This window comes from Nocardioides epinepheli (genome assembly GCF_037936805.1).
Taxonomy (GTDB): domain Bacteria; phylum Actinomycetota; class Actinomycetes; order Propionibacteriales; family Nocardioidaceae; genus Nocardioides.
On sequence record NZ_JBBMMC010000005.1, the window covers coordinates 169,077 to 226,747 of the forward strand.

Consider the following 57,671-nt stretch of genomic DNA (forward strand, 5'->3'; position numbering starts at 1 on the left):
CTGGCCGAGGACCCCGAGGCGCTCGTGGCGCCGTACACGATGAGCGGTGGCACCGACGCCAAGCACTTCCGCAACCTCGGGCTGCGCTCCTACGGCTTCGCGCCGCTGCGTCTGCCCGCCGACCTCGACTTCACCGCCCTGTTCCACGGCGTCGACGAGCGGGTCCCGATCGACGCCCTCCAGTTCGGTGCGCGGGTCTTCGACCGGTTCCTCACCGACGCCTAGCCCTTCCTGGCCGACGCCTAGCCGACTGGGCGGCCGATCCATGAACTTGGGGGCCGGGATATCGGCCGCCAAGTTCAGATTTCCCCGGTCGACCGGGGAAATCCCGGGCCCTGCGGCCGGCCGCTAGGCGGTCCGCACCGCGCGGATGATCTTGCGGCGCAGGATCACGCGGCGGGTGCCGTCGGGGCCGATGCGGACCCGGTCGAGCTCCCAGCCGCCGTGCTCGGCGCGTTCGACCAGGAGCTTGGTCACGACGTTGCGGGGGAACTCGCGGGAGAAGGACACCTTGTCGAACTCCCATTCCACGCCAGGACGGAGCGGACGACGCCCGGCTCTCGCAGCGGTCATCGAGGAGACCCGGCCGAGACGTCGTCGAGGGCGGCCACGATCTCCTCGGGGAGCGCGAGGTCGTCGACACCGAGGGCACCCTGGATCTGCTGGGCCGTGCGGGCGCCGACGATGGGCGCGGTGACGCCGGGACGGTCGCGAACCCACACCAGCGCCACCTCCAGCGGCGTCCACCCCAGGCCCTCGGCCGCGCGCACGACGGCCTCCACGACACGCGAGCTCTGCTCGTCGAGGTAGGCGCCGACGAAGTTGGAGAAGGTCGGCGAGGCGGCACGGGAGTCGGCGGGCGTGCCCGTGCGGTACTTGCCGGTGAGCACCCCGCGTCCCAGGGGCGACCACGGGAGCACCCCGAGTCCCAGTGCGGTGGCCGCCGGGAGCACCTCTGCCTCGGCCCAGCGGTTGAGGAGCGAGTACTCGACCTGGGTGGAGGCGAGCGTGGCTCGGCCAGGCACCGCGCGCTGCCAGGTGGCTGCCTGCGCGGTCTGCCACCCCGAGTAGTTCGAGATCCCGACGTAGGCGGCCCGGCCCGACGTCAGGGCGAGGTCGAGGGCGGTGAGGGTCTCCTCGATCGGCGTGGTGTCGGTCCATACGTGTACCTGCCACAGGTCGACGTGATCCACGCCGAGCCGGCCGAGCGACTCATCGAGGGTCGAGAGCAGATAGCCGCGAGAGGTGTTGGTGACCCGCTCACCCGAGCGCCGCGAGATACCGGCCTTGGTGGCCAGCACGACCTCGTCGCGGGCGACGACGTCGCCGATCAGCGAGCCGATCAGGCGCTCGGAGTCGCCGTCGGTGTAGCCGGCCGCAGTGTCGATGAGAGTGCCGCCGGCCTCGGCGAACGCGATCAGCTGATCGCGGGCCTCGTGCTCGTCGGTGTCGCGGCCCCAGGTCATCGTGCCGAGTCCGAGCCGGGAGACCCGCAAGCCGGTGGAGCCCAGGGAGCGCTGTTGCATGGCGAAAACCTAGACGAACCTGCGCGCGCCGCGCGCGACGGCTCGCGGATCCGGCTCGGTGCATGCCCTAGCCTTCTGCGGGTGTGGGATCTGTTCCAGGCCGTCGTCCTCGGCATCATCCAAGGACTCACGGAGTTCCTACCGATCTCCAGCAGCGCGCACCTGCGCATCTACCCCGAGCTGTTCGGGTGGGGCGACCCCGGTGCGGCGTTCACCGCGGTCATCCAGATCGGTACCGAGCTCGCGGTGCTGATCTACTTCCGCCACGACATCTGGCGGATCGCCACCGCCTGGCTGCGCTCACTGGTCAAGCCCGAGCACCGCGGGGACTTCGACGCCAGGATGGGCTGGTTCATCATCATCGGCTCGCTCCCGATCGTCGTCCTCGGTGTGCTGCTCAAGGACGTCATCGAGAAGGACTTCCGCAACCTGTGGATCATCGCGACGATGCTGATCGTCATGGGCGTGGTGCTCGGGGTCGCGGACCGGCTGGGACGCACCGAGCGCACCATCGAGCAGATGACCCTGCGTGACTCGATCATGATGGGCGCCGCCCAGGCGCTCGCCCTGATCCCGGGGGTGTCGCGCTCGGGCGCCACCTTGTCGATGGGCCGAGCGCTCGGCTACGACCGTGAGGCCGCCACCCGCTACGCCTTCCTGCTGGCGATCCCCGCCGTCGTGGGCGCCGGCCTGTTCGAGCTGAAGGAGATCCCCGGCGGGGACAACCCCTACGGGTGGGCACCGACGCTGGTGGCGACCGTGGTCTCGTTCGTCGTCGGCTACGCCGCGATCGCCTGGCTGCTGCGCTATGTGTCGACGAAGTCGTACACGCCGTTCGTGCTCTACCGCGTGGTGCTCGGCGCCGCGACGATGGTCCTGCTCGCCACCGGAGTCCTGATGGCCTGAGGCCGGGCCTCAGCCTGGATTCAGAGCCAGCCGGAGCGCTTGAAGAACCAGATCAGCAGCCCGGCGCTGGCCACCATCAGCAGCAGCGCGTAGGGATAGCCGAGAGCCCACTCGAGCTCGGGCATGTGCTTGAAGTTCATCCCGTAGATCCCGGCGATGAGCGTGGGCACCACGACGATCGCCGCGCCGGCGGAGATCTTGCGCATGTCGTCGTTCTGCTGAACCGAGATCGAGGCCAGATGGGCATCGAAGGCGCTCGCGAGCAGCTGATCGAGGCTGTCGACGGACTCGGCGGCCTGCGCGAGGTGGTCGACGACGTCGCGGAAGAACGGCGCCGCGGCCTTGTCGATGCAAGGCACCTCGCCCGCGGCGAGCTGGCGCATCGGCTCGCGCAACGGCAGCACCGCGCGGCGGACCTCCGCGATCTCGCGTCGCAGGGTGTAGATGCGGGCGGAGTCGCGGGTGCGTTTGACCGAGAAGACCGACTCCTCGACCTCGTCGACGTCGTCCTGGAGCGCCGAGAGCACCTCGAGGTAGGAGTCGACCACGGTGTCGCAGACCGCGTAGACGACCGCCGCCGGGCCGTGCGTGAGGTGCTTGGTCGACCGCTCCAGCATCGACCGGGTCGCATGCAGCTCGGAGCCCTGGCCGTGCCGGACCGTGATCACGAAGTCCTCGCCGACGAAGACGTTGATCTCGCCGGTCTCGACCGCATCGAGCTCATCGACGTACCAGAGCGTCTTGAGCACCAGGAACACGTTGTCGTCGTAACGGTCGAGCTTGGGGCGCTGGTGGGCGACGAAGGCGTCCTCGACGGCGAGCTTGTGCAGGCCGAACGCCTTCGCGACGTCGCCGAGCTCGGTCGTGGTCGGCTCGTAGAGACCCACCCAGGCGAACCCGCCGGCCTTGTCGGCGGCCTTGCGCAGCGCGTCGAAGTCGTGGTCGGGCACATCGACGTCGAGACGGTTCCCGTCGCGATAGACCGCGCAGTCGATGATCACGACGCCACGGTAGTGGCACGTAGGGTCCAGGCATGGCAACGGTGATCCTCGCCCGACACGGACGCACGACGGCGAATGCGTCGGGAACGCTGGCCGGCCGGCTCCCCGGCGTCCGGCTCGACGACGTCGGCGTCGAGCAGGCCGCCCGTGCGGGGGAGCGGATCGCCGGCGTCCGGCTGAGCGGGCTCGTCAGCAGCCCCATGGAGCGGTGTCGGCAGACCGCGAAGGCCTTGCTCGCCGGCCGCGAGGACGCGCCACGCATCGCCACCGACAAGGGCATCGCCGAGTGCGACTACGGCGAGTGGCAGGGACGTCCGCTCAAGGAGCTGGCCAAGGAGCCGCTGTGGCGGGTGGTCCAGGCCAACCCCTCGGCGGCGGCCTTCCCGGGCGGGGAGTCCCTGGCCACGATGCAGAGCCGTGCGGTCGCGGCGATCCGGCGCCGCGACGCCGTCCTGGACGCCGAGGCCGGTCCGGACGCGGTGTGGGTGGCGGTGAGCCACGGCGACATCATCAAGTCGGTGCTCGCCGACGCCCTCGGCATGCACCTGGACCTGTTCCAGCGCATCCACGTCGACCCCGCGTCGTTGTCGGTGATCCACTACGGAGCAGATCGGCCGACCGTCCTGGCCACCAACACCCACAGCGGGGATCTGTCGTGGCTGAACCCGCCGACCCGCAAGCGACGGCGGCGCAAGAGGTCGTCCGACGCGGCCGTGGGAGGCGGGGCCGGGCCCGGCCTGTGAGGGCCGACTAGGCTGACTGCCATGCCGATCGTCCACGGTTTCGACCCGCCCGAGCGCTTCGTCGCCGGCACCGTCGGCGAGCCCGGAGCGCGCACGTTCTTCCTCCAGGCCCGCAGCGGCAGCCGGGTCACCTCGGTCGCCCTGGAGAAGCAGCAGGTCGCCGCGCTCGCGGAGCGGGTCGACGAGCTGCTCGACGAGGTGATGGCGACCTCGACCACCCACGTCGTCCCCGCGCTCGCCCCACTCGGCACCGAGGACACCGCTCCGCTCGAGCAGCCGATCGACGAGGAGTTCCGCGCCGGCACGATGACCCTGTCCTGGGACCCGGCCGACGAGCGGATCGTGATCGAGGTCTTCCCCTACAGCGAGGCCGCGGTGATCACTCCCGACCAGGTCGACGAGGACTTCGAGGAGCCGGAGCCGGACGAGATCTTCCTGGTCCGGCTCACCGCCGCGGCGGCACGCTCCTTCGTGCAACGCGCCGAGCAGGTTCTCGGCGCCGGGCGACCTACCTGCCCGTTCTGCGCGGAGCCGATCGACCCCGAGGGCCACCTCTGCGTGCGGGCCAACGGCTTCCGTCGGCGCGATCCGCAGGACTGAGCACCCGTGACGGCGTCGATGGCCGGCCTGGAGCTGCGCGGGCGGATCATGCCCGCCTCCAACGCGACCTTCCTCGGCGAGCTGGACGGGACCCGCGTCGTCTACAAGCCGGTGGCGGGGGAGCGACCGCTCTGGGACTTCCCCGACGGCACTCTGGCCGATCGTGAGGTCGCGGCCTACCTGGTCTCCGAGGCGATGGGCTGGGACGTCGTGCCGCCGACCTGGCTCGGAGAGGGACCGCACGGCCTCGGGATGATTCAGGAGTGGCGCGAGCCGGACCCCGCACAGGACGCGGTCACCCTGGTGCGCTCCGGTGCTGCTCTCGACGGCTACCTGCCCGTGTTCGAGGGTCTCGACGATCACGACCGCGAGGTCACCTTGATCCATGAGGACTCCGCGGCGCTGCGCCGGATGGCGGTCTTCGACATCCTGGTCAACAACGCCGACCGCAAGGGCGGTCACGTGCTGGAGATGACCGCCGGGCACCGCCACGGCGTCGACCACGGCCTCACCTTCCACCACGAGCCGAAGCTGCGCACGGTGCTGTGGGGTTGGCACGGCGAGCCGCTCGACGGCGAGCACGTCGACGGCGTCGAGCGGGTGCTCAAGGCGCTCACCGGCGACCTCGGCTCCGCGCTCGCCGACCACCTCACCGACCTGGAGATCGACGTCATGGCACGGCGGGGGAGACGACTGCTCGATCGCGGCGTCATGCCGACTCCGCGCGGCGAGTGGCCGGCCATCCCCTGGCCCCCGTTCTGAGCGACCGGCTCTGAGGGGCGGGCGCGGTCGGCCCGGGATTTCGCCCGTCCAGTTCATATTTCCCCGGTCGACCGGGGAAGTATGAACTTGACGGGCGATATATCGGCCTCCCAGTTCATAGATCCCCGGTCGACCGGGGAAATCCCGCCCCCGGCACCCCCCGCACCCGAACCCCGAGGACCGGCGCGGCACGACGCTCACGACGGTCACTACAGTTCGAGCATGCTTTCCTGGTCCGCTCCGCAGGTTCCCGGCCTCGCAATCGTCGCGCCACCGGTGCGGCTGCACGACACCGCCACCGGGGAGCGGATCGTGGTCGAGCCGGATGAGGGGCAGCCGGCACGCCTCTACGTCTGTGGCATCACGCCCTACGACGCCACGCACCTGGGACACGCGGCGACCTACGTCGGCTACGACCTGCTGAACCGGGCCTGGCGCAACGCGGGGCACGAGGTGACCTACGTCCAGAACGTCACCGACGTCGACGACCCGCTGCTCGAGCGCGCCGCGAAGGTGAAGATCGACTGGGTCGAACTCGCCGAGCGGGAGACCGAGCTCTTCCGCCAGGACATGCACGCCCTGAGGGTCCTCCCTCCGGCCGACTACATCGGCGCGGTCGAGTCGATCCCGCTGGTGGTCGAGATGATCCAGGATCTCGAGGCGGTCGGCGCGGTCTACCGGGTGGGTGAGGACGTCTACTACGACGTGACCGCCGACCCGGCGTTCGGCAAGGAGTCGGGCTATGACCGCGACACCATGCTCGAGCTGTTCGGCGAGCGCGGCGGCGATCCGGACACTCCCGGCAAGCGCGACCCGCTGGACCCGGTCGTCTGGCGCGGGGAGCGCGAGGGTGAGCCGTCGTGGCCGAGCCCCTTCGGGCCGGGGCGCCCGGGCTGGCACATCGAGTGCGCGGCCATCGCGCGCCGCTACCTCGGGGCGGCGTTCGACGTGCAGGCAGGCGGCAGCGACCTGATCTTCCCGCACCACGAGATGGGGGCCGGGCACGCGCAGGCGCTCACCCCGGGCACTCCGTTCGCCAAGGTGTACAGCCACTCCGGGATGGTCGGCTACGACGGCGAGAAGATGTCGAAGTCGCGCGGCAACCTGGTGTTCGTCTCGGCCCTGCGCAACAGCGACATCGACCCGATGGCGATCCGGCTGGCGCTGCTTCGCCACCACGTGCGCAGCGACTGGGAGTGGACCGACGACCAGCTCTTCGACGCCGTCGACAGCCTCGCCCAGTGGCGCAAGGCCGTGGCGCTCGGCGCCGGCGCGCCGGCCGAGCCGGTGGTCACCGAGGTCCTCGCCGCCCTGGCCGACGATCTCGACGCCCCGCGCGCCCTGGCCGCCGTCGATGCCTGGGTGGCCGCCACGCTCGGCACCGACGGCCTCGCCGACACCTCCGACCCCGACGCCGCCGTCTCGATCATCGCCGTCGTCGACTCCGCCCTCGGCGTGGCCCTCTGAGTCTCCACCGGCTCCGGGACGCGAGAGCGGGCTGGCTGCCATCGCCGGGATAGTTTGAGGCGTTATCAACCTCAGCGGGCGCGAAAAGGTTGATAACGCCTCAAACTATCCCCGAACCACCCGAAGATTGTCTGACAATCAGACGCCGGTCGGCCCGTTGGGACCCGGGTGGCCGGGGTGGTCGTCGCCGCGGCGCTTGAGGTAGCGCTCGAACTCCTCGGCGATCGCCTCGCCGGAGGCCTCGGGGAGGTCGGCGGTGTCGCGGGTCTCCTCCAGGGCGCGGACGTACTCGGCGATGTCGTCGTCCTCCTGGGCCAACTCGTCGACGCCGCGCTCCCAGGCCCGGGCGTCCTCGGGCAGGTCGTGCAGGGGGATCGAGGTCTGGAGCAGCTCCTCGATCCGGCCGATCAGCGCCAGGGTCGCCTTGGGGCACGGTGGCTGGGCCACGTAGTGGGGGACCGCCGCCCAGTACGACACGGCCGGGACGTCGTGGAGCACGCAGGTGTCCTGGACGACCCCGACGATGCCGGTCGGGCCCTCGTAGGTCGAGGGCTCCAGCTTGAGTCGGTCGACGAGGTCGGGCTCGGTGGCGTTGCCGCTCACCGGGATCGGCCGGGTGTGGGGTGTGTCGGCGAGCAGTGCGCCGAGGGTGACGACGAGCTCGGCGCCCAGCTCGCCGCAGGCGGCCAGCAGCTCGTGGCAGAACTGACGCCAGCGCATGCTCGGCTCGATGCCGCGGATCAAGATGACGTCGCGGCCCAGGTCGGGAGGCGAGGCGACCGCGATCCGGGTGGTCGGCCACGAGATCCGGCGGTGACCGTGCTCGTCGGTGCCGACCATGGGCCGGTTGACCTGGAAGTCGTAGAAGTCCTCGGGATCGATCGCGCCCACGGTCCGGGCGCCCCACACCTCCAGGAGGTGGTCGACGACGGCCGTCGCGGAGTCCGCGGCGTCGTTCCAACCCTCGAACGCCGCGATCACCACCGGGGCCACCAGGTCCGATGTCTTGTCGATCTCGATCACCCCGAAAGCCTATAAGGCCCCTAGGGGAGCGTCTCGGCGACGGGGACGGCGACGATTTCGCCCCGTCGCGCCGAGGTGCCAGCATTTGAGAACCGGGTCCATGACGCGGACACGCGGCCCATGCTCGTAGGTCCACCGCACAGCCGGACCCACCACAGGAGAGTTGGAAGAGCCTTGCCCGATCTGCGCCCCGATTCCACTGCAGAGCTGACCGCGCTGCTGCGCGAACGGATCGTGGTGCTCGACGGCGCCATGGGCACCGCCATCCAGCGCGACCGGCCCTCGGAGGCCGGCTACCGCGGCGAGCGCTTCGCCGACTGGCCCAGCGACCTGCAGGGCAACAACGACCTGCTCACCCTCACCCAGCCCGACATCATCGCCGGCATCCACCGCGAGTATCTCGACGCCGGCGCCGACGTCATCGAGACCAACACGTTCAACGCCAACCGGATCTCGCTGGGTGACTACGGCATGCAGGATCTCGCCTACGAGCTCAATCTCGAGGCCGCGCGGCTGGCTCGCCGGGTCGCCGACGAGGTTGCCGAGCGCACCGGCACCACCCGCTACGTCGGCGGTGCCCTGGGCCCCACGACCCGCACCGCGTCGATCAGCCCCGACGTCAACGACCCGGCCGCCCGCAACGTCACTTGGGACGACCTCGTCGCCGCCTACCTCGAGGCCGCCCGCGGTCTGGTCGACGGCGGCGCCGACCTGCTCGTGGTCGAGACCATCTTCGACACCCTCAACGCCAAGGCCGCGATCTTCGCGATCGAGACCCTCTTCGAGGAGCACGGGCGCCGATGGCCGGTGATCGTCTCCGGCACCATCACCGACGCCTCCGGTCGCACCCTGTCGGGCCAGGTCACCGAGGCGTTCTGGGACTCCATCCGTCACGCGCGGCCGATCGCGGTCGGGCTCAACTGCGCGCTGGGCGCCAAGGAGATGCGGCCCTACATCGCCGAGATGAGCCGGGTCGCCGACACCTTCGTCTCGTGCTATCCCAACGCCGGCCTCCCCAACGCCTTCGGCGAGTACGACGAGTCGCCCGAGGAGACCGCCGCGATGCTCGGCGAGTTCGCCGAGGCCGGCTTCTTGAACCTGGCCGGCGGCTGCTGCGGCACCACGCCGGACCACATCGCCGCGATCGCGGACGCCGTGTCGGGGCACGCCCCCCGCGAGCGCAGCGTCGTCGAGCCGGCCATGCGCCTGTCGGGCCTCGAGCCGTTCACCCTCGACGACGACAGCCTGTTCGTGAACGTCGGCGAGCGCACCAACATCACCGGGTCGGCCCGCTTCCGCAAGCTGATCAAGGACGGCGACTACGACACCGCGCTCTCGGTGGCGGCCCAGCAGGTCGACAACGGGGCGCAGGTCATCGACGTCAACATGGACGAGGGGATGATCGACGGCGTCGCCGCGATGGACCGGTTCACCCGGCTCATCGCCAGCGAGCCCGACATCAGCCGGGTCCCGGTGATGGTCGACTCCTCCAAGTGGGAGGTGATCGAGGCCGGCCTGAAGAACGTGCAGGGCAAGGCCATCGTCAACTCCATCTCGATGAAGGAGGGCGAGGACACCTTCCGCGAGCACGCCCGCCTGGTGCGCAAGTACGGCGCCGCCGCGGTCGTCATGGCCTTCGACGAGGACGGCCAGGCCGACTCCCTCGAGCGGCGGATCGCGATCTGCGAGCGGGCCTACCGGATCCTGGTCGACGAGGTGGGCTTCCCGCCCGAGGACATCATCTTCGACCCCAACGTGTTCGCGGTGGCCACCGGCATCGAGGAGCACGCCTCCTACGGGCGCGACTTCATCGAGGCCACCCGCTGGATCAAGCAGAACCTCCCCGGCGCCAAGGTCTCCGGCGGCATCTCGAACGTCAGCTTCTCCTTCCGCGGCAACAACCCGGTGCGCGAGGCGATCCACGCCGTCTTCCTGTTCCACGCGATCGAGGCCGGTCTCGACATGGGCATCGTCAACGCCGGGGCCCTCGTCGTCTACGACCAGGTCGAGCCCGAGCTGCGCGAGCGGATCGAGGACGTCGTCCTGAACCGACGCCCCGACGCCGCCGAGCGGCTGCTCGAGATCGCCGAGGCCCACAACCGGGTCAGTGACGCCGCCGAGGACGCCACCGAGGAGTGGCGCGAGCTGCCGGTCGCCGAGCGGATCACCCACGCCCTGGTGAAGGGGATCGACGCCCACGTCGAGGCCGACACCGAGGAGCTGCGCGCCGAGATCGCCGAGCGGGGAGGCCGCCCGATCGAGGTGATCGAGGGTCCGCTGATGGACGGCATGAACGTCGTCGGCGACCTCTTCGGCGCAGGGAAGATGTTCCTGCCGCAGGTGGTGAAGTCGGCGCGCGTCATGAAGCGCGCGGTCGCCTACCTGATCCCGTTCATCGAGCAGGAGAAGCGCGACAACCCCGAGCTCGCCGCCGCCAAGGACACCAACGGCACCATCGTGATGGCCACGGTCAAGGGCGACGTGCACGACATCGGCAAGAACATCGTCGGCGTCGTGCTCCAGTGCAACAACTACGAGGTGATCGACCTCGGTGTCATGGTGCCGCCGCAGAAGATCCTCGACACCGCCGCCGAGGTCGGCGCCGACATCATCGGCCTGTCCGGGCTCATCACCCCCTCGCTCGACGAGATGGTGCACGTGGCCTCGGAGATGCAGCGCCAGGGCTTCACGATCCCGTTGCTGGTCGGCGGCGCGACGACGTCGAGAGCGCACACCGCAGTGAAGGTCGACCAGCGCTACGACGGCCCGGTCGTCTGGGTCAAGGACGCCTCGCGCTCGGTGCCCACGGCCGCCGCACTGCTGCACGACGAGCGCCGGGCGGCCCTGATGGCCGACGTCAAGACCGACTACGACGCGTTGCGAACCCGGCACGCGGCCAAGGGCGACCGCAAGCTGGTCTCCTACGACGCCGCGCTGTCCGACGCCATCGCCGTCGACTGGACGTCGTACACCCCGCCGGCGCCCAAGCAGCCCGGCATCCACGTGCTCGACGGCTACGACCTCGCCGAGCTGCGCGACTACATCGACTGGCAGCCGTTCTTCAACGCCTGGGAGATGAAGGGGAAGTTCCCCGACATCCTGCACAGCCCCACCGCGGGCGAGGCGGCGCGCAAGCTCTACGACGACGCCCAGGAGATGCTCGACCGGGTCATCGAGGAGAAGTGGCTCACCGCCCGCGCCGTCTACGGCTTCCTGCCGGCCGCGGGCGACCCCGAGCATCCCGACGACACGCTGGTCTACACCGACGACGGGCGCGGCGAGGTGCGCGCGGTACTCCACCACCTGCGCCAGCAGGGCGAGCACCGTGAGGGCGTCCCGCACAAGTCGCTGGCCGACTTCGTCGCCCCGAGCGATGCCGGGCTGGCCGACCACATCGGCGCCTTCGCCGTCACCGCCGGGATCGGACTGCCCGAGCGCATCGCCGCTTTCAAGGAGGATCTCGACGACTACAGCGCGATCCTGCTCGAGTCGTTGGCGGACCGGCTCGCCGAGGCCTTCGCCGAGCGTCTCCACGAACGGGTCCGTACGGAGTTCTGGGGGCATGTTCCCGACGAGCACCTCACGAACGACGACCTGATCGCCGAGCGCTACGAGGGAATCCGTCCCGCACCCGGCTACCCGGCCTGCCCCGACCACACCGAGAAGCGCACGCTGTGGGAGCTTCTCGACGTCGAGGCGGCCACCGGCATCGAGCTCACCGAGTCGATGGCGATGTGGCCGGGCGCATCGGTGTCGGGCTGGTACTTCAGCCACCCCGACTCGCAGTACTTCGTGGTCGGCCGGCTCGGCCGCGACCAGGTCGAGGACTACGCCGCCCGCAAGGGCTGGACCCTCGCCGAGGCCGAGCGCTGGCTCTCCCCGAACCTCGGCTACGAGCCGGAGGACTAGGCGGCGCCGGGTTCGAACGTGTGACTTGTGCCAGCAGCCGGTTGTAGGGGATGCTCAGCGCCGACCGTCCCCGGGGGGAGCGACGGCGATAGGGGGATGATCAGCAGTGCGTGCCGTAATCGGAGTGACCCACCGGGGTCAGATCTCCTTCGTCGGTCCGTTCGGGGTGGGCAAGACCACCGCCGTGCGCGCCGTCTCGGACGCCGACGTCGTCGAGACCGAGGCCCGCAGCACCGCTGCGGTGCTGAAGACCGGCAAGCACACCAAGCCGAGCAGCACGGTCGGCCTCGAGTACGGCGAGTGGAAGTCGCCCAGCGGCGTCCGCCTCGCGGTGGTCGGCACGCCGGGGCAGGCCCGTTTCGACGAGGTGCGCCGGTCGGTGATGCCGCGGAGCACCGCCGTGGTGCTGTGGCTGTTCGGCCACCATGCCGAGGCCGTCCTCGACGCCGAGCTCTGGACCCAGTTCATCCTCGAAGAGGGAGTGCCGGCCCGCAAGCTGGCGGTGGCGGTGACCCGCCTCGAGCCCGGCGCCTCGCTGGAGCCGTTCGAGGCTGCGGTCCGCACCTACGGCGGCGACAAGGTCCCGGTGCTGGCGGCCGATCCGCGGGTCCGCGCGGACGTCGAGGCAGTGCTGATCGCCTCCACCCGCGGTGGCCGGTCGATCCCGGTGACCGCCTCATGAGCACCGCACCGGGGGAGTCCGCAGCAGACATGAGCAACTTGCAGGCCGTACCCGACGACGTCGACCCGACCCGGCCGCCCGGGCTGGACGAGCACGGCGACGTCCTGCAGAGCCAGGCCGCCGCCGTCAACGAGATGGACCCCGACATCGCCGACTACTGGGACCTGTGGTCGGCCCAGATCGGGCAGGCGGTCCTGCCGCAGCTCGAGGAGCTGAGCTCCCAGCTGAACGGCCTCACCTCGGCCATGGTGTGCACCTCCGACGGCTTCAACCTGTGCTCGATCGGACTCGACGAGCACCAGGTCGCGCGCCTCTCGGCCCTGGCGAGCTCGCTCTACTCGGTCTCCGGCGCCGCCTCGCACGTCGCCCAGGCTCCTGGAGCCCAGAACGGCATCCTCGACGTCGTCAGCCTGCACCAGGGTGCGAGCCAGACCGTCATCGTCTCCGTCTCGGGCCTCATCGTGGGGAACCTGCTGCTCTGGGTGACCGCGGAGGACGAGACGTTGGGAGTCATGCTCGTCGCGGCCAAGGCCTCGGCGCGAGAGTTGCACGCACTCCTGGCGGCCGATCCGTGAGCCGTCCCTCCGGCCGCGCCTTCCGCGGCTGATGGGCTGGCTCGCCCGCCTGCTCGGCCTGGAGGACGAGCGCCCCACGTTGGAAACCCCACTGGAAACCCTGTTGGATTCACCGTTGGAAACCCGGTCCCGGTCTGCGGACCGGGACCACTCACCAGAAGGACTCGACATGAACAACACCGACGCCTACTCCGCCGCGCTCGACGAGATCGCGTCCGGCGTCTCGGGCTTCATCGGCGCCTCCATCGTCGACCTCGACTCCGGCATGCCGCTGGCCTCGCGGACCACCCGGCCCGACTTCGACCTCGAGGTCGCCAGCGCCTACAACTCCGAGATGGTCAAGGCCAAGCTCAACACCATCAAGGTCCTCGGCATCCAGACCCACCTGGAGGACATGCTCCTCACCCTCGGCGACCAGCTGCACCTCATCAAGCTGATCGGTGGCGGCTCGGTGTTCGTCTACGTCGCCGCCGACCGCGGGCAGACCAACCTCGCGCTGCTGCGCCAGGTCGTTAACCGCACCACCGCCAAGCTCGACTGAGCCGCCGGCGCCGGGAATAGTCCCGGCCGTTTGCGCCCTGATTCGATCGATCGAGGGGCTCAAACGGCCGGGACTATCGCCTATCAGGCCAGGATGCGAGTCTCGACCGGGGACCATGGGACGATGCCGGAGTGGTGAGACCTGCGGCCGTGCTCTGGGACATGGACGGCACTCTCGTCGACACCGAGCCGTACTGGATCGAGACCGAGTTCGCCCTGGCCGAGCGCTTCGGCGGCCGGTGGAGCGACGAGCAGGCGCTCGACCTGGTCGGCCGCGACCTGTTGTCCTCGGGGGAGTACATCCGCGAGCACATGCCGCTGGACCTGCCCCCGGCCGAGATCGTCGAGCTGCTCCTCGACGGCGTCGTGGCCCGCCTCGACGAGAACGTGCCGTGGCGCCCGGGCGCGCGCGAGCTGCTGGCCGCGATCCGGGCCGCCGGGATCCCGTGCGCGCTGGTGACGATGTCGTACGAGCGGTTCGCCGCACCGATCCTGGCCCACCTCGCGCCCGGGTCGTTCCAGGTCGTCGTCACCGGTGACCAGGTCACCCGCGGCAAGCCGGACCCCGAGCCGTACCTCACCGCGGCGCGCCTGCTCGGCGTCGATCCGCGCGACTGCCTCGCGATCGAGGACTCCACCCCGGGTGCCACCTCCGCTGCCGCCGCCGGCTGCAGCGTGCTCGTCGTCCCGCACCACGTGCCGGTCCCGCCGGGGGACCGGAGGGTCTTCGCCGACTCTCTCACCGACGTCGACGCCTCCCGCCTCAGCGACTATCTCCTCCCCGTCTGAGCCGACCCGTCAGCCATAGCGGACGGGTCACCGTCCTGTTCACGCTGACCCGTCAGCTATAGCTGACGGGTCAGCGAGACTGGCGACCGACCACCTGTGGACAACCCGGGTGCTGGGGTGTCGGGGAGCGGGTTGGCCTCAGATGCTTCGGCCTGACCGGACCGGAGCCGGAGGAATCGTTGTCATATCGGGACCTGACCGGGCGCGTTCGGGCGTGACGTGGGCGACATGGGGGAGTACGTTGCCGGGGTTCTGCTCGGATGACTTGGAGGTAGACGCACGTGAATCGCCCACGCAAGGTTCTGACCCTGGCCGGCGCCGGTGTCCTGATGATCGGACTCGCCGCCTGTGGCGAGAGCAAGCGCGACGACGACGGTGGTGGCAGCGGCGGGGGCGGCGGCACCGACGGCGCCGCGGCCTCGGGGTCGTTCACCCTCGGCACGACCGAGTCGGTCACCGCGATGGATCCCGCCGGCTCCTACGACTTCGGCTCCTGGAACATGCAGTACAACATCTTCCAGCAGCTGATGACGATCCCGGCGGGCGCCGAGGAGCCGGTCCCGGACGCCGCGGACTGCGCCTATGACGACGCCAAGACCATCACCTGCACCCTCACCGAGGGCCTGAAGTTCTCCAACGGCAACGACCTGACCTCCTCGGACGTGCTGTTCTCGATGCAGCGCAACCTGGAGATCGCCGACCCGAACGGCTCCTCGGTGCTCCTGGGAAACATCAGCAACGGTGACCCCGAGAACCAGAAGCTGGCCGACGGCGCCATCGAGACGCCCGACGACCAGACGGTGGTATTCCACCTCAACCAGCCCGACACCACCTTCCTCAAGCTGCTCTCGACGGCCACCACCTCGATCGTCGACGAGGACACGTTCCCGGCCGACAAGCTGCTCGAGGACGACAAGATCATCGGCTCGGGTCCCTATGTCCTCGACGAGTACAAGGACGGCGAGTCGGCGGTGCTGGTCGCCAACGACGGGTACTCCGGCGACAAGGCCCCGAAGACCAAGACGATCTTCGTCAAGTACTACAACGACCCCGCCCCGCTGCGGAACGCCATCGGTGCCGAGCAGATCGACATCGCGTGGCGCACCCTGAGCCCCACCGACCTGAACTCCCTCGAGGGCGAGGGCAAGGTCGACGTCCTGCGCGGTGACGGCTCGGAGTTCCGCTACTGGGTCTGGCAGCTCGGCAAGGGCGGCCCCGGCAAGGACGTCGCGGTCCGCCAGGCGGCTGCCCAGCTGATCGACCGTGCGGCGATCGCGAAGAACGCCTACGACGACACGGTCACCCCGGCACTCTCGATCGTGCCGCCGGGCTTCGCCGGCCAGAAGGACTCCTTCGCCGATAAGTACGGCGAGGGCCCCGACGTCGCTGCCGCCAAGAAGATCCTCCAGGACGCCGGCGTCGCCACCCCGGTGAAGATCACCCTCGGCTACACCCCGACCCACTACGGCCCCAACGCCGTCGACGAGGCCAACGAGTTCGCCGCTCAGCTCAAGGACAGCGGCCTGTTCGAGGTCGAGATCGCCGACGCGGAGTGGGAGGAGTACCAGACGCTCTACAAGGAGGGCGCCTACGACCTGTTCATCCTCGGCTGGTACCCCGACATCCTGGACGCCGACAACTACCTCACGCCGTTCCTGCGTGACGGTGGCTTCTTCGCCAACGGCTACAGCAGCCCCGAGGTCAACAAGCTTCTCGACCAGGAGCTCGGCCAGACCGACGAGGCGGCCCGCGACGAGGAGATCGGCCAGCTGCAGGACATCACCGCCGAGGACGTGCCGCTGATCCCGTCGTGGAACGGCCAGAACGTCGCGGTGGCGACCTCGAAGATGTCCGGCGTCGAGGAGACCCTCGACCCGACCTACATCTTCCGCTTCTGGGGGATCAGCAAGTCCGAGTGATCGACCCGCTCGACCGCGACGGGGACGCAGGCGCGACGCCTGCGTCCCCGTCGGCCCACCCGACTGATCCACCCTCGCCCCGAGGAGGCACATGAGCGCCGCGTCCGGATCCCTGCCTCGCTATATCGCGATCCGACTGCTCCTGGTGATCCCGATGATGTGGGTCCTGCTCACCATGGTCTTCCTGCTCCTGCGCGTCGCGCCCGGTGACCCGGTGAGCGCCGCCGTCGGAGACAAGCTCGCCCCCGACGCACTCGACGCCCGCCGGCACGCGCTCGGGCTCGACCGTCCGCTGATCGTGCAGTACTTCGACTACCTCGGCGACGTCGTGCGCTTCGACTTCGGAAGGACCATCAGCGACGGCCAGCCGGTGCTCGACCTCATCAAGCACCAGGGCGGGGCCACGCTGACCCTCACCGTCGGCGCGTTCTTGTTCGCCCTGCTGATCGGCATCCCGCTCGGACGGCTCGCCGGACGACGCCGCGACACGCCCACCGACGCCGCCATCCGGATCTTCGGAGTCATCACCTACGCCGCGCCGATCTTCTGGGTCGGCCTGATGCTGGTGCTGCTGGTGGTCAAGCTGGCGCCGGACTGGCCCATCGACGACATCGCGACACCCGAGACCAAGTACTACGTGCCGGAGAAGACCGGGATCATCCTGCTCGACGCGATCCTGGTGAGCGACTGGATCTCGGTCAAGGACATCCTCCAGCACCACGTGCTGCCCTGTTTCACCCTCGGCCTGCTCCTCTCCGGCGTGATCATCCGACTGGTGCGGGTCAACGTGATCCAGACCATGAAGGGCGACTACGTCGAGGCGGCGCGCGCCCGAGGGATCCCCGAGCGGCGCGTGGTGAGCAAGCACGCCTTCCGCAACGCCCTGGTGCCGGTGATCACCGTCATCGGGCTCCAGTTCGCGCTCACCCTGTCCGGGGCGATCCTCACCGAGCGGACCTTCAACTGGCCGGGGCTGGGCAACTCCCTGGTCAACTACGTCACCGCACGCGACTACATCGCGGTCCAGGGTCTGGTGACGTTCTTCGCGATCGCGGTGGTCCTGGTGAGCCTGGTCGTCGACATCATCAACGCGCTGGTCGACCCCCGAGTGAGGTACTGATGGCCGAGCACAGTCACGACTGGCGCTTCTGGCGCCCGGTCGCCCGTTGGATCGCCCGCTTGTTCCGCACGGTGTGGAACACCAAGGGCCTGGCGCGCTGGATCTTCCTCACCGGGCTCGCGCTCACCTTCATGTTCGTGATCTTCGCGCTCTTCGCGCCGTGGATCGCGCCCTACGACTTCGCCCAGACCAGCGTCGACGGCGTCCGCTTCCCCAAGCTCGGCGGTCCGTCCTCGGCGCACATCCTGGGCACCAACGACCAGTTCTACGACATCTTCTCCCGGGTCATCTGGGGCGCGCGGACCGCGCTGCAGGTCGTGCTGCTCTCGGTGGTGCTCTCCGCCCTCATCGGTGTGCCGCTCGGCCTGCTGTCGGGGTTCATCGGCGGGTGGGTCGACCGGATCGCGGTCTTCTTGATGGACGCGCTGTACTCCTTCCCCTCGCTGCTGCTGGCGATCGTGTTCTCGTTCCTGCTGCGCAACGCCATCGGCGGGGGCATCCTGGCCGCGGCCCTCTCGCTCACCGCCATCTACATCCCGCAGTACTTCCGCGTCGTGCGCAACACCACGGTCTCGGCACGTGAGGCCACCTATGTCGAGGCGGCCCGGGCGATCGGCGCAAAGCCGGTCACGATCATGCGCAAGTACCTGTTCGGCAATGTCGTGCAGTCGGTGCCCGTCATCGGCACGCTGAACGCCGCTGACGCGCTCGGCACGCTGGCCGCGCTGGGCTTCCTCGGTCTCGGCATCCAGCCCACCGAGGCCGCCGAGTGGGGCTACGACCTCAGCCGTGCCCTCGACGACGTGTCGGCCGGCCGGTTCGCGCCGGCGTTCTGGCCGGGCCTGGCGATCGTGCTGCTCATCACCGCGCTCACCCTGGTCGGCGAGGGACTCAACGAGACCCTCAATCCGGCCCTGCGGCGGCGCCGGATCCGGCAGGCCGTGCTGCCCCCGCGCAGTGACGACTCGGTCGCCGACTTCATGGCCGACACCCAGACCGGCACCTCGGCCAGCGCATGGGCCGATCCGGACGGCGCCGATGGGTCGAAGGAGACGCCACGATGACCCTGCTCGACAAGGAGGCCACACCCGGGACCCCCGCCGGTCCGGTGCTCGAGGCCGTCGACCTGCGCGTGTGGTACGGCACCGACAAGGGACCCGTGCGAGCCGTCGACGGCGTCACCTTCGAGCTGCGCCCCGGGGAGATCCTGGGGCTGGTGGGGGAGTCGGGATGCGGCAAGTCGACGCTGGGACGCGGCCTGCTCGGGCTGCTTCCCGACGGCGCGGCCCGTGACGGGGAGCTGCGCTTCCGCGGCGAGGACATGCTCAGCCTGCGCCCCAAGGAGCAGTACCAGATGCGGGGCAGCCAGCTCGGCATGATCTTCCAGGAGCCGCTGACCCGCCTCAATCCCATGATGCGGATCAGCGACCACTTCGCCGAGACCCTGCGCATCCACGAGCGCGGGATCTCCAAGGAGGAGGTGGAGAAGCGGTCCCTCGAGGCACTGCGCGTGATGGGCATCCCGCCCACCCGGTTCCGGGCGTACCCGCACGAGTTCTCCGGCGGCATGCGGCAGCGGATCATGATCGCTCTCGCGCTCGTGCTGCGCCCCGCGTTCGTGGTGGCCGACGAGCCGACCACGGCCCTCGACGTCCTGGTCGAGGCGCAGATCATCCGCATCCTGCACGACCTGCGGAAGGCCTATGACACCTCGATGCTGCTCATCACCCACAACCTCGGGATCGTCGCCGAGGCGTGCGACCGGGTGGCGGTGATGTACGCAGGCAAGATCGTGGAGATCGGCCCCGCCAAGGAGGTCTTCAGCAACCCGCAGCACTCCTACACCCGCGAGCTGCTCCGCTCCACGATCTCGCTGTCGACCGAGGGCCTCAACTTCATCGACGGCGCACCGCCCGACCTCACCGATCCGCCGTCGGGCTGTCACTTCCACCCGCGCTGCCCCGACGCGATGCAGATCTGCGCCACCACCGAGCCCCGCATGCGCGATCTCCCTGGAGGTGACCGGGTGGCCTGCTGGGCCGCCGACATCCGGCACGGGCTCACCCTCAGCGAGTCCGACCGCCGCCCGCTGGCCCGAGAGGAGATCGCTCTTGCCGACGAAGCCTGAGTCGCCCGACCTGACCAAGTCCGCCGCCCGGCCCGCCGACCGCGCCGACCGTGGCGAGCCGATCATCGAGACCGAGGACCTCGAGGTCCACTTCCGCCTCCAGGGAGGCTCGCTCGCGCGACTCCTGGGGCTGCCGACCCGGACCGTCAAGGCGCTGGACGGCGTCAACGTCGAGCTGCGTCGTGGCGAGGTACTCGGCGTGGTCGGTGAGTCCGGCAGCGGGAAGACCACCCTCGGCCGGGCGTTGCTGGGCCTGGCGCCGTCGACGAGCGGGAAGATCCGCTTCCACGGCTCCGACGGCGAGCGCCTGGTCTCGCACATGAAGGGGGCCGAGCTGCGGCAGCTGCGCACCGACGTCCAGATGGTCTTCCAGGACCCCTCGGCCGCCCTCAACCCCTCGATGACCATCGAGGAGGCGGTCGGGCACCCGCTGGTCGTGCACAAGATCGCCAAGGGAGCCGAGCTGCGCCGGCGGGTGCACGAGGCCCTCGAACGCGTCGGGCTCTCGCCGGTGGAGCGGTTCGCCTCGAAGTATCCCTCCGACCTCTCCGGCGGTCAGAAGCAGCGGGCGGTGATCGCCCGCGCGATCATCCTCGACCCCGAGGTGCTGGTCGCCGACGAACCGATCTCGATGCTCGACATGAGCGTGCGGGCCAAGATCCTCCAGCTCATGCTCGACCTCAAGGACGACCTCGGGCTGAGCTACCTCTACATCACCCACGACCTGGCCAGTGCGAAGTACTTCTGCGACCGGATCGCGATCATGTACCTCGGCCGGATCGTCGAGATCGGGCCGACCGCGGAGATCTTCGAGAACCCGCGGCACCCGTACACCAAGGCGCTGCTGAAGGCGATCCCCGACCCGGACCCGGAGCGGATGGTGCCGCGCGACCTGCCGCGCGGAGAGATCCCCGACGCCGCCGAGCCCCCGCTGGGCTGCTCGTTCCATCCCCGCTGTCCCGAGGCCACCTCGGTCTGCGGCTGGGAGTCGCGCGACCTGCGCGTCATCCTCGAGCAGCACTGGACCCGGCGCGGGACCGACTTCGCCGAGGAGGCCAAGCTGATCGGCGGCCTGGACGCCCTCGACGTGCCGAGCACGACGGCCACTCTCGGCAAGGGCGCCCCCGATGCCGCGCTGCGGCTGTTGGAGGAGGTGCGCAACGAGGCCCCCGACGACCCGCTCTGGACGGGCGTGCGCTCGATGGAGTCCGACGGGTCGGAGGTCGTCGTCCGGTTCGAGGACGGCGTCGACCCAGGTCTGCGGCCCGCCGGCGGCGTGGAGGTGGCCTGCGTGCTCTATCCGGACGACGAGGCGACGGGCACCGCTGCGGGCTGAACCGCGACCTGATCGGCGACCGGCCGCTCCGGGAGCGGTGGAGGCGTGCCGCCCCAGGCCGGGCACAGCGCCTGATGGGCACACCAGGCGCACAGCGCACTGCGTCGGGGCTGCCAGTCACCGGACTGCTCGGCCTCGCGGATGGCGCGCCAGATCGCCTCGATCTTGCGCTCGGTGGCACGCAGGTCGTCGGCGTCGGGCTCGTAGGTGACGACCTCGCCGCTGCCGAGGTAGACGAGCTGGAGCATCCTCGGCACCACGCCACGGGTGCGCCACAGCGCGAGGGCGTAGAACCGCAGCTGGAAGAGGGCCGAGGCCTCGAAGCCGGGCGCGGGGGCACGACCGGTCTTGTAGTCGCTGATGCGCAGGGAGCCGTCTGGAGCCTCGTCGAGCCGGTCGACGAACCCGCGCAGCAGCAGCTTGGAGTCGAGGAGAGCCTCGACGTAGAGCTCGCGCTCGGCCGGCTCGAGTCGTCGGGGGTCCTCCAGCTCGAACCAGGTGCGTACGACGTCGTGGCAGCTCAGCAGCCAATCGGCGGCGTCGGGAGTGTCGGGGGTGGCGAACATGGTGGCGGCCTCGGGGTACTGCTCGAGGAGGTCGCGCCAGGCGGGCTCGACCATCGCCACCGCGCGTTCGGGAGTCCGCTCGCTCGCGGGGAGGTCGAAGATGTCTTCGAGGACCTGGTGCACCAAGGTGCCGCGGATCGCGTCGGTGGACGGCGGCTCGGGCAGCCGGTCGATCGTGCGGAACCGGTAGAGCAGGGCACACCGGGTGAAGTCGGCGGCGCGGCTCGGCGAGAGCGCGCCGAGGACGTCGACGCCGTCGACCTCGGTCGAGACCCGCTCCGCCGGAGACTCGGCGGTCTCGCGCTCCGCCCCTTCCACGCTCACGCCGCCAGCGTAGGCTCCGCTACCGACACTGCCGCTAGCGAACCGCTGATTCCCTAGGCTGTAGCAATGTCCCGCCCCCCAGGCAGCTACCGCGTCGCCACGGTCGGCGGCGTCCCGGTGGTGGTGTCGGCGTCCTGTCTCCTCGTCATCGGGGTGCTCGCGGTGGTCCTTGCTCCGCGTGCGGCCGACGTCGTTCCCGGACTCGGTACGCCGTGGGTCTATGTCGCCGGTGCGCTGGTGGGCGTGCTCGTCTACGCGGCTGCCCTGGTGCACGAGGGTGCCCACGCCCTGGCGGCCAAGCGCCACGGACGACGGGTCGACTCGGTGTCCTTGAGCGCCACCGGCGGCCGGACGGCGTTGGAGGGCGAGGCCGGGTCGCCGGGCGAGGAGTTCACGATCGCCGTCGTCGGGCCGATGGTCTCGCTCCTGCTCGGCGCAGCCGCCCTGGGCGGGCGGCTGCTGGTCGAGGACGGCATCCTCGCCCTGCTCCTGGAGGCGCTCGTCCTGGCGAACCTCGTGCTGGGGCTGCTCGACCTGGTGCCGGCGCCACCGCTCGACGGCGGGCGGATGGTCAAGGCGCTGGCCTGGCGGCTGGCCGGGTCGCCCCGGCGGGGAGCGATAGCGGCCGCCTGGTGCGGTCGGGCGGTCGCCGTGGCGGTCTTCGTCCTCCCGGTGGTCAGCCAGCTCGTGACCGGTGATCCGCCCCGTCTCGCCGTGGTGGTCGTATGTGCGGCTCTCGCGCTGCTGCTGTGGACGGTCGCCGGCAGCGAGCTCGCCATCAACCGGCTCCGGCTGAAGGTCGGTGCGCTCGTGCCGGCCGATCTCGCGCGCGCGGTGCTGCAGGTCGCCCCCGACCTCCCGCTGGCAGAGGCGCTGCGCCGCGCGGCGGAGTCCGACGCCGGCGGCATCGTCACCGTCGACCCGACGGGCCGACCGCTGGGCCTGGTGGTCGAGACCCGGCTGGACGCGACACCCGACGAACGGCGGCCATGGGTCGCCACCTCCACTGCCGCGGACCCCCTCGACGACGGGCTCTGCCTGCCCGCAGACGTCACCGGCGACGGCCTGCTCGCAGCCGTCCAGCGACGTCCGGCGTCGGCGTACCTGCTGATCGACGCCGCGGGCGGCCTGCGCGGCGTCGTCTCGATGCACGACCTCGACGCCGCCGTGGGGCACCGCGCCCGTCCCGAACGCGGCTGATCGGCGACCCACCCGGTACGGTTCCGCGGTGTCCACGACGTCCGAACCGGCCCCCGACAGCCACCCTGACGGCCCCACCGACGGCCCCGATGTCCCTCCCGCAGCCTGGTCCGGCGTCCACCGCGGCCCGCTGCGCGCCGGCGAGTGGGTGCGCCTGGTCGATGGCAAGGGACGCCGGCACAACCTGTGTCTCGAGCCCGGCAAGCGCTTCTTCTCCAACCGCGGGCACGTCGAGCACGACGAGATGATCGGGCGCGAGGAGGGCTTCACAGTGATGGCCTCCTCGGGGGGCGAGTACCTGGTGTTCCGCCCGCTCCTCTCGGAGTTCGTCGTCTCGATGCCGCGCGGCGCCGCGGTGGTCTACCCGAAGGACGCCGCCCAGATCGTCGCGATGGCCGACATCTTCCCCGGCGCCGACGTCGTGGAGGCCGGTGTCGGGTCGGGCGCGCTCACCTGCTCGCTGCTGCGCGCCGTCGGTCCGTTCGGTCGGGTCCACTCCTTCGAGCGGCGCGAGGAGTTCGCCGAGATCGCGCGACGCAACGTCGACCAGTTCTTCGGCGCTCCCGACGGCGAGAGCCACCCGGCCTGGACCCTCACCCTCGGCGACCTGGCCGAGGCGCTCCCGGCGACGGGGGAGCGGTGCGACCGGATCATCCTCGACATGCTCGCGCCCTGGGAGTGCCTCGACGCCGCCGCGGACGCGCTGCGCCCCGGCGGGATCGTGTGCGCCTACGTCGCCACCACCACCCAGCTGTCGCGGTTCGTGGAGACCGTCCGGGTCCACGGCGGCTTCACCGAGCCGCAGGCGTGGGAGTCGCTGGTGCGCGACTGGCACGTGGAGGGGCTGGCCGTGCGGCCGGGCCACAAGATGATCGGGCACACGGCCTTCCTGGTGACCGCACGCCGGATGGCGCCGGGGCAGAAGGCGCCGGTCAAGAAGCGGCGGCCCGCACCGGGCGCCTACGGACCCGACTACACCGGCCCCCGGGCCGAGGCGGGCGAGACGGCCGAGACGGGCGAGGACGCGCCGCGGTGAAGCCCTTCCTCCTGCTTTCCATCCGTGCCGAGCCGGCCGCCGCCGACGACGAGCACGCGGCCTTCGCGCGCTTCCTCGGCGTCGAGCGCGCCGACCTCCCACGGATCCAGCTCGGCGTGGAGCCGCTCGACGTCTCCCTCGACGACTGGTCGGGGATCCTGCTGGGCGGAGGCTCGTTCACCTACTCCGACGACGTCGCCGCGAAGTCTCCCGCGCAGCAGCGGGCCGAGGCGGACCTGTGGGGGCTGCTCGATCGGGTGGTCGCGGCCGACTTCCCCTTCCTTGGCGCCTGCTACGGGATCGGCACCTTGGGCAGTCACCAGGGCGGCCTGATCGACCGGTCGCATCCCGAGCCGGTCGGCCCGCTCTCGGTGACGCTCACCGACGCAGGGGCCGACGACCCGCTCTTCGCCGGCCTGCCGCGCGACTTCGCGGCCTACGGCGGCCACAAGGAGGCGCTCACCGTGCTGCCCGGGCACGCGGTGCGGCTCGCGACGTCGGTGGCGTGCCCGGTGCAGGCCTTCCGGGTCGGTGCCAACGTCTATGCCACCCAGTTCCACCCCGAGCTCGACCTGGCCGGCATCGAGACCCGGATCGAGACCTACGCCACCTACGGCTACTTCGCGCCCGAGGAGTCCGGCGCCCTGCGCGCTGCCTCGCGCGCGGTGGCGGTCAGTCATCCGATGACGATCCTGGGGAACTTCGCCCGGCGCTACGCCCGGTAGCACTCCGCGTGAGCCTGAGCGCCGGTGACCCAAATGTGACCAGCATCGGCACGGCAACCCCTCGCGCTGCCCCCGCGCGCAGGTAGGGTCGCTAGGACAGGAGGTGAGTCGAATGTCGAGCATGAGTGACGGCCCCAGCCGTGGCAGTGGCGACCGGGACCCCGCGGAGCTGATCGCCCAGGTGCGCTACCTCGAGTCGGAGGTCTCCGAGCTACGCCGGCGCCTTTCCGACAGCCCGATCGGCGCGCGAGGCCTCGAGCTCCGGCTCGCGGACACCCAGCGATCGCTCGCCGCGGTCACGTCCCAGAACGAGCGGCTCGCACAGACCCTGCGCGAGGCCCGCGACCAGATCACCAAGCTCAAGGAGGAGGTCGACCGCCTGGCGCAGCCGCCGGCCGGCTTCGGCACCTTCCTGGGGCGCAACGACGACGACTCCGTTGACGTGTTCACCGGCGGCCGCAAGCTGCGGGTCAACGTGAGCCCCGGCGTCGAGCTCGACGAGCTGCGCCGCGGCCAGGAGGTCATGCTCAACGAGGCCCTCAACGTCGTCGGCGCGATGGAGTACGAGCAGGTCGGCGACGTCGTCATGCTCAAGGAGGTGCTCGCCGACGGCGAGCGGGTGCTCGTGATCGCCAACGCCGACGAGGAGCGCGTCGTCCGACTGGCCGACCCCCTCAAGGAGCTCACCCTGCGGGCCGGCGACTCGCTGCTGCTCGATGCGCGCGCGGGCTACGTCTACGAGGTCGTCCCGAAGTCCGAGGTCGAGGAGCTCGTGCTCGAGGAGGTGCCCGACATCGCCTACGAGTCGATCGGCGGCCTCGGCGGGCAGATCGAGCAGATCCAGGACGCCGTCGAGCTGCCCTACCTGCACCCCGAGCTGTTCAAGGACCACCAGCTCAAGCCGCCCAAGGGCGTGCTGCTCTACGGGCCTCCCGGGTGCGGCAAGACCCTCATCGCGAAGGCCGTCGCCAACAGCCTGGCCAAGAAGGTCGCCACCAAGACCGGCCAGGAGGGGAAGTCCTACTTCCTCAACATCAAGGGCCCCGAGCTGCTCAACAAGTACGTCGGCGAGACCGAGCGCCACATCCGCCTGGTCTTCCAGCGGGCGCGCGAGAAGGCCTCCACCGGAACCCCGGTGATCGTGTTCTTCGACGAGATGGACTCGTTGTTCCGCACCCGCGGCTCGGGGGTGTCCTCCGACGTCGAGAACACGATCGTGCCGCAGCTGCTCAGCGAGATCGACGGCGTCGAGCTGCTCGAGAACGTGCTGGTCATCGGCGCCTCGAACCGTGAGGACATGATCGACCCCGCGATCCTGCGTCCGGGCCGACTGGACGTGAAGATCAAGATCGAGCGGCCCGACGCCGAGTCGGCGCGCGACATCTTCAGCAAGTACCTCGTCCCGACGCTGCCGCTGCACGCCGACGACCTCGCCGAGTTCGGCGGGTCGCCGGAGGCGTGCGTGGCCGGCATGATCCAGGCCACCGTCGAGCGGATGTACGCCGAGACCGAGGAGAACCGCTTCCTCGAGGTCACCTACGCCAACGGCGACAAGGAGGTCCTGTACTTCAAGGACTTCAACTCCGGCGCGATGATCCAGAACATCGTCGACCGCGCCAAGAAGATGGCGATCAAGGACTTCCTCGACCACGACCAGCGCGGCCTGCGGGTCTCGCACATGCTCCAGGCGTGCGTCGATGAGTTCAAGGAGAACGAGGACCTGCCCAACACCACCAACCCCGACGACTGGGCGCGGATCTCGGGCAAGAAGGGGGAGCGGATCGTCTTCATCCGCACCCTCATCACCGGCAAGCAGGGCACCGAGCCGGGTCGGTCCATCGACAACGTCGCCAACACCGGCCAGTACCTCTGAGGTACCTCTGACGTCAGGCACCTCTGCGCATCGCCCGGGCGCCCCGGGTCGCGGTCACCGCGGCTCGGGGCGTCCTGGTTCCTGCTCGCCCCTGACGTCGACGCGGCCGCGGTAGCCGAAGTTCCACGGGGAGTGCGGGCCCTCGGGCAGGTAGTCGGTGCGGATGGTCGCGGTGTCGAAGCCGGCGGCGTCGAGAAGACCACGGACGTCGCGGCTGAGGTGGCATCCGCCGGCGACTCGGCGCTGGAGAGGGTCGATCCGGCGCTGCCAGGCGGCCATGCGCGACGTCGGAGCCAGCCCGTGCTCGAGGACGGCGAGGGTGCCGCCTGGCCGCAGCACGCGACGTACCTCGCGCAGTGCGAGGGCCGGGTCGGGGATCGTGCAGAGCGTGAAGGTGCACAGGGCGTGGTCGTAGCTGTCGTCGGGTGCGGCGAGGTGCTGTCCGTCCAACCCGATCCGGCGCACCGGCGTCGACTCGCGGTCGCGGCGGCGTGCGGACAGCTCCCAGCCACGATCCGAGGGCTCCACGGCGTCGATCCGCGTCACCGCGGGTGGGAGGTGGCGCAGGTTGAGTCCGCTGCCGAACCCGAGCTCGATGACCTCGCCGGACAGCCCCGCACAGATCTCGGCCCGCAGCTCGCCGATCTCCCGGCCGCGCAGCGCCCGGTCGACGATCCACGGCACCACCCGCTCGTCCCACACCCGCATGCCGATCAGTGTGCCTCAGCGGCGCGGTGGCGGTACCTTCACCGCCATGGCTCGCCCGTTCCTGATCCGCCGGACCCTCGCTCGCGGCCTGCTGCGGCTCTCGGGATGGCGCACCACCGGCACCGTGCCGCGGCGCGGCATCCTGGTCGGCGCACCGCACACCTCGAACTGGGACTGGGTGCTCACGATGCTCCTGGCCTGGGACAGCTCGGTGCAGATCCGGCTGCTGGTGAAGAACTCGTTCTTCAAGGGGCCGATGGGACCGATCATGCGCGCCACCGGCGCCGTGGAGCTCGACCGCGCCAACCCCGCCGAGACCATCAAGGCGCTCCTGGCCGACGCCCGGACCGACGAGACCTTCCTGCTCGGCATCGCCGCTGAGGGCACCCGTAGCAAGAGCGACTACTGGAAGTCCGGCTTCTACCGGATCTCGCAGCAGACCGGCATCCCGGTCACCCTGGCCTACCTCGACCGGCCCTCGCGCACCGTCGGCTGGGGCCCCACCTTCGAGCTCACCGGCGACGTCGGCGCCGACATGGACCGGATCCGCGCGTTCTACGCCGACAAGACCGGCTTCCGGCCCGAGCTCACCACGACCCCGCGCCTGCGCGAGGAGGACCGAGGACGCGAAGGGACCTCCGGCTAGGAGTCCACAGATTCCGCACCGGCCGCTTCGGCGTCGTGCTACCAATGACGACGACCGACGTCTCGACTCCAATCCCTGGGAGAACCCGTGAAGAAGCTGCTCATCGCCCTGCTCGTCGCCGCCGGCATCGCGGCCGTCGTCGTCAAGACCCGCTCCGACGCCTGAGCCCCATCCACGCTGACCCGTCCGCTATGGCTGACGGGTCACCCACACATTGACGCTGACCCGTCCGCTATAGCTGACGGGTCACCCGCACATTGACGCTGACCCGTCCGCTATGGCTGACGGGTCAGCGTGCGGCTATCCACAGTTCGGTGCCGGTGACTCCCGTAGGCTCGTCGGTATGAGCACCACCGCACAATCTTGCGCGTCCAGCTCGCTGCGCTCGCGCGCGGCACGACTCGTCGGGGACCCCGGATGAGTGTGCGGCGGGTGATGGGCACCGAGGTGGAGTACGGCATCTCGGTCACCGGGCAGCCCACGGCGAACCCGATGGTGGCCTCCTCCCAGGTCGTCAACGCCTACGCCAGCGCGACCGCCCTGGACCGGCGCGCCCGGTGGGACTTCGAGGAGGAGTCGCCGCTGCGCGACGCACGCGGGTTCGACATGTCGCGGGCGGTCGCCGATGCCAGTCAGCTCACCGACGAGGACCTCGGCCTGGCCAACGTGATCCTCACCAACGGCGCGCGCCTGTACGTCGACCACGCGCACCCGGAGTACTCCACGCCCGAGGTCACCACCCCGCTGGACATCGTCCGCTGGGACAAGGCCGGCGAGCAGGTGATGCTCGACGCCGCCCGCCGGGCCGCGCAGCTCCCCGGATCGCCGCAGATCTGCCTGTACAAGAACAACACCGACAACAAGGGCGCCTCCTACGGCGCGCACGAGAACTACCTGATGCGCCGATCGACGCCGTTCGGCGACATCGTGCGCCACCTGACGCCGTTCTTCGTCAGCCGCCAGGTGGTCACCGGCGCCGGCCGGGTGGGGATCGGCCAGGACGGTCGCGAGCACGGCTTCCAGATCAGCCAGCGCGCCGACTTCTTCGAGGTCGAGGTCGGACTCGAGACCACCCTCAAGCGCCCCATCATCAACACCCGCGACGAGCCGCACGCCGACCCCGAGAAGTACCGCCGCCTCCACGTGATCATCGGCGATGCCAACCTCTCGGAGGTCTCGACCTACCTGAAGGTCGGCACCACGGCACTGGTCCTGGCGATGATCGAGGCGCGCTTCATCCCCGTCGACCTGAGCATCGAGGGCCCCGTCTCCGGCCTGCGCGCGATCTCCCACGACCCGAGCCTGCAGCAGACCGTCCTGCTCCAGGACGGACGCCGGCTCACCGGCATCCAGCTGCAGCTCGAGTACCTCGACCTGGCTCGCAAGTTCGTCGAGGACCGCTACGGCGCCGACGTCGATCGGCAGACCGTCGACGTCCTCGAACGCTGGGAGTCGGTGCTCGACCGGCTCGAGCGCGACCCGTTCCTCCTGGCCACCGAGCTCGACTGGGTCGCCAAGCTCAAGCTGCTCGAGCAGTACCGATCGCGCGACGGCCTCGACTGGGACGACGCCAAGCTCCAGCTCATCGACCTCCAGTACTCCGACATCCGGCCCGAGAAGGGCCTCTACCACCGCCTGGTCGCCGGTGGCCGGATGGAGCGCCTGCTGACCCCGGAGCAGGTCGACGACGCCATGCACGACCCGCCCACCGACACCCGCGCCTACTTCCGCGGCCGCTGCCTGGAGAAGTACGCCGATCACGTGGCCGCCGCGTCGTGGGACTCGGTGATCTTCGACCTGCCCGGCCGCGAGTCGCTGCAGCGCGTCCCCACCAACGACCCGCTCCGCGGCTCGCGGGCCCACGTGGGCGAACTCCTCGACCGGTGCGAGACCGCCGAGGAGATGTTCACCGCACTCACCGGATCCTGACCGAGGCGTCACGCGATCACGCCGCACTCGATAGGGTCGTCTCATGGCCCAGGAGCAGAAGCAACCGCGCAGGTCGCAGGAGACCGAGGAGACCACCGAAGTCGCCCCCGAGACGGACGTGGCCGAGCGTAAGGACGCCCTCGACAGCGATGTCGACGACATCCTCGACGAGATCGACGACGTCCTCGAGTCCAACGCCGAGGACTTCGTGAAGTCGTTCATCCAGAAGGGCGGCCAGTGAGCGACACCCGTCTCCCCGCCGCCTACCTGCGTCCCGGCATGTCGAGCTTCAGCGAGTTCCTCGGTGAGCAGGCGCCCGACCTGCTTCCCGGACGCCGGGTGCTCGCGCCCGGCAGTGACGCGCACGCCGGCGACCTGGCCCCGCACGGCACCACGATCGTCGCGGCCACCTGGCCCGGCGGCGTCGTCCTGGCCGGCGACCGCCGCGCCACGATGGGCAACGTCATCGCCCAGCGCGACATCGAGAAGGTGTTCCCGGCCGACGAGTACTCCGCGGTCGGCATCGCCGGCACCGCCGGCCTCGCGGTCGAGATGGTGCGGCTGTTCCAGGTCGAGCTCGAGCACTACGAGAAGATCGAGGGCGCCACGCTCTCGATGGACGGCAAGTCCAACCGGCTCTCGGCGCTGCTGCGCGCCAACCTGCCGCTGGCGATGCAGGGGCTCGCGGTCGTACCGCTGTTCGCCGGCTACGACCTCAGCGTCGACAAGGGCCGCATCTTCAGCTACGACGTCACCGGCGGGCGCTACGAGGAGACCTCGTTCCACTCGGTGGGCTCCGGCTCGCTGTTCGCCCGCGGCTCGCTTAAGAAGCTCTACCGCGACGACCTCGACATGACCACGTGCGTCGAGGTCGTCATCCAGGCCCTCTACGACGCCGCCGACGACGACTCCGCCACGGGAGGCCCCGACCTCACCCGCCGGATCTTCCCGGTGGTGCAGATCATCACCGCCGAGGGCGGCAACCGGATGAGCGACGACGACGTCGCCACGATCGCCGACCGCGTCATCCGCGAGCGGATGGTGCGCCCTGACGGTCCTGCGGCGCCATTGACCACCGAGCCGAACGGAGGGTCCGCACGATGAGCACCCCGTTCTACGTCTCGCCCGAGCAGGTCATGAAGGACCGGGCCGACTTCGCGCGCAAGGGCATCGCCCGCGGTCGGTCCGTCGTCGCCGTGCCCTACGTCGACGGCATCCTGTTCGTCTCGGAGAACCCCTCGCAGGCCCTGCACAAGGTCTCGGAGATCTACGACCGGATCGCCTTCGCGGCGGTCGGGCGCTACAACGAGTTCGAGAACCTGCGCATCGCCGGGGTCCGGCTGGCCGACATGCGCGGCTACGCCTACGACCGCCGCGACGTCACCGGACGCGGCCTGGCCAACGCCTACGCCCAGACCCTCGGCACGATCTTCTCCAACGGCGGCGAGAAGCCCTACGAGGTCGAGATCTTCGTGGCCGAGGTGGGCGAGAACGCCACCGAGGACCAGCTCTTCCGGCTCACCTACGACGGCCAGGTGGCCGACGAGCACGGGTTCGCGGTGATGGGCGGCCAGACCGAGCCGGTCGTGAAGAGCCTGGAGGCCAGCTACACCGAGGCCGCGCCGCTGGAGTACGCCCTGCGCGCGGCGGTCACCGCGCTCGGGCAGAGCGAGAAGGGCGAGCGGGTCATCCCGACCGAGGATCTCGAGGTCGCCGTCCTCGACCGCACCCGGAGCCAGATCCGCAAGTTCGTCCGCCTCTCCCCGGCGCGCCTCGACGCTCTCCTCGGCGACCGCGGGCCCTCGACGCCGGCCGGCCCCGAGACCAGCGAGGTCGGGATGGGCGGCGGCGGCTCGATCACGGCCTCCACCACCTCGACGTCCGACGACCCCGCCGACCCGACCGACCAGGTCAGCGGCAAGGTCGCGCCCTTGGAGGACCCGAACTCCGGGGAGCCTCCGATCGCCCCGCCGTCCTCGGAGTAGCTCTCAGATGCGATAGTCCCGGCCGTTCAGGCCCCAGATCCTCCGTAAGAGGGGCCCAAACGGCCGGGACTATCGATGCGCCAGGCATTCTGCGCCGATCCACACCGCGGTTCCACGCCCCGATCCGTGGTGGCTGGTCGTAGGGTCTGGTCATGGACCGGCGGATCTTCGGGATCGAGAACGAGTACGGCGTCACGTGCACGTTCAAGGGGCAGCGGCGCCTGAGCCCCGACGAGGTCGCGCGCTACCTGTTCCGCAAGGTGGTCAGCTGGGGGCGCAGCAGCAACGTCTTCCTGCGCAATGGCGCACGTCTCTACCTCGACGTCGGCAGCCACCCGGAGTACGCCACGCCCGAGTGCGACGACATCGGCGAGCTGGTGGCCCACGACAAGGCGGGGGAGCGGGTCCTGGAGGGCCTGCTCCTCGACGCCGAGCAGCGGCTCCACGACGAGGGGATCGCCGGGGAGATCTACCTGTTCAAGAACAACACCGACTCCGCCGGCAACTCCTACGGCTGCCACGAGAACTACCTGGTCGGTCGGGCCGGCGAGTTCAGCCGGCTCGCCGACATCCTGATCCCGTTCCTGGTGACCCGGCAGATCGTCGTGGGAGCCGGCAAGGTCACCCAGACGCCGCGCGGCGCCGGCTACAGCGTCAGCCAGCGCGCCGAGCACATCTGGGAGGGCGTCAGCAGCGCGACGACCCGCTCCCGCCCGATCATCAACACCCGCGACGAGCCGCACGCGGACGCCGAGAAGTACCGCCGGCTGCACGTGATCGTGGGCGACTCCAACATGAGCGAGACCACCACGATGCTGAAGGTGGCCAGCTGCGACCTCGTGCTGCGGATGATCGAGGAGGGCGTGGTCATGCGCGACCTCACGATGGAGAACCCGATCCGCGCGATCCGGGAGATCTCCCACGACGTCACCGGACGGCGTCGGGTCCGGCTCGCCAACGGCCGCGAGGCCAGCGCCTTGGACATCCAGGGGGAGTACCTCGCCAAGGCCCGCGACTTCGTCGACCGCCGCGGGATCAGCACGCCGATCATCGAACGGTCGCTCGACCTGTGGGAGCGCGGTCTGAAGGCGGTGGAGTCCGACGACCTCGGCCTGGTCGACCGCGAGATCGACTGGGTCATCAAGTGGAAGCTCATCGAGCGCTATCGCGCCAAGCACGGCCTGCCGCTGGGTCATCCCCGCGTGGCCCAGCTCGACCTCGCCTACCACGACATCCACCGCAACCGCGGCCTGTACTACCTGCTGGAGAAGCGCGGCGCCGTGGCGCGGGTCACCACCGACCTCAAGGTCTTCGAGGCCAAGTCGGTGCCCCCGCAGACCACCCGGGCCCGGCTGCGCGGCGAGTTCATCCGCAAGGCGCAGGAGAAGCGACGCGACTTCACCGTCGACTGGGTCCACCTCAAGCTCAACGACCAGGCCCAGCGCACGGTGCTGTGCAAGGACCCGTTCCGGGCCGAGGACGAGCGGGTGCAGCGCCTCATCGAAGGTATGTGAGCCGCGAACACCCGGCCACGCGCCGGGCCGTGATGCCGATCGGTGGACACCACCCAGGTAGGCTTCCCACCGCTCCGCGTCCGCCCGCCCTGTACGTCTGTGAAGGTTGATCCGTGCTCCGACGCCTCCGTCGTCCCGCCGCGCTCGTCGCGCCTCTGCTCCTTCTCGCCGGCCTCCTCGCCGCGTGCGGCTCCGAGACCCCCGGCAACGGCCTGACCTTCGCCGACCGGCTCGACGCGGTCTCGATCAGCGGCGACGTCGGCACGGCGCCCAAGATCGAGTGGAAGGACCGGATGGAGGCCGGCAAGCTCGAGACCGACACCGCGATCGAGGGCGACGGCGCCGCGCTGGCCGACGGCGACACCGTGTTCGTCAACTTCGCCCTCGCCGACGGCTACACCCGCAAGACCGCGGTCGACACCTTCGGGGAGGACACCGCCGGGGTCCGGCTCACCGTGGGCAAGGCGCCCGAGGGCGACCCGCAGACCCTCTCCGACGTCATCGCGGCCTTCCTCTCCGACCACATCGGCACCGACGTCACCCGCGGCAGCCGTCTGGTGATGACCGGCAACACCGAGGCCTTCTTCGGCGAGCTGGCACTCTCGCCGGCGCTGGCCGCCGACAACATCGGCAACGACGACGGCCTGCTCCTGGTGGCCGACATCCTCGACGTCGAGCAGCAGCCGCGGCTCAAGGACGAGTCGCAGCCCTCGCCGTCGTGGGCGCCGAAGATCGTCTACACCAAGGGCGTGCCGAGTGCGCTCGACTTCCAGGGCGTCCCGGAGCCGACCAAGGAGAACAAGGCCGACACGCTCATCGCGGCCACGGTCAAGAAGGGCAACGGACCCGAGGTCCAGAAGGGCCAGCTGATCGTGGTGGACTACCTCGGCCAGGTCTATGACGGCGAGAAGCCCTTCGACCAGTCCTTCGACGCCGAGCCCTTCGCCACCGGCATCGGTGTCGGCCAGGTCGTCGCCGGCTGGGACAAGCTCCTGGTCGGCAAGACCGTGGGCAGCCGCGTGCTGCTGCGGATCCCGCCCGAGGAGGGCTACGGCGACCAGGCCCAGGGCGAGGACATCCCGGCGAACTCGACGCTGTACTTCGTCGTCGACATCCTCGCCGCGGCCTGAGCATCTCGGGCGACCGATGAGGTGCCGATGACCGCGGCCAAGACCGAGCGGTTGATGAACCTGCTCATCATGTTGCTGGTCCAGCGCCGCTACGTCGCCAAGGGACGGATCCGCGAGATCCTCTACGACGGCATGTCCGACGAGGCCTTCGACAAGATGTTCGAGCGGGACAAGGAGGAGCTGCGCAGCCTCGGCGTCCCGGTCGAGCTGGGTCACCTCGACGCCTACTTCGACGACGAGCCCGGCTATCGGATCCGGCCCGACGAGTTCGCGCTGCCGGAGATCGACCTGAACGCCGACGAGGCCGCGGTGGTCGGTCTGGCCACCCGCGTCTGGGAGCACCAGAAGCTCGCCCGCGCCACCACCGAGGCCGTCCGCAAGCTCACCGCCGCGGGCGCCGACATCGACCTGGCCGCCCTGGAGATCGCCCAACCCCGGCTGCCGGCCGACGAGCCGGCGTTCGACGTGTTCTTCGAAGCCATCCTCGCGCGCTCGGTGGTCGAGTTCGACTACCGACGCTCGGCCAGCCCGGACGTCGCCCTGCGCCGCCTCCAGCCCTGGGGCGTGACCCGCTACTCGGGTCGCTGGTATGTCATCGGCTTCGACCTCGACCGGGACGACGAGCGCATCTTCCGCCTCTCGCGCGTCCAGGGTGAGGCCCGCAAGGTGGGCCGTCCGGGCGCCTACACGATCCCGGAGGGCATCGACGTCTCCGCCGCCGCGCGGCGGCTGGCACCCGACCTGTCGGCCGAGCCGGTGGTGCTGCTGGCCCGCACCGACGCGGCGCTCCCGCTGCGCCGAGCGGCCGACGCCGTCGAGACCGACGTGACCGGCCCCGACGCCCGCACCGGCTGGGACCGACTCACCCTGCTGCGGGCCTCGGTCGGCATCGCCGACGAGGTCCTCTCGCTCGGGGACCACGTCTACGTCGAGTCGCCGGCCTCGCTGCGCGACCAGGTGGTCGCCCGGCTGCGGGCGGTGGTGCAGCGATGAGCGGCGCCACCCGGACCTCGGCAGCGGGCGCCAAGGAGCAGGTCGCCCGGCTGCTTACGCTGGTGCCGTACCTGCACGCCCGCGGCAGCGTGCGACTCGCCGAGGCGGCCGCCGCGCTGGGCTGCACGCCCGAGGTGCTGGTCAAGGATCTCAAGGTCCTGTTCCTGTGCGGTCTCCCGGGCGGCTACCCCGACGAGCTGATCGACGTCGACCTCGACGCGATCGAGGCCGAGGACGGCGCCGCCCTGGCCGACGGCGTCATCACGGTCAGCAACGCCGACTACCTGTCCAGGCCGCTGCGGCTCACGCCGATCGAGGCCTCGGCCGTCATCGTGGCACTGCGCGCGCTGCGGGCCGGCTCGGCACCCGACACCGCCGAGATCGTCGACCGGGCACTGGCCAAGCTCGAGACCGCTGCCGCCGCCGGACCCGCCGTCGTCGGCGCGGAGGAGGCCGAGGACGCCGACAGCGGACTCACCGAGCTGAGCACCCGGCTCGAGGACGCCGCCGCCCGCCAGGTGCAGGTCGAGCTCGACTACTACGTGCCGGCGCGCGACGAGGTCTCCCATCGGGTGGTCGACCCGCGCGGCGTCGTCCGCAATGGCGGGCTGACCTACCTCGACGCGTGGTGCCACTCCGCGGAGGCGCCCCGGCTGTTCCGGCTCGACCGGATCGCCCGTGCCGACGTCCTGGAGCAGCCGGTGTTGACCGAGCCCACCGCTCCACGTGACCTCTCCGAAGGGCTGTTCGACCGGGCCGACGACACCACCCGCGTGACCCTGCGCCTGGCACCCGCCGCCCGCTGGGTCACCGAGTACTACCCGGTCGAGGCCGTGCGACCACTGGCCGACGGCGCGGTGGAGGTCGACCTCCTTGTGGCCGACGAGCGCTGGCTGACCAGGCTGCTCCTGCGGGTCGCGCCCCACGCGCAGGTAGTGACGCCCACCGAGGCGGAGTCCGCCCTGCGCGCCGACGCCGCCCGCACTCTCACCCTCTACGCTGACGACCGGCGTAGGATGGAATCGAACGACACCCACACGTGAGGATCGACATGACCCCGCTCATCGCAGGCCTGGGAACGACCGAGCTGCTGATCATCTTCGGGGTGATCATCCTGCTCTTCGGCGCCGCCAAGCTGCCCGAGCTCGCGCGGGGGAGCGGCCGGGCTCTGCGGATCTTCAAGGCCGAGACCAAGGGCCTGATGGACGACGACGAGCCCGAGGCCGGCACCCGGCCGGTCGACCCGCCACGTCAGGTCGAGCCGCCCCGTCCCGTCGAGCCGCCACGACCGGTCGAGCAGCCGCGCCCGGTCGACGGGGGCACCACGGAGCCCGACAGCGCGCGACGCTCCGACCCCGCCTGACCCGGCCCCGATCGGCGACCCCCGGCGGTGTCCTTCTCCGGCGTCCTCGGATTCTTCTCCGTCCGCCCGCACAATCCCGTCGGTGACGACGGCCGGATGGCGCTCGGCGACCACCTGCGCGAGCTGCGCGGGCGGATCGTGCGCAGCATCGCCGTCCTGGTCGTGCTGTTCGTCGTCTCACTGTTCTTCTACAACCAGCTGCTCGAGCTGGTGCTCGCGCCGTACAACCAGGCGCGGGAGGCCCTCGGCGCCTCCACCGAGACCAAGGCCTACGTCAAGGGCGCGACCGGCCCGCTGCTGCTCCAGCTGAAGCTGTGCGGCGTGGCGGCGCTCGTGGTCTCCAGCCCGTTCTGGCTCTACCAGCTCTGGGCGTTCATCATGCCCGGGCTACACCCCAGCGAGAAGAAGTGGACCCGCATCTTCATCGCGATCGCCGGCCCGCTGTTCTTCCTCGGCGTCGCGACCGGCTACTACGTGCTTCCCAAGGGCCTGGAGGTCCTGATCGGGTTCACCCCCGACGGCCTGGAGAACCTGGTCGAATTCGGCGAGTACTTCAGCTTCCTCACCCGGATGCTGCTGGTCTTCGGGGTCGCCTTCGAGATCCCGCTGTTCGTGATCATGCTCAACCTCGCGGGCGTGGTGAAGGGCAAGCAGCTGGGGCGCTACCGATCCTGGATCATCCTGTTCACCTTCATCTTCGCCGCGGTCGCCACCCCCTCGACCGACCCGTTCTCGATGCTCATGCTCGCGCTGCCGATGCTGCTGCTCTTCCTGGTCGCCGAGGTGATCGCACGCTGGATCGACCGGATCCGCGACCGGCGCCGGGGCGCCGGCAGCACCGACCGGTGGGACGACGACACGGCCTCCGACCTGTGACGGCGTCGAGGAGCACGCCGGTCGAGGTCGATCCCTTCGACCTTCCCGAGGTGCTCGGCACGGGCGCGGTCACCTGGTCGGCCACCGACAGCCTCGCCGGGCACCTGGTCCGCGGGGTCCTGGTGCCCGACGACGGCGACCCGGTCGACTGCGACCTGATGGCCGTCGACGAGGCCTACCCCGCGCCGGTGGCCGACGACGCGACCCGCCTCGCCGCACACCAGTCGTGGCGCCACGGCCAGGTCGCCCTGGTCGCCTACGACGGACGGGTCACGGTGCTCGTGCCCGGCCGCACCTTCGGCCCGGAGACCGTCCTGGAGGCGATCCGCCGGTTCGCCAAGGCCCTCGGCGCCCGCCCGGCCGACTACGCCGTCCGCCTCCGCGTCGGAGGCTGAGCAAGCCGACGGGCGAGAGGCGAGTCCGCCCTCGCAAGCCTCCCTCGGGGACGCTGGCAGGGGACCGGTTGCCGGGGTTTCGTCGGCGCTCGCTGACGCTCGCTTGCTCAACCTCCGGCGGCGGGGGCTGGCCTCGGAGGTTGAGCAAGCCGGGAGGGCGAGGAACGAGCCCGACCGGCGCCGACGAAACCTCGCAAGCCTCCCTCGGGGACCTTCGCAGGGACGGTTGCCGGGGCGTCGTCAGCGCGCGCTGGCTCAACCTCCGGCGGTGGTGGGTTTCGAGTGTCGAGCCTGCGACGGCGTCATCTAGGCTCCACGGGTGTCGACCGACCGCGAGATCGCGCTGCTCACCAACCCCACAGCGGGCAAGGGGCGGGCGCTGAGGGTGCGCGACGAGGTGGTGCCGCGGCTCCGCTCGGCCGGGATCGGCGTGCGCACGATCGAGGGGCGTGACGCCGACGAGGCGCTCGACCTGGCTCGCGCGGCGGTCGCCGACGGCGTCGACGCCCTGGTGCTCGTGGGCGGCGACGGGCTGGTCAACCTCGGACTCCAGGCAGCGGCGACCACCGGGACCGCGCTGGGCATCGTGCCGGCCGGGACCGGCAACGACGTCGCCCGCTACCTCGGCTTCAGCCGCAAGGACCCTCTCGCGGCCGCCGACCGCATCGCCGGGTCCCTGGTGCGCGAGGAGCGGGTGCACCTCGATCTGGCGCGCACGTCGGGACGCTACTTCGCCACCGTGCTGGCCGCGGGCTTCGACGCCGTCGTCAACGAGCGGGCCAACCAGATGACCTGGCCGCGCGGCCAGATGCGCTACAACCTGGCCACCGTGGCCGAGCTGCGCACGTTCACCCCGCTGCCCTACGTGCTCGACCTGGACGGCGTGGAGCGCCGGATCGACGCGATGCTGGTCGCGGTGGGCAACGGACCCTCGTTCGGCGGCGGCCTGCGGATCGCCGAGGGCGCCCGCCTCGACGACGGCCTTCTCGACGTCGTCGTGATCAAGCCCTTGTCCCGCATCGAGCTGGTGCGGACCTATCCCAAGCTGTTCAAGGGCACCCACGTGGACCATCCGCAGTACGAGCGGCACCGGGTCCGCCGGGTCACTGTCGCGGCACCTGGCATCGTGGGCTACGCCGACGGCGAGCGGTTCGCACCGCTGCCGATGACCATCGAGTGTGTCCCCGCAGCGATAGGAGTCCTGTGAGCGACCAGCAACCCGAGCAGAGCGCCGCCGACCGGTACGCCGCCTCGCGCCGCAACGCCCGCTACCCGGTCCTGCGCGACTTCGAGGCGCACTACGACTTCCCGCTCGATGGGTTCCAGATCGAGGCGTGCAAGGAGATCGAGGACGGCCACGGTGTCCTGGTCGCGGCGCCGACCGGGTCGGGCAAGACCATCGTCGGCGAGTTCGCGATCCACCTGGCGATGGCCACCGGCCGCAAGGCCTTCTACACCACGCCGATCAAGGCGCTGTCGAACCAGAAGTACCACGACCTGCTCGAGCGCTACGGACCCGAGAACGTCGGCCTGCTGACCGGCGACAACGTCGTCAACGGCGAGGCACCGATCGTGGTCATGACCACCGAGGTGCTGCGCAACATGCTCTACGCGGGCTCGCGCACCCTGATCGGTCTCGGCTTCGTGGTGATGGACGAGGTGCACTACCTCGCCGACCGCGACCGTGGCGCGGTGTGGGAGGAGGTCATCATCCACCTGCCGGAGTCGGTGACGCTCGTCTCGCTGTCGGCCACTGTCTCCAACGCCGAGGAGTTCGGCGAGTGGCTGGCGACCGTGCGCGGCGAGACGACCACGATCGTCGAGGAGCGCCGACCGGTCCCGCTGTACCAGCACGTGATGGCCGGACGCCGGTTGCACGACCTGTTCGCCTCCTCCGACGTCGACGCCGCCGCCGGGTTCGTCAAGGAGGGTGCCCCGGTCAACGACGAGCTGATGAAGCTCGCGCGCGACGACTGGGCGTCCTCGCGGATGAAGGACCGGCGCACGCCCAAGGGCCAGCGCAACCGCGGGCCGCGCGGCGGCAAGGCCGTCGGCAACGGGCGGCGGGTATGGATCCCGAGCCGCGCCGACGTCGTCGAGCGGCTCGACCGGGAGGGCCTGCTGCCGGCCATCTACTTCATCTTCAGCCGGGCCGGCTGCGACGCGGCGGTGGGCCAGTGCCTGGCCGCCGGGCTGCGCCTGACCACGCCCGAGGAGCGCGACGTCATCGTCGAGTACGTCGAGTCCGCGTGCCGCGACCTGCCCCCCGAGGACCTGCACGTGCTCGGCTACCACGACTTCCTCGACGGGCTCTCCCGCGGCATCGCCGCCCACCACGCCGGGATGCTGCCGGCCTTCAAGCAGATCGTGGAGGAGCTCTACCTGCGCGGGCTGTGCAAGGTGGTTTTCGCCACCGAGACCCTCGCGCTCGGGATCAACATGCCGGCCCGCACGGTGGTCATCGAGAAGCTGTCGAAGTGGAACGGCGAGACCCACGCGGACATCACACCGGGGGAGTACACCCAGCTCACCGGTCGCGCCGGACGTCGCGGCCTCGACGTCGAGGGGCACGGCGTCGTCCTGTGGCAGCCCGGCATGAACCCCCGCGAGCTGGCCGGTCTCGCCTCCACCCGCACCTATCCGCTGCGCTCGTCGTTCCGACCGTCGTACAACATGGCGGTCAACCTCGTGCACCAGTTCGGTCGTGCGCGCTCGCGCGAGCTGCTCGAGCAGTCCTTCGCCCAGTTCCAGGCCGACAAGGCAGTGGTCGGGCTGGCCCGCCAGCTCGCCAAGGCCGACGACGCACTCGAGGGCTATGCCGAGGCCGCGACCTGCCACCTGGGCGACTTCATGGAGTACTCCGCGCTGCGGCAGCGGATCAACGACCTGGAGAAGTCGGCCAGTCGGAGCCGGCGGCACGATCGGCGCGAGGAGGTGATCGAGTCGCTGCGCAAGCTCAAGGTCGGCGACATCATCTCGATCCCGGCGGGGAAGTTCGCCGGGTACGCCGTCGTCGTCGATCCCGGCTGGTCGCCCGACAATCCGCGGCCCTATGTCGTCACCGCCGACCGTCAGGCCCGCCGACTCGCGATGATCGACTTCCCGACGCCGGTGGCCGCGCTGAGCCGGATCCGGGTGCCCAAGAGCTTCAACGGGCGCAACCCCCAGATGCGCCGCGACCTCGCCTCGGCGTTGCGGGAGAAGACCCACGACCTCGCGCCGCCGCCGCCCTCGCGCGACGGATCGCCGTCGGGGAAGACCTCCCGGCCGCCGGAGGTCGAACGGGAGATCACCGAGCTGCGCGCCGAGCTCAAGGCGCACCCGTGCCACGGCTGCGCGGACCGCGAGGACCACGCCCGCTGGGCCGAGCGGTGGTACAAGCTCGACCGCGACGCCGCCACCCTGCGCCGGCGCATCGAGCAGCGCACCAACACGGTCGCACGGCAGTTCGACCGGGTGTGCGACGTCCTCACGGCGCTGGAATACCTCGACGGCGACGAGGTGACCGAGCGCGGGCGACGGCTGATGCGGCTCTACGGCGACATGGATCTCCTGGCGGCCGAAGCCATCCGCCTCGGCCTGTGGGACGACCTCTCCCCGGCCGGACTCGCGGCGGCGCTGTCGGCCCTGGTGTTCGAGACCCGGCGGGCCGACGACGGCTCGGTGCCGCGGGTTCCGGGTGGCGCCATCGGACGTGCTCTCGAGGAGACCCAGCGCCTCTGGGCCGAGCTCGACGCGCTCGAGAAGGAGCACAAGCTCGACTTCCTCCGTGCGCCCGACCCCGGCTTCGCCTGGCTCGCCTACCGCTGGGCCGAGGGCGACGACCTCGACGACCTCCTCGGGTCGTCCGATCTCTCGGCCGGCGACTTCGTGCGCTGGACCAAGCAGGTACTCGACCTGGCCGGCCAGGTCGCGGACGCCGCCGGCGACACGCCGCTGCGGCGCACCGCCCGCGAGCTCAACGGCCTCGTGAAGCGCGGGGTCGTGGCGTACTCGGGGCTGGCCGAGTAGACACGGTCAGCGCGACCCCGCGAGTGCGATCAGCTCGCGGGCGCGTTGGAGGTCGGCGTCCGAGGCGCCGGTGCGCATCTGGGCGGCAAGGAGCTGTGCTCCGTCCCGGTGCACGTGCCAGACGCCGGCGAGGGCCTGTTCGGCGGCCGCGACAAACCGTTCCTCCTCGATCTGGGTGGGGACCACCGGCGAGACCGTCACCCGCCACTGCACCTGCCCCCACGTCTCGATCATCACCAGCCCCTCGTCATCGCTCGCCCAGGAGTACAGCTCCGCGACCCGGGTGCGCAGTTCGACGTCCCTCGCTCCTACTGCCAGATGGTCGGGTTGAACAAGGACGTCGTACTGCCTGCTGAGGTCTGAGGCGGATCGACGCGCCTCAAAGCTTCCGTGCTGCGCCGCGAGGTCGGCCAGCTGTCCGGCGAGTTGCTCGTGGTGAGCGCGCCGATAGTAGCCGGGGGCGAGGACCACCGTAGGCGAGAGGTCCTTCCACCGCAGCTCGGCCGCGCGATTGCCTGAACGTAGGACCACGGTGCTCACAGGGGCCTCCCGCCATGGTCGCGGTCGGTCGCGTTGTCCTTCGTCGTGTCCGCCAAGGCCGGCCGCGGCATCGTGAAGCTGTCGTGCAGCTTCGCGTCGTAGGTGGGGCCGAAGTCCTCGTCGGGGATCTGCTTGGGGCCGCGATACTCGACCATGCCACCGAGTTGATCGGTCAGATCGGTGAGGCTCTTTTGAAGGTCCCACTCCTTGGCCCAGATAGTCGTGTTCAGCGAGTTCGTCTCCCTCCGCAGGGCCGCGATCAGATCGAGGGGCTTCTCGCCCGAGATGGTCACGGTGACGCCTTCGGCCACGGCCGCGGAGGACGCAACGACCGCGCTGGCTGCGGTTGCCACGGTGAATCCGGCTGCCACGACCCCCGCGCTCGCGCCTGCGGTGAACGGGAGCGCGGCGACACCGATCAGGGAGCTGATGAGGAACAACACCGAGGACGCGCTCGGCCCGCCAGACACCGCCGGCGCAGCCTTCTCGACTGCGGCGCGAGTGGCGTCGACCAGTTTGCAGACGTCCTTGCGCGCGTTGTCCCACAGCTCCTCGGCTCCAAGGAGTGGGCCGCGCAGTCCTTCGACGGCTGAGAACTCGTTCCATACGACAGCGGGGATCTTCGGTGCGAACGACGTCTTGAACGTCTGTGCCGCGATGCCCGCCCAACTCGGAATCAGGCCGTCGATGCTGGTGAACATGTCAAAGTCGGCGTTGGGTGCGATGTTGCCCATCGCGACGAAGTCGGCGTGTCCGCCGGGCCCCACCACGAGTTCCTGGAGTGCAGGGCGCAACTGGTCGGCGAGTCCCTTGAAGGTGGCGGGTTCGGGGAACTTCGAGAACGGCTCGAAGAAGGTGACCAGATCAGCGAGCTCGCTCGTGATCTGGCCCTTCCGGGCCGACTCGTAGGCCTTGCGGTCCTCGACGAACCGGGGCAGGTCGCTGTCCTGGGAGTAGTTCTTGGCGTTGGTGACCGTCCAGTCGCGAAGATCGAGCTGCAGCTGGACCTCCTCGGCGCGCTGCTTCAAGGCGGATACGGCGGTGAGGAGCCCCGCATAGGTCGTGGTTTCAGTCATGGTCGGTATCTGCCCTGTTCAGCGAGTCGAAGTAGCTCTTGACGTCGTCGTCGGCCCGGGCGTAGTTCTGATCGGCACACCAGATCAGGGCTCGCCCCGAGTCGTTCAGGGAGGCGGCATTCGAGGTCAGCATCCGGTGGACCGCACTTGCGGCGGTCTTGTAGGCACTCGAGAAGCCTGTGGCGCCGATCCCGATCTGCGCGGGCCGATCGTTGGCCGCCGCGACGTCGACGTGGTCGATCACGGCAGCAGCGCTCGTGTGGGCGCCGCCCATGTCCTGGATCTCCTGGCCCGCGACACGCAGGTCCCACAGAGTTGTGGCTACTTCGACAGTGCTCATGCAGGCGACTTCCCCGGGCATCGACCCTACGAAACCCACTGAGGTGGGCCGGGCTGCCGGGGGCTCACGACGCCGAGGAGCGCACGCCCGTGATCGGCCAGGCCTCGCCGACGGAGTCCTCGTCGCGGATCGATGCTGCGATGACCGCTGCTAGGTCGGCACGGGGGACGGGGCCTGGAGTGACGTCGAGTCCCAGGTCGACCTCCCCGGAGGGCGGCTGGTCGGTGAGCGCGGACGGGCGGAACGACGTCCAGGCCAGACCACTGTCTGCCGCGGCTGCCACCTGCTGCTCGCCGTTCCAGACGCCCGGCACCGTGATCAGGCGCTGGACGCCCGCGCGCCGCGCGGCCGCCACGACCGGTTCGGGTGCGGAGGTGGAGGCATGGACGACGGCGGCGCACCCGCGCAGCGCCTGCGCGATCACGGCCGGGTCCTGATCCTCCAGGTCGACCATCCGCACCTCGGCGCCCAGTCTCTCCAGCGCCGCGCGATGGGCCTCGTTGCGCACCAGCGCCACCGGCGGGGCGTCCTCGCGCGCGGTGACGGCCTCGACCACCTGCCGCCCTAGCCGGCCATGGGCGCCGGTGACGGCAACGCGCGGACTGCTGGACCAGCGGTCCTCGCTCGCGCGGGTCGACCACGGCGCCGTAGGCCCGCTGAGGACCGGGAGCTCGGGCCGGTTGCGTCGCAGCCACTCCAGGGCCCGCTGGTGCTCGCCGTCGCGACCCTGGTCGGCCTCGGCGACCAGGACTGTACGCGCCTGCCGCGGGGTGAGTCCGAGCCAGCCGGCGAGGATCGGGTGGACCGGCGACTCGATCGGCGAGGTGGGCAGCAGGTCGTCGTCGGCGAGGGTGAAGCGCAGGCAGTCCAAGGGCATGTCGGCGCCGAGCTTCTTGCTCGCGGCGAGATCGAAGCGCACCTGGGCGACCGAGGTGATCCAGCCCCACGGGATCGTGGTCCAGGCCAGCTGTTCGGGGACGTCGGGAATGCCCATGCCTTCGTGCAGGTGCAGTCCGTCGTCGTCGAGCCGGGCGAGGACGGTCGGCGTCGAGGCCGAGCGGAGCGCACGGACCCCGCGCATGCCCGCCAGGGCGCCGAAGACCCCCAGGCCGCCGACGAACACCGCGCTGATCGTCGTCGGGCCGTCGAGGTCCTGCGTCATCAGGCCCAGCAGACAGCCCACGGCCAAGAACACCATGAACATGGTGAATCCGATCGCGAGGCCGGTGAGCCAGCGGAGCCCTGACGTCGAGGCCGAGCGGATCTCGTGAGGCTCAGCCACCAGCGAGCACACCGATCAGCCGCGTGGTGGGGGACTCCAGGCCCCACTGCAGCGCGAGAGCCTCCACTCGCTCCGGGTCGGCGGGCGTCGTGGGCAGTGCGAGCGCGCTGCGGTCGAGGTCGATGTCGCGGGCGACCGCGACGACTGTGGGGGCGACGGCGAGGTAGTCGGCGGCGTCCTTGATCTTGCCGCGCGGCCCGGGACCCATCTCGGAGGCCGGGTCGAGCGCGGCGGCGACGATGCCGTCGAGATCGCCGAAGCGCTGGAGCAGCGTGGCGGCGGTCTTCTCCCCGACCCCCTTGACGCCGGGCAGGCCGTCGGAGGCGTCGCCGCGCATGGTGGCGAAGTCGGCGTACTGGCCGGCCTCGATGGCGTACTTGTCGCGCACCCACTCCTCGGTGACCCGCTCGTGCCGCCCGACGCCCTTGCCGATGTAGAGGACCCGCACGTCCGCGGCGTCGTCGACGAGCTGGAACAGGTCGCGATCGCCGGTGACGATGTCGACCGGCTGCCCGGCGCCCGTGGCGAGCGTGCCGATCACGTCGTCGGCCTCGTAGCCCGGCGCCCCGATCACCGCCAGCCCGAACGCCTCGAGCACCTCGCGCAGGATCGGCACCTGGCGCTCGAGCGGGTCGGGCACCTCCTCGACGTCGGGGGCGGACTCGACCTCCTCCACCACCCGGTGCGCCTTGTAGGTGGGGATCAGGTCGACCCGCCACTGGGGCCGCCAGTCGTCGTCCCAGCAGCAGACCAGGTCGGTGGGCCGGTACTGGTCGACCAGGCGGCTGATGTAGTCGAGCATCCCGCGCACGGCGTTGACGTTGGTGCCGTCGGGTGCGGCGTACTCGGGCATCCCGAAGAAGGCTCGGAAGTACATCGAGGCGGAGTCGAGCAATAGCAGTCGGCCGGGCTCGGTCGGCGAGGTCACGACGAGCATCCTGTCATGGGGGCCGGCGCGAGGATCATCGGTCGAACTGGTCCGGTCGGCGGCGGAGATTGCGGATAGCCTGACGCCGTGATCACCGAGCTCGAGGCCACCGACCGCCGGATCCTCGAGCTGTTGGCCGCCGACGGCCGGATGTCGTTCACCGACCTCGGCAAGGCGACCGGCCTCTCGACGTCCGCGGTGCACCAGCGGGTCAAGCGGCTCGAACAGCGCGGCCTGATCCTCGGCTACGGCGCGACGGTGAACCATGACGGCATCGGCCTGCCCCTGACGGCGTTCATCTCGATCCGCCCGATCGACCCCTCCCAGCCCGACGACTCGCCCGAGCGCCTGCGCGGCATCAGCGAGATCGAGTCGTGCTGGTCGGTGGCCGGCGATGAGTCCTACATCCTCAAGGTGCGCGTCGCGACCCCCGCCGACATCGAGGATCTCCTGGCTCGCATCCGCGCGGCCGCCAACGTCGCCACCCGCACCACCATCGTCCTCTCCACACCGTACGAGAACCGTCCGGTGGTGGGTGGGTAGGTCGGCGGCGGGGCCCGGGATTTCCCCGGTCGACCGGGGAAGTATGAACTTGACGGCCGATATCCCGGCCCCCAAGTTCAGGTTTGGGCCGCCCAGTCGTCGTCTCAGGCGGCAACCGACCGGAACTGCGCACGGATCCGGTTCGCCGTCTCGATCGGGCGGTCGAGGTCGGCCCAGACCACCCGCACGCATCGCCAGCCGGTGAGGCGGCAGATGTGCTCCTCGCGTCGCTGCTCGCGCACGATCACGTCCTTCGCGCTCTCGTCCGCGCCGAGCAGCTTCCCGTACTTGACCTTGCCGTCGAACTCGGCGAACACCCCCAGCTCCGGCCAGGCGAGGTCGACGCGATGGAGGACCCGCCCCGCGGCGTCGGTGATCTCGTAGTTGACCTCCGGCGCCGGCAGGCTCTGCGCCCAGCACAGGTACCGAAGCCGGGTCTCGCCCACGGACTCCGCGCGAGCGTCGACGAGCCGGAGGATCAGGTCGGTTCGTAGCGTCTCGGGCCAGTGGTTCATCAGCTCGAACCGACTGGCGAGCCGATCGAGGTCGGTCAGCCCACGATGGAGAAGGTCGTCGATGACGACCATCGACGCTTCGGTCCCGGCGACGGTGGTGATCTCGAGCGCGGCGCGGGTGGGACTGACGACGAAGACCTCGTTGTGGAGCACGACGTCGCCCCGGAGAAGCCGACCCCGATGCTGCACGACGCCGGCCTGGCGCCGGCCCGTCCTCCCGTCCAGACGCGTCAGGTGGGCCTCGGTGACGTCGAGGTCCCACAGCGGCGCCGCCCACTCGTGGACTGCACTGGTGTGGCTGAGCATCACCCTGGTCTGTGACTGGCGGTAGGCCGCGCGGCTCAACAGGCCGAAGCGCTGCTCGCGCGAGAGCGTGCGCCACTCCTCCCCGGAGACGTACGCGCCGTGGCGGACCCGATGCCACGCGCCGGACTTCACGAGCGCGGTGATCGCGTGGTCGTGGTAGCCGAGCGCTTCGGCCTCACGGCGCAGGAAGACGCCGTACTTGTCGCAGATCTGAAGCAGTACCGGGTCCATGGGGCCAGAGTGCTCGGTTGCATCGACGAGCACACCCCCGACGTCACCGCCTGTGGACAACGCGCTCGCAGGGAAGCGTCCGGCCGAGCCGGCGACGTCCTCGCTGGCTCGACTGGGCGGCCAAAGTCTGAACTTAGCGGGCGGGATATCGGCCGCTAAGTTCAGACTTCCCCGGTCGACCGGGGAAATCCCGCCCCCGGACCCCCAGGTCAGTAGGCCTGAAGCGCGGCGGTACGGCGGGAGGCCTCGGCGACCTCGGCCGCCTTGAGGGCGGACTCGTCGAGGTCGGCGTGCTCGGCCCACCAGGCCTGGCCCTCGGCGGGGAGGGTGTGGATCGGGTCGTAGTACTCGTAGGTGCGCTCGAGGGCGTCGGCGGAGTCGGCCTCGATGGAGGTGCGGTAGTTCTTGGTCCAGTACGAGATGCCGCGCACCTGGTCGTAGGAGGCGAGCTGGTGGACCCAGCGCTTCCCGACGAACGGGACGTCGCACACGATGCGCGGGGTCGCGAAGCCGGGGAGGTAGCCCATGATGTGGTGCTGCAGACGCTGGGCGTCGCCGACCGAGACCCGCCAGTGCTCCGAGTACGGGATCATGTCGCACATGTAGAAGTAGTAGGGCATGATCTGCGCGCCGTCGAGGAGGCGGAAGCACAGGTCGAGCAGCGCGTGCGGGTCGGCGTTGACGCCGTTGAGCAGCACGCCCTGGTTGCGCACGTCGCGGACGCCGGCCTCCAGCATCGCCTTGGACGCCTCGGCCACGATCGGGGTGATCGAGTTGGCGTGGTTGGCGTGGGTGTGGATCGCGATCGAGACGCCGCGGGAGCGGGCCAGGCCGGAGACCCGCGCCACGCCCTCGCGCACGTCGGGCTGCAGCCAGTGCTGGGGCAGCCCGATCAGCGCCTTGGTGGCCAGCCGGATGTCGCGGATGTTGTCGACCTCGAGCAGCGAGGTGAGGAAGGCCTCCAGGCGGGGCCAGGGCATGTTGGCGACGTCGCCGCCGGAGACCACGACGTCGCGCACGGTGGGGGTGCGGCGCAGGTAGTCGAGCATCGACTCCAGCCGGTCGTTGGGCTTGGCGACGAACTTGAGCTTGTCGACGGTGGGGGTGGAGTTGCCGACCAGGTCCATGCGGGTGCAGTGACCGCAGTACTGCGGGCACGTGGGCAGCAGCTCGGCGAGCACCTTGGTGGGGTAGCGGTGGGTGAGGCCCTCGGCGACCCACATGTCGTGCTCGTGCAGCGAGTCGCGCGTGGCGTGCGGGTGGGAGGCCCAGTCGGTGCGACGGTCGCTGAACACCGGGATCATGTAGCCGCGGACCGGGTCGGCGTAGAAGGCGTCGGTCAGCGAGCCGGGACCGGCGGGCACCTCGTGGGGGACCATCGTGTTCATCATCTGCGGCGGCACCAGCATCGACATGGTGGCCCGCTCGGCCTGGTCGCGCTCGAGGTCGGCGTAGAACCGCTCGTCGACCAGGTCGCCGAGCAGCTCGCGCAGCTGCTTGACGTTCTTGATGCAGTGGGCGCGCTGCCACTGGACCGAGGCCCAGTCCTCGGCGGTGACGTCGCGCCACCCGGGGAAACGGGTCCAGTCGGGCTCGACGAGCTCGGTCTGCTGGTACGGGTAGGGCTGACCGGTGTCCAGGCCGAAGCTGGTCTCGATGCTCATGGCTGCTCCTGCGGGTCTGCTGCGGGTACGCGGCTGGGTTGGCTCTCAGGCGGCGCGGCGGTTTGTGGGGCGCACCACTCTCGTCGTTAGACTACGTGGAGATCATTCGGTTTGCACATCAACTCACCGGACGATTTCCCGCTTCACGATGATCACAACGGAGGACACTTCGTCATGCCCACCACCGAAGCCGACCCGACCGGGCTCCACCGCGTGCTGGACGAGCCGGCCGTGCTGCCGCAGGCCGCGCGTCGTCTCGACACCCGTCGCGACCTGTGGGACGACGAGGTCCGCATCCGCGTCGAGCGCCTCAACCTCGACGCCGCCTCCTTCCGCCAGCTCGAGCGGACCCACGCCCGTCCCGACGGCACCCCGGACGGCGCCGCCGTCCGCGCCGCGGTGCTCGACATCGTCGGCGAGCGCGGCAAGATGCAGAACCCCGAGACCGGCTCGGGCGGCATGCTGGTCGGCACCGTCGAGGAGGTCGGTCCCGCCTCGCCGCTGGGCCTGAAGGCCGGCGACAAGGTCGCCACCCTGGTCTCCCTCACCCTGACCCCGCTGGTCATCGAGGACGGCCTCGCCGACTGGGACGGCCTCGGCGAGCAGGTGCCGTGCGACGGGTACGCCGTCCTCTTCGGCCGCTCGATCGCCGCCGTCCTGCCCGACGACCTGCCCAGCGCCCTGAGCCTGTCGGTGATGGACGTCTGCGGCGCGCCGGCGCTCACCGCCCGCGTCGTGGAGGAGTACCTCGCCGCCGGGAAGGCCCCGGTCGTCACGGTCATCGGCGGCGCCGGAAAGTCCGGGTCGCTCAGTCTCGCCGCGGCCCGAGCCGCCGGCGCCGCCCACACCATCGGCGTGGTGCCGCACCGCGCCGAGGCCGACCTGCTGGCCGGCACCGACCTGGCCGACCAGGTCGCCATCGCCGACGCGCGCGACCCGATCGCCCTGCGCGAGGCCGTCGAGAAGTCGGGCGGCCCGGCCGACCTGACCGTGGTGTGCGTCGACGTCCCCGGCTGCGAGGGCGGCGCCATCCTCTCCACCGCCGAGGGCGGCACGGTCATCTTCTTCTCCATGGCCACCTCCTTCTCCGCCGCGGCCCTCGGTGCCGAGGGCCTGGCCGCCGACGTCCGGATGCTCGTCGGCAACGGCTACGTCCCAGGCCACGCGGACTACGCCCTGGAGCTGCTGCGTGCCAACGACGGCGTGCGGCGCCTGTTCGAGGGCCGGCTGACGGAGTCGTCGTGACCCGGGAGCCGAGGCGAGCTGCGCTCGTCCTCACCGGAGGCGCCGGGGGAGTGGCCGTCGCGTTCGAGGACGGCATCATCACCGCCACCGGGGCCGAGGTCGGCGAGATCCCCGCCGACGTCGAGCGGGTCGACGTCGACGGCGCACTCATCCTCCCGGCGTTCACCGACGCCCACGTGCACACCGTCCGCACCGGCTTCGCGCTCACCGGGCTCGACGTGTCGGGACAGCCGAGCCTCGCGGCCACCCTGGACGCGCTCGCCGACCACGCGACCCGGCGTCCGGACGCCGCCGTCCTGGTCGGCCAGGGCTGGGACGAGACGGCCTGGCCCGAGCACCGGCCGCCCACCGGCGCCGAGCTCGATCGCGCCGCCCCCGGGCGCCGGACCTACCTGAACCGCATCGACGGGCACTCCTCGATCCTCTCGCCGGCCCTGGCCGCGCTCGTGCCGGGCATCGAGACGCTCGACGGCTGGAGCGACGACGGCCGCGTCGAACGCGCGGCCCACCACGCCGCACGCGCCGCACTGGAGACCCTCATCGACGACGCCGCCCGGCTCGACGCGGCGCGGACCGCGTGCCGGGCGATGGCGGCCGTCGGGATCGGCTCCTTCCACGAGAACGCCTCCCCGCTGATCGGCCCGGAGTCCGAGGTGGTCGCGGTGCGACAGGCCGCCGAGGAGGTCGGGCTCCGAGCCACCGTCTACTGGGGTGAGCTGCAGGCCATCGACACCGCGCGCCGGCTTCGGGTCGCAGGGCTCGCCGGCGACCTCACGGCCGACGGCGCCTTCGGCTCCCGCACCGCCGCGCTGAGCGCTCCCTACGCCGACGCGCCCGGCAGCTGTGGGCACGGCTATCTCACCGCCGAACAGGTGCGCGACCACGTGGTGGCCTGCGACGAGGCCGGGATCCAGGCCGGCTTCCACGTGATCGGCGATGCCGCGCTCGAGGAGGTCGCCGCCGGATTCGAGCTGGCCGACCAGATCCGACCGGTGCGCCCGGGCCACCGGCTCGAGCACGTCGAGCTGCCCTCACCGCGAGTGATCGCCACGATGGCGCGTCTGGGCATCATCGCCAGCGTCCAGCCGATGTTCGACGGCCTGTGGGGCGGCCCCGGGGGCATGTACGCCGAGCGGCTGGGGGAGCGGTGGGCGGCCACCAACCCGTTCGCCGCGCTGCACGACGCCGGCGTCCCGGTGGCCTTCGGCTCCGACTCGCCGGTGACGCCGCTAGGCCCCTGGGCGGCCATCCGCGCCGCGATCCACCACCGCAACCCCGAACACGCCCTGTGTCCGACCGCTGCCTTCGCCGCGCACACCGGTGGCGCCGAGCTCGTCGTCGGCGCACCCGCCGACCTCGCGATCTGGCACACGACGTCGGAGATCGTCGAAGGGCTTCCGACGCTGGCGCCCGGCGAGGACGATCGAGACCTGCCCACCCTCGTCCGACTGATCGTGGACGGCCGCACCGTTCACCCCACCGACCGACCTGCAGAGCAACCCTGAGGACCCGCATGACCACCGCACGCTCCAAGCTGAACCTCGACCCGGCCACCGTCCGGCACGCGCGCAGCCTGGCCCGCAAGGCCGGACGGCCGATCGTGACGCTGGCCAAGCGGCACACCACCGTCGCCGTCGAGCGAGCCACACTGCGCCTGGCCGGCCTCGCCGGCGCCGACGACGAGGGCTCGCCCTGGGTCAACCGGCTCGCCGACGCCGTCCGCGCCGATCTCCACGACGAAGGCGGCCTCGAGCACGGTCTCGCGCTGCCGGTCTGGGACGCGCTGCTGCGCGGCGAGGCAGAGGACCTCACCATGCTCGCGCAGAAGGCCGCCGCCGGCTCGGTGCGCTTCCGGCTCCCCGAGGGCAAGGACGCCGAGCGCGCCCGCAAGGCGAGCCGGCGTGCCGTCGCACGCGGCATCAAGACGATCGACAAGCGGCGTCTCGAGCGCGAGCGGCTGATCAAGCGCCACGGCGACGCCCCGCGCCAGCCCTGGATCTACCTCATCGTCGCCACCGGCGACATCTACGAGGACATGCCCCAGGCCCAGCAGGCCGCGCGCGAGGGCGCCGACGTCATCGCCGTCATCCGCTCCACCGGCCAGAGCCTGCTCGACTTCGTGCCCGAGGGCGCGACCCGCGAGGGCTATGCGGGCACGTACGCGACGCAGGAGAACTTCCGGCTCATGCGCGCTGCGCTGGACGAGTCGTCGAAGGAGCTGGGCCGCTACGTCCGGCTCACCAACTACGCCAGCGGCCTGTGCATGCCGGAGATCGCCGCGCTCGCCGGGCTCGAGCGCCTCGACATGATGCTCAACGACTCGATGTACGGGATCCTCTTCCGCGACATCAACCCCGTGCGCACCTTCGTCGACCAGCGCTTCAGCCGTCAGGTCCACGCCCGCGCCGGCATCATCATCAACACCGGCGAGGACAACTACCTCACCACCGCCGACGCCGTCGAGGCCGCCCACACCGTCACCACCAGCCAGCTGCTCAACGAGTACTTCGCCAAGGAGGCCGGCCTCGAGGACTGGCAGCTCGGCCTGGGGCACGCCTTCGAGATCGACCCGGCGATCCCCGACTCGTTCCGGATGGAGCTCGCCCACGCCCTGCTGGCGCGCGAGCTGTTCCCCAAGGCCCCGCTGAAGTGGATGCCGCCGACGCGTCACATGACCGGCGACGTCTTCCGCGGCAACCTGCTCGACGGCTTCTTCAACCTCGCCGGCGCCCTCACCGGTCAGGGAATCCTGCTGGTCGGGATGATGACCGAGGCCGTCGTCACCCCGTGGATCTCCGACCGCGACATCGCCCTGCAGAACGTCCGGTACGTCATGGACGCCGCGGGCTCGCTGCACGAGGACTTCCAGCCCGCGCCGGGCGGGTTCATCGTCGAGCGCGCCCACCGAGTGCTCGCCGAGTCGATCGAGCTGCTCGACCAGATCACCGACACGACCCACGGCCGGGGGCTGCTCGATGCGATCGCCGACGGCACGTTCGGCCTGATGAAGCGTCCCGCCGACGCCGGCCGCGGCCTGGAGGGCGTGGCGAAGAAGTCGTCGGCCTACTACAACCCAGCCACCGAGATCCTCGACGCCAAGGAGGCGCTGTGACCAGCCCGAGCAGCCCGGCCAGCCCGATCCGGCCCTATGGCGACACCACCGGCGACGGCATGGTGCAGCTGAGCTTCACGCTGCCCATGCCGCACTCCAAGGTCGCCGACGGGTCCGCGGTCCAGTTGGCCAACAAGATGGGCATGGACCCGGCGCTGGTGGTGCACAGCAAGCCGATGGGCCCCGACTTCACGTTCTTCGTCGTCTACGGCCGGGTCAACCACCTCGTCGAGCCGAGCAAGGTCACCGTCGTCGAGCGCGACTACCCGCTGCTGACGCCGAAGGAGGTCAATGCGGCCGTCAAGCGCTCCATGCGGCGGCGGCTGACGGTCGTGGGGGCCTGCATCGGCACCGACGCGCACACGGTCGGCATCGACGCGATCCTCAACATCAAGGGCTTCGCCGGGGAGAAGGGCCTGGAGTACTACCGCGAGCTGAAGGTGGTCAACCTCGGCGCCCAGGTCTCGGTGCCCCAGCTGGTCGAGAGGGCGCGCGAGGAGAAGGCCGACGCCGTCCTGGTCTCGCAGGTCGTCACCCAACGCGATGCACACCTGCTCAACACCCGCGAGATGTCGGCGGCGTTCCGCGAGTCCTACCCGGCCGCCAAGCGTCCCCTGCTGATCGTCGGCGGCCCCCGCTTCGACGAGACGATGGCCGGCGAGCTCGGCGTCGACCGCGTCTTCGGCCGCGGCACCACGCCCGGCGAGGTCGCCTCCTTCCTCGCCCACCGACTCACCGCTGGAAAGGTCGCCTGATGAACCAGCCCGCACCCGAGCTCGTCGGCACCCGCGTCGTCCACCGGCGTTACGTGCCCTACTCCCACGCCCACTACGCCGGCAACCTCGTCGACGGTGCCTACAGCCTGGCGCTGTTCGGCGACATCGCTACCGAGATGTGCATCCGCACCGACGGCGACGAGGGCCTGTTCGCCTCCTACAGCGACGTGCAGTTCCGGGCGCCGGTCCGCGCCGGCGACGTACTCGAGGTGACCGCCGAGGTCGTCAAGGCCGGCACCCGGTCGCGCGTCCTCGAGTTCGCCGTGCACGTGGTGGCCCGAGGAGCCGCGACCGCCGAGCGTCCGGGCGCCGCGGAGATCCTCGACCCCGCGGTCGTGGCGACCACCGCCACCGGGACCGTCGTCGTCCCGCCACCCGCCTGACGAGGCTCGTACCGCCCTCACTCGGCGTGTCGTCTCGCGACACGCCGAGAATTGGATGATTCTTGGATCTCTTTTCCCGCCGCACGCACGGCGCTGACCTGCGGGTTCCCGCGTCTGTGCAGGTCAGCGTCCGGTTGACACCACCAGGCTGAGCGAAGGAGTCTGACTCGTCCGCCCAGCCAGGTCGCCGGGTTCGGACCGGGGTCCGAGTGGCCGGGAGAAGACAGACGTCCCCAGCGTCTGCTCCGTCCCGGTTCGCGGAGGCCGGTCCGCCCCGACGAGGGCGGCGCGGGAGGGGACGGCGTTCCCTAGAAAACGCACCCGGTCGTGGCAGCCGGTCATGGCGGGTGCGGTCCGAAGGTCGTCGCCTCCTCCCGCACCTGCTCGGGCGCGCCTGCGACGGCGGGTACCGTTCACCTCGTGCTGCGCCGGACCCTCGCCGCGTCGCTCGCCGGGGTCGTGCTCTCCTTCGCCTTCGAACCGGTGGCGGTCGCCTACCTGATGCCGCTGTGCCTGGCTGTCTACGCGGTGGCGACCCACGGCGTACGGGCGCGCGTCGGCTTCGTCGCCGGTCTCGGCTTCGGCGTGGGCTTCTACTTCGTGCACATCTACTGGATGAGCCCCTCCATCGGGGCGGCCGCCTGGCTCGCGCTGGCCGGAGTGGAGGCGCTGTTCTACGGGCTCCTCGGCGCGGTCTCCACGGTGCTCCAACGGCTGCGTGCCTGGCCCGCATGGCTCGCCCTGGCGTGGGTGTCGATGGAGACGATCCGTGCCACCTGGCCGTTCAGCGGGATGCCCTGGGGCCGGCTTGGCTTCGGCGTGATCGACACCCCGCTCGCGCCCGCGCTCGCCTACGTCGGGGTCAACGGCGTGAGCCTGGTGGTCGCGCTCCTCGGCTTCCTCCTCGCGCGTCTGGTGCTGAGCCGGACTCTCGACGAGAGGCTCGCGTCCGCAGCCGCCGCGGTGGTCGTGGCCGCGGTGGCCGTCGTCCCCGTCGTCCTCCCCTGGACGTTGTCGGCCTCCGGCTCCACGACCGTCGCGGTGGTCCAGGGCAACGTGCCCGGCCGCGGCGACGACGTCCTGGTCGACGTCGAGGGGCTCACCCAGAACCACGTGGACGCGACGGTCGATCTGGCCGCCCAGGTCGACGCCGGTGCCGTGCCCCGACCCGACCTGGTGATCTGGCCGGAGAACTCCACGGCGCGCGACCCCTTCGAGGACGCCTCGATCCATGCCGGCATCGAGACCGCGGTGAAGGCCGTCGGCGTCCCGATCCTGGTCGGCGGCATCGTCGACGCCGGAGAGGACCACATCTTGAACCAGGGGATCGTCTGGGATCCGGTCACCGGCCCGGGGGAGCGGTACACCAAGTGGCACCCGGTCGCCTACGGCGAGTACATCCCGCTGCGGGGTCTGCTCGCGCGCACCGGTATCACCGAGAAGGGCCAGCTGGCCCGGATCCCGCGCGACATGATCGCCGGGCACCGCACCGAGCCGCTTACGATCGCGGGGATCCCGGTCGCCGACGCGATCTGCTTCGACATCGCCTACGACGACGGTCTCCTCGCCCAGCTCGACCACGGCGCCGAGCTCCTCACCGTGCAGACCAGCAATGCCAGCTTCATCTTCACCGACCAGATCGAGCAGCAGTTCGCGATCACCCGGGCCCGCGCGATCGAGACCGGTCGTTACGTGGCGGTGGCCTCCACCAACGGCGTCTCCGGCGTCATCGCACCCGATGGCAGCGTGGTGGCCCGCACCGAGCGTCGTACGCAGGACGTCGTGGTCGAGACGGTCGACCTGTACCGAGGACACACCCCGGGTCTGGGGGTCGCCAACGGCCTGCGGCTGATCTCGTACGGCGCTACGATCCTCGGTGTCGCCTGGGGCGTGCTGCTGCTCCGGCGCGATCGACGCGGGTCGGCCTCGCCGGTCGCGGACCCCACCGCCGTCGATCAGCCATCGGGCGTCGGGGAGACTGCCTGACGATGTCTACCCCGCCCAACCCCTCCGCCCGGTCCGCCCCGTCCATCGTGATGGTGCTCCCGACCTACGACGAGGCCGACAACCTCGCGTGGATCGTCGGGCGCCTGCGTGCCGCGCAGCCCGACGTCGACGTCCTCGTGGTCGACGACCAGTCGCCCGACGGGACCGGCGACATCGCCGACGCCCTTGCGGCGGAGGATCCGCGCATCCATGTGCTCCACCGGACCGCGAAGGGTGGGCTGGGCGCCGCCTACCTGCACGGGTTCGCCTGGGCCCTGGAGCACGACTTCGACGTCATCGGCGAGATGGACGCCGACGGCTCCCACCAGCCCGAGCAGCTGCACCGGCTCATCGAGGCGCTCCCCGAGGCCGACCTGGTCATCGGGTCACGGTGGATCCCGGGTGGCAGCGTCGTGAACTGGCCGCTGCGCCGCGAGATCCTCT

Annotated in this window: 55 protein-coding genes (2 of these 55 cut by a window edge); 42 read left to right on the plus strand and 13 right to left on the minus strand. The window is 70.7% G+C overall.

Annotation, left to right across the window (positions count from 1 at the left end; all coding sequences use genetic code 11):
- Positions 1 to 225, plus strand: partial view of a M20/M25/M40 family metallo-hydrolase gene (locus WMR31_RS08885; protein WP_340538438.1) — the 3' portion only. Its footprint begins 1,116 nt before the window's first position; 225 of the gene's 1,341 nt are visible here — the last part of the coding sequence; the start codon falls outside the window, past its left edge; its stop codon occupies positions 223 to 225.
- A 123-nt stretch (positions 226 to 348) separates the two neighbouring features.
- Here the strand turns inward: WMR31_RS08885 and WMR31_RS08890 are convergent, their stop codons facing one another.
- Both WMR31_RS08890 and WMR31_RS08895 read right to left on the minus strand, forming a co-directional pair.
- Positions 349 to 573, minus strand: coding sequence for a DUF5703 family protein (locus WMR31_RS08890; RefSeq protein ID WP_340538439.1), 225 nt, complete (start codon positions 571 to 573; stop codon positions 349 to 351).
- Positions 570 to 1,526 (minus strand): aldo/keto reductase, encoded by a 957-nt coding sequence (locus WMR31_RS08895; protein WP_340538440.1) that lies wholly within the window; start codon positions 1,524 to 1,526, stop codon positions 570 to 572. The genes WMR31_RS08890 and WMR31_RS08895 overlap by 4 nt, the downstream gene beginning before the upstream one ends.
- Positions 1,527 to 1,607: 81 nt before the next feature.
- Here WMR31_RS08895 and WMR31_RS08900 point away from each other — a divergent pair, with 81 nt between their 5' ends.
- Entirely contained in the window at positions 1,608 to 2,432 is an 825-nt protein-coding gene (locus WMR31_RS08900) for an undecaprenyl-diphosphate phosphatase (protein ID WP_340538441.1), read from the plus strand.
- A gap of 20 nt (positions 2,433 to 2,452) precedes the next feature.
- On the opposite strand, the gene corA is transcribed toward WMR31_RS08900, so the two are convergent.
- On the minus strand, positions 2,453 to 3,433 hold the full coding sequence (gene corA, locus WMR31_RS08905; RefSeq protein WP_340538442.1) for a magnesium/cobalt transporter CorA: 981 nt from the start codon (positions 3,431 to 3,433) through the stop codon (positions 2,453 to 2,455).
- Between the two features lie 32 nt (positions 3,434 to 3,465).
- On the opposite strand from corA, the gene WMR31_RS08910 reads away from it, so the two are divergent.
- The 4 genes from WMR31_RS08910 (at position 3,466) to mshC (ending at position 7,005) form a co-directional block, all read left to right on the plus strand.
- Entirely contained in the window at positions 3,466 to 4,176 is a 711-nt protein-coding gene (locus tag WMR31_RS08910; RefSeq protein ID WP_340538443.1) for a histidine phosphatase family protein, read from the plus strand.
- 21 nt (positions 4,177 to 4,197) lie between these two features.
- The gene (locus WMR31_RS08915) at positions 4,198 to 4,776 is read left to right on the plus strand and encodes an Rv2134c family protein (protein ID WP_340538444.1); all 579 of its coding nucleotides are present in this window, start codon (positions 4,198 to 4,200) and stop codon (positions 4,774 to 4,776) included.
- A gap of 6 nt (positions 4,777 to 4,782) precedes the next feature.
- Entirely contained in the window at positions 4,783 to 5,538 is a 756-nt protein-coding gene (locus WMR31_RS08920) for an Rv2133c family protein (RefSeq protein WP_340538445.1), read from the plus strand.
- Positions 5,539 to 5,760: 222 nt separating this feature from the next.
- Positions 5,761 to 7,005, plus strand: coding sequence for a cysteine--1-D-myo-inosityl 2-amino-2-deoxy-alpha-D-glucopyranoside ligase (mshC, locus tag WMR31_RS08925; protein WP_340538446.1), 1,245 nt, complete (start codon positions 5,761 to 5,763; stop codon positions 7,003 to 7,005).
- A 138-nt stretch (positions 7,006 to 7,143) separates the two neighbouring features.
- Here mshC and WMR31_RS08930 read toward each other — a convergent pair whose 3' ends face one another.
- A complete protein-coding gene (locus WMR31_RS08930; protein WP_340538447.1) occupies positions 7,144 to 8,028 on the minus strand; it encodes a PAC2 family protein in 885 nt (294 codons plus the stop codon).
- Between the two features lie 252 nt (positions 8,029 to 8,280).
- Between WMR31_RS08930 and metH the strand changes: the two genes are divergently transcribed.
- The 10 genes from metH to WMR31_RS08980 all read left to right on the plus strand — a co-directional run bounded on the left by metH (position 8,281) and on the right by WMR31_RS08980 (position 21,026).
- Positions 8,281 to 11,937, plus strand: a complete 3,657-nt coding sequence (metH, locus tag WMR31_RS08935) for a methionine synthase (RefSeq protein WP_445321622.1) — start codon at positions 8,281 to 8,283, stop codon at positions 11,935 to 11,937.
- A gap of 124 nt (positions 11,938 to 12,061) precedes the next feature.
- Positions 12,062 to 12,619 (plus strand): GTP-binding protein, encoded by a 558-nt coding sequence (locus tag WMR31_RS08940; RefSeq protein WP_340538449.1) that lies wholly within the window; start codon positions 12,062 to 12,064, stop codon positions 12,617 to 12,619.
- 29 nt (positions 12,620 to 12,648) lie between these two features.
- Positions 12,649 to 13,194 carry a roadblock/LC7 domain-containing protein gene (locus tag WMR31_RS08945; RefSeq protein ID WP_340538450.1) on the plus strand — a complete coding sequence of 182 codons (546 nt, stop codon included), beginning with the start codon at positions 12,649 to 12,651 and terminating at the stop codon, positions 13,192 to 13,194.
- Positions 13,195 to 13,363: 169 nt separating this feature from the next.
- A complete protein-coding gene (locus WMR31_RS08950; RefSeq protein WP_340538451.1) occupies positions 13,364 to 13,735 on the plus strand; it encodes a roadblock/LC7 domain-containing protein in 372 nt (123 codons plus the stop codon).
- 131 nt (positions 13,736 to 13,866) lie between these two features.
- Entirely contained in the window at positions 13,867 to 14,523 is a 657-nt protein-coding gene (locus tag WMR31_RS08955; protein WP_340538452.1) for an HAD family hydrolase, read from the plus strand.
- A gap of 281 nt (positions 14,524 to 14,804) precedes the next feature.
- Positions 14,805 to 16,442 (plus strand): ABC transporter substrate-binding protein, encoded by a 1,638-nt coding sequence (locus WMR31_RS08960; protein WP_340538453.1) that lies wholly within the window; start codon positions 14,805 to 14,807, stop codon positions 16,440 to 16,442.
- Positions 16,443 to 16,533: 91 nt separating this feature from the next.
- Entirely contained in the window at positions 16,534 to 17,562 is a 1,029-nt protein-coding gene (locus WMR31_RS08965) for an ABC transporter permease (RefSeq protein ID WP_340538454.1), read from the plus strand.
- A complete protein-coding gene (locus tag WMR31_RS08970) occupies positions 17,562 to 18,626 on the plus strand; it encodes an ABC transporter permease (protein ID WP_340538455.1) in 1,065 nt (354 codons plus the stop codon). The genes WMR31_RS08965 and WMR31_RS08970 overlap by 1 nt, the downstream gene beginning before the upstream one ends.
- Positions 18,623 to 19,690, plus strand: coding sequence for an ABC transporter ATP-binding protein (locus WMR31_RS08975; RefSeq protein WP_340538456.1), 1,068 nt, complete (start codon positions 18,623 to 18,625; stop codon positions 19,688 to 19,690). The genes WMR31_RS08970 and WMR31_RS08975 overlap by 4 nt, the downstream gene beginning before the upstream one ends.
- Positions 19,674 to 21,026 carry an ABC transporter ATP-binding protein gene (locus WMR31_RS08980; protein WP_340538457.1) on the plus strand — a complete coding sequence of 451 codons (1,353 nt, stop codon included), beginning with the start codon at positions 19,674 to 19,676 and terminating at the stop codon, positions 21,024 to 21,026. Before WMR31_RS08975 ends, WMR31_RS08980 begins: the two co-directional genes overlap by 17 nt.
- Here the strand turns inward: WMR31_RS08980 and WMR31_RS08985 are convergent.
- On the minus strand, positions 20,987 to 21,916 hold the full coding sequence (locus WMR31_RS08985) for a RecB family exonuclease (protein WP_340538458.1): 930 nt from the start codon (positions 21,914 to 21,916) through the stop codon (positions 20,987 to 20,989). The two genes, WMR31_RS08980 and WMR31_RS08985, sit on opposite strands and share 40 nt — an antisense overlap.
- A 66-nt stretch (positions 21,917 to 21,982) precedes the next feature.
- Between WMR31_RS08985 and WMR31_RS08990 the strand changes: the two genes are divergently transcribed.
- From WMR31_RS08990 to arc, 4 genes are all read left to right on the plus strand, one after another.
- Entirely contained in the window at positions 21,983 to 23,116 is a 1,134-nt protein-coding gene (locus WMR31_RS08990; protein ID WP_340538459.1) for a M50 family metallopeptidase, read from the plus strand.
- A gap of 130 nt (positions 23,117 to 23,246) precedes the next feature.
- Positions 23,247 to 24,152 (plus strand): tRNA (adenine-N1)-methyltransferase, encoded by a 906-nt coding sequence (locus tag WMR31_RS08995; RefSeq protein WP_340538552.1) that lies wholly within the window; start codon positions 23,247 to 23,249, stop codon positions 24,150 to 24,152.
- Positions 24,149 to 24,877, plus strand: a complete 729-nt coding sequence (locus tag WMR31_RS09000) for a glutamine amidotransferase (RefSeq protein ID WP_340538460.1) — start codon at positions 24,149 to 24,151, stop codon at positions 24,875 to 24,877. The genes WMR31_RS08995 and WMR31_RS09000 overlap by 4 nt, the downstream gene beginning before the upstream one ends.
- A 121-nt stretch (positions 24,878 to 24,998) precedes the next feature.
- Positions 24,999 to 26,750 (plus strand): proteasome ATPase, encoded by a 1,752-nt coding sequence (gene arc, locus WMR31_RS09005; RefSeq protein WP_340538461.1) that lies wholly within the window; start codon positions 24,999 to 25,001, stop codon positions 26,748 to 26,750.
- A gap of 54 nt (positions 26,751 to 26,804) precedes the next feature.
- Here arc and WMR31_RS09010 read toward each other — a convergent pair whose 3' ends face one another.
- A complete protein-coding gene (locus WMR31_RS09010; RefSeq protein WP_340538462.1) occupies positions 26,805 to 27,458 on the minus strand; it encodes a class I SAM-dependent methyltransferase in 654 nt (217 codons plus the stop codon).
- 46 nt (positions 27,459 to 27,504) lie between these two features.
- Here WMR31_RS09010 and WMR31_RS09015 point away from each other — a divergent pair, with 46 nt between their 5' ends.
- The 14 genes from WMR31_RS09015 (at position 27,505) to WMR31_RS09080 (ending at position 42,300) form a co-directional block, all read left to right on the plus strand.
- Complete coding sequence (locus WMR31_RS09015; protein ID WP_340538463.1) at positions 27,505 to 28,104, plus strand: lysophospholipid acyltransferase family protein; 600 nt, start codon at positions 27,505 to 27,507, stop codon at positions 28,102 to 28,104.
- Positions 28,105 to 28,521: 417 nt separating this feature from the next.
- Entirely contained in the window at positions 28,522 to 30,033 is a 1,512-nt protein-coding gene (dop, locus tag WMR31_RS09020) for a depupylase/deamidase Dop (protein WP_340538464.1), read from the plus strand.
- Between the two features lie 43 nt (positions 30,034 to 30,076).
- Positions 30,077 to 30,274: a ubiquitin-like protein Pup gene (locus WMR31_RS09025; RefSeq protein ID WP_340538465.1), complete on the plus strand. Its 198-nt coding sequence runs from the start codon at positions 30,077 to 30,079 to the stop codon at positions 30,272 to 30,274.
- Complete coding sequence (gene prcB, locus WMR31_RS09030; RefSeq protein ID WP_340538466.1) at positions 30,271 to 31,137, plus strand: proteasome subunit beta; 867 nt, start codon at positions 30,271 to 30,273, stop codon at positions 31,135 to 31,137. Before WMR31_RS09025 ends, prcB begins: the two co-directional genes overlap by 4 nt.
- On the plus strand, positions 31,134 to 32,018 hold the full coding sequence (gene prcA / locus WMR31_RS09035; protein ID WP_340538467.1) for a proteasome subunit alpha: 885 nt from the start codon (positions 31,134 to 31,136) through the stop codon (positions 32,016 to 32,018). Before prcB ends, prcA begins: the two co-directional genes overlap by 4 nt.
- 152 nt (positions 32,019 to 32,170) lie before the next feature.
- Positions 32,171 to 33,532, plus strand: coding sequence for a Pup--protein ligase (gene pafA / locus WMR31_RS09040; protein WP_340538468.1), 1,362 nt, complete (start codon positions 32,171 to 32,173; stop codon positions 33,530 to 33,532).
- Positions 33,533 to 33,645: 113 nt separating this feature from the next.
- Positions 33,646 to 34,662, plus strand: a complete 1,017-nt coding sequence (locus WMR31_RS09045; RefSeq protein ID WP_340538469.1) for an FKBP-type peptidyl-prolyl cis-trans isomerase — start codon at positions 33,646 to 33,648, stop codon at positions 34,660 to 34,662.
- A gap of 27 nt (positions 34,663 to 34,689) precedes the next feature.
- Positions 34,690 to 35,655 (plus strand): helix-turn-helix transcriptional regulator, encoded by a 966-nt coding sequence (locus WMR31_RS09050; protein WP_340538470.1) that lies wholly within the window; start codon positions 34,690 to 34,692, stop codon positions 35,653 to 35,655.
- Positions 35,652 to 36,698 (plus strand): helix-turn-helix transcriptional regulator, encoded by a 1,047-nt coding sequence (locus WMR31_RS09055; protein WP_340538471.1) that lies wholly within the window; start codon positions 35,652 to 35,654, stop codon positions 36,696 to 36,698. The genes WMR31_RS09050 and WMR31_RS09055 overlap by 4 nt, the downstream gene beginning before the upstream one ends.
- 8 nt (positions 36,699 to 36,706) lie before the next feature.
- Entirely contained in the window at positions 36,707 to 37,018 is a 312-nt protein-coding gene (gene tatA / locus WMR31_RS09060) for a twin-arginine translocase TatA/TatE family subunit (protein ID WP_340538472.1), read from the plus strand.
- Between the two features lie 27 nt (positions 37,019 to 37,045).
- The gene (tatC, locus tag WMR31_RS09065; protein WP_340538473.1) at positions 37,046 to 37,894 is read left to right on the plus strand and encodes a twin-arginine translocase subunit TatC; all 849 of its coding nucleotides are present in this window, start codon (positions 37,046 to 37,048) and stop codon (positions 37,892 to 37,894) included.
- Positions 37,891 to 38,289: a hypothetical protein gene (locus tag WMR31_RS09070; protein WP_340538474.1), complete on the plus strand. Its 399-nt coding sequence runs from the start codon at positions 37,891 to 37,893 to the stop codon at positions 38,287 to 38,289. Before tatC ends, WMR31_RS09070 begins: the two co-directional genes overlap by 4 nt.
- A 319-nt stretch (positions 38,290 to 38,608) precedes the next feature.
- Positions 38,609 to 39,496: a diacylglycerol kinase gene (locus WMR31_RS09075; protein WP_340538475.1), complete on the plus strand. Its 888-nt coding sequence runs from the start codon at positions 38,609 to 38,611 to the stop codon at positions 39,494 to 39,496.
- The gene (locus tag WMR31_RS09080) at positions 39,493 to 42,300 is read left to right on the plus strand and encodes a DEAD/DEAH box helicase (protein ID WP_340538476.1); all 2,808 of its coding nucleotides are present in this window, start codon (positions 39,493 to 39,495) and stop codon (positions 42,298 to 42,300) included. Before WMR31_RS09075 ends, WMR31_RS09080 begins: the two co-directional genes overlap by 4 nt.
- Positions 42,301 to 42,306: 6 nt before the next feature.
- Here the strand turns inward: WMR31_RS09080 and WMR31_RS09085 are convergent, their stop codons facing one another.
- The 5 genes from WMR31_RS09085 to WMR31_RS09105 form a co-directional block, all read right to left on the minus strand.
- Positions 42,307 to 42,840, minus strand: coding sequence for a hypothetical protein (locus WMR31_RS09085; protein WP_340538477.1), 534 nt, complete (start codon positions 42,838 to 42,840; stop codon positions 42,307 to 42,309).
- Positions 42,837 to 43,916, minus strand: a complete 1,080-nt coding sequence (locus WMR31_RS09090; RefSeq protein WP_340538478.1) for a hypothetical protein — start codon at positions 43,914 to 43,916, stop codon at positions 42,837 to 42,839. Before WMR31_RS09090 ends, WMR31_RS09085 begins: the two co-directional genes overlap by 4 nt.
- Entirely contained in the window at positions 43,909 to 44,256 is a 348-nt protein-coding gene (locus WMR31_RS09095; RefSeq protein ID WP_340538479.1) for a hypothetical protein, read from the minus strand. Before WMR31_RS09095 ends, WMR31_RS09090 begins: the two co-directional genes overlap by 8 nt.
- Before the next feature lie 64 nt (positions 44,257 to 44,320).
- On the minus strand, positions 44,321 to 45,538 hold the full coding sequence (locus WMR31_RS09100; protein WP_340538480.1) for an NAD(P)H-binding protein: 1,218 nt from the start codon (positions 45,536 to 45,538) through the stop codon (positions 44,321 to 44,323).
- Positions 45,531 to 46,466: a 5'-3' exonuclease gene (locus WMR31_RS09105; protein ID WP_340538481.1), complete on the minus strand. Its 936-nt coding sequence runs from the start codon at positions 46,464 to 46,466 to the stop codon at positions 45,531 to 45,533. The genes WMR31_RS09100 and WMR31_RS09105 overlap by 8 nt, the downstream gene beginning before the upstream one ends.
- A gap of 87 nt (positions 46,467 to 46,553) precedes the next feature.
- On the opposite strand from WMR31_RS09105, the gene WMR31_RS09110 reads away from it, so the two are divergent.
- On the plus strand, positions 46,554 to 47,009 hold the full coding sequence (locus WMR31_RS09110; RefSeq protein WP_445321620.1) for an Lrp/AsnC family transcriptional regulator: 456 nt from the start codon (positions 46,554 to 46,556) through the stop codon (positions 47,007 to 47,009).
- A 104-nt stretch (positions 47,010 to 47,113) separates the two neighbouring features.
- On the opposite strand, the gene WMR31_RS09115 is transcribed toward WMR31_RS09110, so the two are convergent.
- Together WMR31_RS09115 and WMR31_RS09120 are read right to left on the minus strand one after the other, a co-directional pair.
- Positions 47,114 to 48,061: a type IV toxin-antitoxin system AbiEi family antitoxin domain-containing protein gene (locus WMR31_RS09115; RefSeq protein ID WP_340538482.1), complete on the minus strand. Its 948-nt coding sequence runs from the start codon at positions 48,059 to 48,061 to the stop codon at positions 47,114 to 47,116.
- A gap of 209 nt (positions 48,062 to 48,270) precedes the next feature.
- Positions 48,271 to 49,725, minus strand: a complete 1,455-nt coding sequence (locus tag WMR31_RS09120) for a KamA family radical SAM protein (protein WP_340538483.1) — start codon at positions 49,723 to 49,725, stop codon at positions 48,271 to 48,273.
- A gap of 174 nt (positions 49,726 to 49,899) precedes the next feature.
- Between WMR31_RS09120 and kdd the strand changes: the two genes are divergently transcribed.
- The 7 genes from kdd to WMR31_RS09155 all read left to right on the plus strand — a co-directional run.
- On the plus strand, positions 49,900 to 50,970 hold the full coding sequence (gene kdd / locus WMR31_RS09125; RefSeq protein WP_340538484.1) for an L-erythro-3,5-diaminohexanoate dehydrogenase: 1,071 nt from the start codon (positions 49,900 to 49,902) through the stop codon (positions 50,968 to 50,970).
- Complete coding sequence (locus WMR31_RS09130) at positions 50,967 to 52,475, plus strand: amidohydrolase (protein WP_340538485.1); 1,509 nt, start codon at positions 50,967 to 50,969, stop codon at positions 52,473 to 52,475. The genes kdd and WMR31_RS09130 overlap by 4 nt, the downstream gene beginning before the upstream one ends.
- Before the next feature lie 8 nt (positions 52,476 to 52,483).
- On the plus strand, positions 52,484 to 54,082 hold the full coding sequence (kamD, locus tag WMR31_RS09135; protein WP_340538486.1) for a lysine 5,6-aminomutase subunit alpha: 1,599 nt from the start codon (positions 52,484 to 52,486) through the stop codon (positions 54,080 to 54,082).
- On the plus strand, positions 54,079 to 54,837 hold the full coding sequence (kamE, locus tag WMR31_RS09140; RefSeq protein WP_340538487.1) for a lysine 5,6-aminomutase subunit beta: 759 nt from the start codon (positions 54,079 to 54,081) through the stop codon (positions 54,835 to 54,837). Before kamD ends, kamE begins: the two co-directional genes overlap by 4 nt.
- Complete coding sequence (gene kal, locus WMR31_RS09145; RefSeq protein WP_340538488.1) at positions 54,837 to 55,241, plus strand: 3-aminobutyryl-CoA ammonia lyase; 405 nt, start codon at positions 54,837 to 54,839, stop codon at positions 55,239 to 55,241. The genes kamE and kal overlap by 1 nt, the downstream gene beginning before the upstream one ends.
- A 420-nt stretch (positions 55,242 to 55,661) precedes the next feature.
- On the plus strand, positions 55,662 to 57,227 hold the full coding sequence (lnt, locus tag WMR31_RS09150) for an apolipoprotein N-acyltransferase (protein WP_340538489.1): 1,566 nt from the start codon (positions 55,662 to 55,664) through the stop codon (positions 57,225 to 57,227).
- 2 nt (positions 57,228 to 57,229) lie between these two features.
- Positions 57,230 to 57,671: the 5' portion of a polyprenol monophosphomannose synthase gene (locus WMR31_RS09155; protein WP_340538490.1), read on the plus strand. Its footprint extends 344 nt past the window's final position; the window shows 442 of its 786 coding nt (coding positions 1-442); the start codon lies at positions 57,230 to 57,232; the stop codon falls past the right edge of the window.

Coding starts and splice junctions, on each gene's coding strand:
- WMR31_RS08890 (WP_340538439.1), bottom strand. CDS start 573: ATGACCGCTGCGAGAGCCGGGCGTCGTCCGCTCCGTCCTGGCGTGGAA.
- WMR31_RS08895 (WP_340538440.1), bottom strand. CDS start 1,526: ATGCAACAGCGCTCCCTGGGCTCCACCGGCTTGCGGGTCTCCCGGCTC.
- WMR31_RS08910 (WP_340538443.1), top strand. CDS start 3,466: ATGGCAACGGTGATCCTCGCCCGACACGGACGCACGACGGCGAATGCG.
- WMR31_RS08915 (WP_340538444.1), top strand. CDS start 4,198: ATGCCGATCGTCCACGGTTTCGACCCGCCCGAGCGCTTCGTCGCCGGC.
- mshC (WP_340538446.1), top strand. CDS start 5,761: ATGCTTTCCTGGTCCGCTCCGCAGGTTCCCGGCCTCGCAATCGTCGCG.
- metH (WP_445321622.1), top strand. CDS start 8,281: ATGGGCACCGCCATCCAGCGCGACCGGCCCTCGGAGGCCGGCTACCGC.
- WMR31_RS08945 (WP_340538450.1), top strand. CDS start 12,649: ATGAGCAACTTGCAGGCCGTACCCGACGACGTCGACCCGACCCGGCCG.
- WMR31_RS08950 (WP_340538451.1), top strand. CDS start 13,364: ATGAACAACACCGACGCCTACTCCGCCGCGCTCGACGAGATCGCGTCC.
- WMR31_RS08965 (WP_340538454.1), top strand. CDS start 16,534: ATGAGCGCCGCGTCCGGATCCCTGCCTCGCTATATCGCGATCCGACTG.
- WMR31_RS08970 (WP_340538455.1), top strand. CDS start 17,562: ATGGCCGAGCACAGTCACGACTGGCGCTTCTGGCGCCCGGTCGCCCGT.
- WMR31_RS08975 (WP_340538456.1), top strand. CDS start 18,623: ATGACCCTGCTCGACAAGGAGGCCACACCCGGGACCCCCGCCGGTCCG.
- WMR31_RS08990 (WP_340538459.1), top strand. CDS start 21,983: ATGTCCCGCCCCCCAGGCAGCTACCGCGTCGCCACGGTCGGCGGCGTC.
- arc (WP_340538461.1), top strand. CDS start 24,999: ATGAGTGACGGCCCCAGCCGTGGCAGTGGCGACCGGGACCCCGCGGAG.
- WMR31_RS09010 (WP_340538462.1), bottom strand. CDS start 27,458: ATGCGGGTGTGGGACGAGCGGGTGGTGCCGTGGATCGTCGACCGGGCG.
- WMR31_RS09015 (WP_340538463.1), top strand. CDS start 27,505: ATGGCTCGCCCGTTCCTGATCCGCCGGACCCTCGCTCGCGGCCTGCTG.
- dop (WP_340538464.1), top strand. CDS start 28,522: ATGAGTGTGCGGCGGGTGATGGGCACCGAGGTGGAGTACGGCATCTCG.
- WMR31_RS09025 (WP_340538465.1), top strand. CDS start 30,077: ATGGCCCAGGAGCAGAAGCAACCGCGCAGGTCGCAGGAGACCGAGGAG.
- prcA (WP_340538467.1), top strand. CDS start 31,134: ATGAGCACCCCGTTCTACGTCTCGCCCGAGCAGGTCATGAAGGACCGG.
- pafA (WP_340538468.1), top strand. CDS start 32,171: ATGGACCGGCGGATCTTCGGGATCGAGAACGAGTACGGCGTCACGTGC.
- WMR31_RS09050 (WP_340538470.1), top strand. CDS start 34,690: ATGACCGCGGCCAAGACCGAGCGGTTGATGAACCTGCTCATCATGTTG.
- WMR31_RS09055 (WP_340538471.1), top strand. CDS start 35,652: ATGAGCGGCGCCACCCGGACCTCGGCAGCGGGCGCCAAGGAGCAGGTC.
- tatA (WP_340538472.1), top strand. CDS start 36,707: ATGACCCCGCTCATCGCAGGCCTGGGAACGACCGAGCTGCTGATCATC.
- WMR31_RS09090 (WP_340538478.1), bottom strand. CDS start 43,916: ATGACTGAAACCACGACCTATGCGGGGCTCCTCACCGCCGTATCCGCC.
- WMR31_RS09095 (WP_340538479.1), bottom strand. CDS start 44,256: ATGAGCACTGTCGAAGTAGCCACAACTCTGTGGGACCTGCGTGTCGCG.
- WMR31_RS09115 (WP_340538482.1), bottom strand. CDS start 48,061: ATGGACCCGGTACTGCTTCAGATCTGCGACAAGTACGGCGTCTTCCTG.
- WMR31_RS09120 (WP_340538483.1), bottom strand. CDS start 49,725: ATGAGCATCGAGACCAGCTTCGGCCTGGACACCGGTCAGCCCTACCCG.
- kdd (WP_340538484.1), top strand. CDS start 49,900: ATGCCCACCACCGAAGCCGACCCGACCGGGCTCCACCGCGTGCTGGAC.
- kamD (WP_340538486.1), top strand. CDS start 52,484: ATGACCACCGCACGCTCCAAGCTGAACCTCGACCCGGCCACCGTCCGG.
- kal (WP_340538488.1), top strand. CDS start 54,837: ATGAACCAGCCCGCACCCGAGCTCGTCGGCACCCGCGTCGTCCACCGG.